The organism is Halomonas sp. SpR1 (genome assembly GCF_031010175.1).
Classification (GTDB): Bacteria; Pseudomonadota; Gammaproteobacteria; order Pseudomonadales; family Halomonadaceae; genus Vreelandella.
On sequence record NZ_JAUAMB010000040.1, the window covers coordinates 1 to 45,246 of the forward strand.

The window sequence follows — 45,246 nt, forward strand, 5'->3', positions numbered from 1 at the left end:
ATCGGGGCCAGAGGCGCCAGGAGACGACGCCTCATGCACAGGCCGGATATATGGCAGCAACCTGTTCCTGCATCGATGACCGAAGCCTTGCAAGCAGGGAGGAGACCATATATGGGTTTACAGCGCCCTCGCGGAAACCTGCCCTTACTCACAAGAGCACTTCTCCTAACGGTTGGCGGCGTTGTCCAGGATGACTGTGTCTGGCATTTCGGCGGCCATAATCTGTAGGTGCACGTCGGGCAGGTGCTGCATATGCTCCGCCAGCCAGTGAACCAAGCGGGGCTGCAATGCCTGGCGCAGGTCGGCAAGCGTCTCTGCGGCAATCTCCTCAAGCTGATCATCCAACCAATCGCTAAAGCTATCTTCATCCAGCGGACTGGCACTTGCGGCATCCAGCATCAAACGGCCAATGCGCGCCCAGCCCGTGTCAGTCGCGGTCACCGGCAGCGCTAGGTATAAGCTACCGCGACGGGCTTTATTATTGGCATCGTTCACCTCCAAACCAGGGTGGGGCACCACGCTATTTTGACTGACAATGCAGGGCGGCTGCGGATAGCGCGCCTCGCAGTGCAGCCCGTGGCTATCGAAACTGATCAGATCGCCGTTTACCGGCGTCAGCGGGGCGCTAATACCCAACTGCTTGGCAATGGCCTGATGAGCCTGCTGATGGCGAGCTTCGCCATGCACCGGCATAAGATGCTTGGGCCTGACCCACTGATAGAGCTTGATCAGCTCATCCTGAGCAGGATGTCCTGTAGCATGCAATTCAGGGTGATTGAACTCGTCATAGATGCTGACACCCAAGTGCGCCAAACGCTTTTTAAGCTGCTCGATGGGACGTTCATTGCCGGGAATGGCTTTGGCCGAGAATATGACGTTATCGCCTGGCTGAAGATCAACATAAGGGTGACGGCCCTGGGCCAGACGCTGAAGCGCGGCGCGTGGTTCGCCCTGACTGCCGGTGGCGATAATCACTACTTCATCCGGGGGCAGGTAACCAAGGTCGTGGTTGGGCACCAGCGGCGGCAGATCATCCATATAGCCGAGCCCCCGGGCGACGCTGACCATGCGCTCCATTGAACGTCCCATCAAGCTGATACGACGGCCGCATCGATGAGCAGCGCGTCCTATGGCTAATACCCGGGCAAGATTGCTGGCAAAGCAGGAGATCACCACGCGCCCCTGGCAATTGCTGAGGGTTTTCGCCAATGCTCGGGCGACATCCCCCTCGCTGCCGGAGTGGCCGGGCATGGGGGCGTTGGTGGAGTCGCCTACTATCAAGTCAACCGGCGCAAGGGCCTTGAAGTGGGCCGCATTGATCGGCGTGCCGATGATAGGTTCAGGGTCGAGTTTCCAGTCGCCAGTATGTAAAACGCGATAGCCGCCAGCCATCATTACCAGCGCACAGCTTTCGGGAATCGAGTGGGTTAAAAGCAAATAGCGCAGCGTGAAGGGCCCGCTTTCTAGCGCCTCGCCGGGTTCAATGACGTGGATTGCCGCGCTGCTAAGCTGGTGTTCAGCAAACTTCAGTCGCAGCAGCCCAGCCGCTAGCGGGGTGGCATAAATAGGGCAGCTCCACATTGGCCAGAGCCAGGCTACCGCCCCAATGTGGTCTTCATGGCCATGGGTGATAAACAGCGCTTTGGGCACGATTCCCAGTGCTTTCGGGGTGTCGAGATTGGGCACCTGCAGCGGCGAGTTAGGAAGATCCTGACGAATCATCATGCCGCAGTCCACGGCTACCCAGTGATCGTCATAGCCATATAGCGTTAGATTCATTCCGATCTCACCGCATCCTCCCAGTGGCAAGATGCGCAGCGGTGGACGACGGCGGGGACGAATTTGAACGCGTGGTGAATGCATCTGTTATGAAAAACCTAAAAAGTAGTGACTTAACTATACGGGAAGGCAGGGGCGGCTAACAATCATCCTTGGCCTTCCGATACAATATGAGGCCTAAGCCGCTGGTTTGTCATAATTACCTCAGAAATAGGTCAAGAGTAGCTCACATGTCTCATTATTATCGTTTAGTGGTTTCCTGTCCTGATCGGGTGGGCATTGTTGCAAGGGTGTCGAGTTTTATTGCCCAGCAGGGCGGCTCCATTACCGAAGCCAGTCAGCACTCAGATTTAGAAACCGGCTGCTTTTTTATGCGCTATGAAATTCTGGCGGATTCGGTGGGAATGTCGGCGGAAGCGCTACGCGAGGCGTTTGCACCGGTAGCCAGCGAATTCAATATGCAGTGGTCACTGGTGGATACCCAGCAACGCCGCCGCGTGGTGCTGATGGTGTCGCGGGAGTCACACTGCCTGGTCGATCTGCTTTACCGCTGGCAGGCGGGTGAGCTGGATTGCGATATTGTCGGCGTTATCTCCAATCATGACGATATGCGCTCGCTGACCGAGTGGTACGGCATTCCCTACCACCATGTCCCTGTCGACCCTGACAATAAGCAAGCGTCGTTTGCCAAGGTGCAGTCCGAAATCGATAGTGCTCGCGCTGACTGCGTGGTGCTGGCACGCTATATGCAAATTCTGCCCCCCGAGCTGTGCGCTCGCTATGCGGGACGAGTGATCAATATTCACCACAGCTTTTTGCCCTCTTTTGCCGGGGCTAAGCCCTATCATCAGGCTTACCAGCGGGGCGTTAAACTGATTGGCGCTACCTGCCATTATGTGACCGAGGAGCTCGATGCAGGCCCCATCATCGAACAGGATATTCATCGCGTTAGCCACTGCCATACTCCGACTGATTTGGTGCGCTTTGGTCGTGACGTTGAGAAGGCAGTGTTGGCGAGAGGTTTGCGTTGGCATTTAGAGGATCGCGTGCTGGTGCACGGCAATAAGACAGTGGTATTTAGCTAGAGGCTCCCTAACGCCATCAACCCGAGAGGCCGCCATGTCATTTGCGCAAAGTGTTTTAGCGCCCTGGGCGCTGCTGCTTACCTGGCTACTCTCGCTAGGCGTTTTAGCTTGGGCGCTTTGGGGGCGGCCCTGGCAGGTGTTGATAGCGGATACGGCGCTTCAGCACCGCTGGCTAGGCGCCACGCTGGCAGTGCTGCTGATGTGGCAGCTGCGTGCCCAGGCAGTGGATTGGCTTACGCTGCACCTTGTCTTTACGGTATTAATGACACTTGTTTTTAAAGCGCCATTAGCATTGGTCAGCAACGTGCTGATCAATATTGCCATGGTGGTGGTTGGTCGTAATGAGTGGTTGTTGCTGGGGGCAAACGTGCTGGTGACCGGGATAGTTCCTGCGGCCATCATTGGCACGGTGTGGCGGCTGGTGGATCGCCGCCTGCCGGATAACTTGATGGTGTTTCTGTTTGCCTGCGGTTTTTTTGGCGCTGCGTTGGCAACGCTGGGGGGAGGGCTGGCAGCGGTACTGCTGATCATCGTCGCCGGGACTGACCCCGAAGCCATCTACCTGGCCCAGGAGTATGCGCGATTCTTGCCCCTGTTAATGCCTTCAGAAGCATTTATCACCGGCATGCTGATGAGCATCCTGCTGGTCTATCACCCTAACTGGGTGGCCACTTTCAATGACCACCGCTATATCGATCTGCAGTAGCTTGGTTACTAGCCGAGTGCCTGGCCGTTACCGCCACGAATCACTCCGACACCAACGCCTTCGATATCGAGAGACTGGGAGCGCAGGTCGATTTCAATGGGCGCGAAGTCAGGGTTCTCTGCAAACAACGTTACCTGGTGGCCCTGGCGCTTAAAGCGTTTAACGGTTACTTCATCCTCCAAGCGGGCAACCACAATCTGGCCGTCCCGAACCCTGTCGGTGCGATGAACTGCCAATAAATCACCTTCCAGAATACCAATATCCTTCATGGAGAGGCCGCGTACACGCAGCAGGTAGTCGGCTTTGGGGGTGAAGTACTCGGCAGGCAGGGGGCAGTAACGATCAATATGTTCAGCGGCTAAAATGGGGCTGCCAGCGGCCACCTCACCGATTACGGGCAGACCAGTCGGCAGCGCCTCAACGTTGGCAGCAGGTAACGTGGTGACTGCGCTATCCGGAATGTCCTGAGGTTCCTGGTTGGGCAACCGTATTCCGCGCGAAGTATTGCGGATAATGCGAATAACCCCTTTTCGCTCCAGCGCGCGCAGGTGCTCTTCAGCCGCGTTGGGGGAGCGGAAGCCAAGTGCTTTGGCAATCTCGGCACGGGTAGGAGGGTAGCCAAATTCGCCCATCGTCTTAACGATAAAATCAAACACGTGCTGTTGGCGAGCGGTTAGCGGACGCGACATACCAGACTCCATAAATAGTGAATAGACAGTAACAAGTTAAATGGCGACTTAATCAATAAGTGTTTAAGTATACAGTATGTTCCTCTGTCCAGTATATGCCTTGTTGCTGCCTATTGCCGATGTCCATACAATTTTCCTAATCGTTTAAAACTAAGTTTCTGCTTATTTAACGCGCCACATTTTGTCAATAAATCAAGCGTTGAGCCCGCCTACGTTATGGCATAGTATTTTGCTATGTTTTAAACACCTGTTTCCCTGGAGAGCGACATGGCTCAATCTGATACGGTGACCCGTATACTCGATACCGCCGAGGTGCTGTTTGCAGAGCGGGGTTTTGCCGAGACTTCGCTGCGCAACATCACCAGCAAAGCGCGGGTTAACCTAGCCGCGGTTAATTACCATTTTGGCTCCAAAAAAGCCCTGATTCAGGCTGTTTTTGCCCGCTATCTGGATCCGTTTACTCAGCGTTTTCATACGGCGCTGGATGAGCTTGAAGGCCAACACACCGGGCGTGTGATTCCGCTTGAGACACTGCTCGAAACGATGGCTACGACCGTTCTTGCGGTGCCAGCCGAGCGTAATAGCTTAAAAGTGTTTATGCGCCTGCTCGGCCTAGCCTACAGCCAGGCCCAGGGGCACCTCAGACGCTATATCCAGCAAGAGTATGGTGATGTGTTTACGCGCTTTACAGAGCTTGTTCGTAAGGCGACACCGGATCTACCCGATGCGGAGCGCTTTTGGCGGCTACACTTTATGCTAGGAACGGTAATATTTACGCTGTCTGGCCTTGATGCGCTACGCGATATCGCCGAGAAGGATTACCACGAACAGGTCTCTGTGCGAGATTTGGTCAGGCGGTTGCTTCCGGTAGTGGTAGCTGCCATGAATGCGCCGTTGCCCATGACCCTCGAAGCAGCCAAACCTGAAGAAGGAAAACATGCGAACGCCCACGCTAGCTGAACTACCGCCGACTGAAAATATTTGGCTGGAGGTTGATACCACTCAACAGCAGCTGCGCTGTTGGCGAGGCCCGAAAGTGCTACATGAGTGTGCCATCTCATCCGCTGCTGCCGGTAGTGGAGAGCGCAATGGTAGCGGTAAAACGCCTCATGGCTGGCACTATGTGCGCGCCGCCATCGGTGAAGATATGCCCGAAAATGCGGTTTTCCGAGGCCGTCGCTGGACGGGCGAAACCTTTTCCTCCGCACTCGCCGAAGCGCACCCAGAGCGTGACTGGATTTTGACCCGCATCCTGTGGCTGTGTGGGCTGGAAAAGGGCGTGAACCGCGGTGGGCAGGTGGACTCGCAGCGGCGCTATATTTACCTTCACGGCACGCCACCTGACGAACCCATGGGGGTCGCCGCCTCCCATGGCTGTATTCGTTTACGCAATAGTGATTTGCTCTACGTTTATTCGTTAGCTTTGCCGGGCACTCCTGTTTGGTTGCACGGTGGCCGTCAATCCTTCGATTAATCAGATTTTGACACCGCTAGACGATCGTCTAGAATCATCGCCCCTTTTAATGGATCAATCACGATGACTCAACCGTTAGGCCCGGTCATGCTTGACCTTGAAGGCCCAAAATTGACGGCTGCAGAGAAGCGCTTGCTGCTAGAACCGACGGTCGGGGGTGTTATTCTGTTTGCCCGCAATGTCGAGAATGGCTATCAGGTGCGCCAGCTTTGTAGCGATATACGCCGCGTTCGTGCTGATTTATTGCTCGCCGTTGATCAAGAGGGCGGCCGTGTTCAGCGCATTAAAGAGGGCTTAACTCGCCTGCCTGCCATGGCACGTATAGGCGAGTGCTATCTCGCTACCCCGGATGAGGGGGTGTTGTTAGCCAAAGACGCCGGCTGGCTATTGGGGATGGAGATGGCCGCCTGCGGGCTGGATCTGAGCTTCGCGCCGGTATTGGACGTTGAGAGCGGGCTATCCAGTGTTATTGGTGATCGTAGTTTTAGTAGCGACCCCCAGCACGTTGCCAAGCTAGGCAGCGCCTTTATTCAAGGGCTTCACGATGCCGGTATGGCCGCTGTGGGTAAGCATTTCCCCGGTCATGGCGGCGTTGCGGCGGACTCTCACGTTGCATTACCGGTCGATGACCGTCCGCTAGACGTGATTAAACAGCACGATCTTGTGCCTTTTACCCAGTTAGCCTCACAGCTGGATGGCGTTATGCCTGCGCACGTTATTTATAGCGCTTTCGATACGCGCCCTGCGGGGTTTTCTCCCACTTGGTTGGGCATGCTTCGGGAGTCGCTAGGCTTCAAAGGCTGCGTTTTCTCTGATGACCTGAGTATGGCGGGCGCCCACGAGGCGGGAGACCCCAAAGCCCGTGCCCAGGCAGCGCTGGCAGCCGGTTGCGATATGCTGCTGGTATGTAACGACCGAGCTGCCGCGCTTGAAGTTATGAACGCCTGCCAGGGAATCAATACCAAGCGCCCCGCCAAACTGCGTTATAGCCGTGCTCGGCCAGACCTGGACGCGCTGAGTGCACTGGGCCGTTGGCGTCGTACTCACGCTAAGCTGGAAGCGCTGGCTGATAAGCCCAAATCAAGCGCTGAATAAGTCCTTTGCCTAAATAAATGAAGCCGTTAACCCGCCGTGGAGTGGTAGATGTCAAAGCTGGATAAAGAAGCCTTAGAGTCCTTGGACTCAATGCGCGAACTGATGGATAACGCCGATTGCTTGATTTCCCAGCAAGAGGTCGAGCGGGCGCTTGATCGTATGGCGGAAGCGATTACTCGAGATTTAGGCGATAAGCTGCCGGTTTTTTACTGCGTGATGAATGGAGGCCTGATTACCACAGGTCATCTGCTTACTCGTCTGGGCTTCCCGCTGGAAGTGGATTATCTGCATGCCACCCGCTACCGCAACGAGTTGCGTGGCGGCGAGCTATTTTGGCGCGTTTCCCCGGAAGTGCCGATGGCCGGTCGTCATGTTGTTATCGTTGACGATATTCTGGATGAGGGCGCGACTCTGGCGGCGATTTTGGCATACTGCAAAGAAGCCCAGGCCGCCAGTGTCACCACGGCGGTGCTGGTGGATAAACAGCACAACCGCAAGGCAGTGCCCGGTTTAAAAGCCGACTACTGCAGCCTGGAAGTTGCCGACCGCTACGTGTTTGGCTTTGGTATGGATTACAAAGGCTACTGGCGCAACGCGCCGGGGATTTTTGCCCCCAAGGGGATGTAATCCGCTGAGGGCTTGTGGTGTTTTTTTACGCTTAGCGGGGCGAGAAACGCCTCGCTAAGCCGGTTTCGGCAATCATCCGCGTCGAAATCTCTTCAACCGAGAAGCGCGTTGCGTCAATAAAAGGAATGTGCATAGTGCGGTAGAGTGACTCTGCCTGCTCCACTTCCTGTAAGCACTGATCCATCGAGCTATAGCGACTATTCGGGCGTCTCTCGTTGCGAATCGCGGATAAGCGTCGCGCATCAATGGTCAAGCCAAACAGTTTGTTGCGGTGGGGCGCGAGTGCCTTGGGTAGCTTGAGCATCCCATCTTCGTCTAAATCATCTTCTGTTAGCGGGTAGTTAGCTGCCCGAATGCCAAACTGAAGGGCCAGATAGAGCGAGGTAGGTGTTTTACCACAGCGTGAAACGCCGACCAGAATGATATCCGCTTTATCGTACTGGTGGGTGCGTGCACCGTCATCATTATCCAGCGCGAAGTGCACGGAGTGGATACGATCCATATAGACGTCATCGCTGCCAATCGAGTGCGTGCGTCCAACGCTGTAAGAGGAGTGGGTCTCTAACTCCTGCTCCAGGGGCTCCAGGAAAGTAGAAAAAATGTCGACTTTAAACCCGGTCGCCTGCCGAATAACGTCACGGATTTGTTGATCCACGATGGTGTCGATAATGATCGGGCGGTTGCCGTCGCGGTTGGCCGTTGACTCAATCACCGCGGCTAACGCCTGAGCTTTTTCCAGCGTATCGATATACGGCTTGGTCTGCATATCGATCTCAACATCGCTGAACTGGGCCAGCAAGCTACGTCCTAAACTTTCCGCCGTGATGCCGGTACCGTCTGAAATAAAAAAAGCCGTACGTTTCATGACAAAATCCACTGGTGATTGATCCGGCTATTGTGAGCCGAGCCGTTTGTCAGCACAACGTATCATCACCGCTTGGTATTTCAGCGCGACATGCGCCTGACTACATAAATAGCCCAAAAAGCCCTGCTGTTGTAAAAATCCTCCACTCTCTTCGCTATTAGACCAATGGCGAATATATTGACGCGGTGCTAGGGTAGCCCAGTGAATTATCCATGATCCACGGCATTAATGCCCATATCAGTGGTCATGCCGATATCTATGAGTGAGGGGGTTACGTGGAAGAGTACATTCTGTGGTTCGATCAGCTTGGCATGGCGGACGTCGAACGCGTAGGTGGTAAGAACGCCTCGCTGGGTGAAATGATCTCCAACCTGTCCGGTGCCGGTGTAACGGTTCCCGGCGGTTTTGCTACTACCGCCCACGCTTACCGTGAATTCCTCTCCCACGAAGGGTTAAACGAGCGCATTAATGCCACCCTGGCTCGCCTGGACGTCGACGACGTTAAAGCGCTGGCCGAGGCGGGCAGCAACATACGCCAGTGGATCATCGACACGCCGCTACCCCCCAGCTTCGAAGCAGCTCTGCGTGAAGCCTACGGCCAATTGCAGCAACAGCATCCGCAACTGAAAGTAGCCGTGCGCAGCTCAGCCACAGCCGAGGATCTGCCCGATGCCTCCTTCGCGGGCCAGCAGGAAACCTTCCTGAATATCGAAGGCTTCGACAATATCAAGCGCGCAGTGCATGAAGTCTTCGCCTCGCTATTTAATGATCGTGCGATCTCCTACCGGGTGCACCGTGGCTACGCCCACGAAAATGTCGCCTTGTCGGCCGGCGTACAAAAAATGGTGCGCTCAGAGACCGGTGCGGCAGGCGTTATGTTTACCCTCGATACCGAATCCGGCTTTAAAGATGCCGTGTTTGTCACAGGCTCCTGGGGCCTGGGTGAAACCGTCGTGCAGGGGGCCGTCAATCCCGACGAGTTCTACGTGCACAAGCCTACCCTGGCGGCGGGGCGCCCGGCGGTACTGCGCCGTAACTTGGGTTCCAAACTGATCAAGATGGTTTACGGTCAGGACGCCAGCGCCGGTAAATCGGTTGAAACCGTCGATGTGCCCCATAGCGACCGGGGCCGCTTCTGTATCAATGATCAACAGGTGATGGATCTGGCCCGCCAGGCGATGACCATTGAACAACACTATCAGCGGCCCATGGATATTGAGTGGGCGTTGGATGGCGATGACGGTGAGCTTTACATCGTGCAGGCGCGCCCTGAAACGGTGGTCTCCCAGCAGGAGGGGGGCAAGCTTGAACGTTTCCAGCTGCGTGAAAAGGGCCGCACTTTAATAACCGGCCGGGCGATTGGTCAGCGCATTGGCCGCGGTACCGTTAAAGTCGTGCTCAGCCCTGACGACATGGATAAGATTCATGATGGCGATATCCTGGTCACCGATATGACTGACCCGGATTGGGAACCGATCATGAAGCGGGCCTCCGCGATCGTCACCAATCGCGGCGGACGTACCTGCCACGCGGCGATCATTGCCCGTGAGCTGGGCATCCCCGCAGTGGTCGGCTGTGGCGATGCAACGACCCAGTTAAAAGAGGGCATCGACGTCACGGTCTCTTGTGCGGAAGGCGACACCGGCAATGTCTATGAAGGTCTGTTGGAGTTCGATTGCAAAGTCTCCAGCGTTGATGCGATGCCGGAAATCCCCTTCAAAATCATGATGAATGTGGGTAACCCTGATCGTGCCTTCGGCTTCGCCAGTTTGCCCCACGCAGGCGTGGGTCTGGCGCGACTCGAATTTATCATTAACCGCATGATCGGCGTCCATCCCAAAGCACTGCTGGAGTACGACACGCTTCCGGTAGACTTGCAGCAGGTGATCGATTTACGTACCGCGGGTTACACCGACCCAGTCAGTTTCTATGTCGATAAATTGGTCGAAGGTATCTCCACGCTGGCGGCGGCGTTCCACCCTCAGCGCGTCATCGTGCGGCTGTCCGATTTTAAATCAAACGAATACGAAAACCTGATTGGCGGCAAGCTTTATGAGCCGGGTGAAGAGAACCCCATGCTCGGTTTCCGGGGCGCATCGCGCTACATTTCAGAGGCATTCCGGCCCTGCTTTGAGCTTGAGTGTCGGGCGCTGAAGCGGGTGCGTGAAGAGATGGGTTTCGAGAATATCGAAATCATGGTGCCCTTTGTGCGTACCACCGACGAAGCGCGTGAAGTAGTGGAGCTACTGGCCGCGAACGGCCTGGAGCGCGGCGGCCCCACAGGCTTGAAAGTGATTATGATGTGCGAGCTGCCAGCAAACGCTTTACTCGCCGATGAGTTTCTGGAGTATTTTGACGGTTTCTCAATCGGTTCAAACGACCTAACCCAGCTAACGCTAGGTTTGGATCGTGACTCGGGTATTGTGGCGCATCTGTTTGATGAGCGTAATGGAGCGGTTAAAAAGCTCCTCGCCATGGCCATTCAAGCCTGTAAGGCGAAGGGCAAATATGTCGGTATCTGTGGGCAGGGGCCGTCAGACCATCCTGATCTGGCTAAATGGTTGATGGAGCAGGGCATTGACTCTGTATCACTCAATCCCGACGCGGTATTGGAAACCTGGTTTATGCTCGCAGGGCAAAAAATCGAGTAGTTATATTTATTTTGACTAATTTACGCCCGGCCATTGTGCCGGGCGTCGTTGTTTTTATAGGCTACTCTTCTGTAGTGGTTTTTAATTTGTCGCGGAGAGCGCTGAGATGTCCCCAAAGTCAGTTAAGTTCGCGCTACCTGTTTTGCTGGTGGCACCCTTATATAGCTGGGGGTTTAGCTATGAGACGCCTTCCATTTCGCCGGAAAGCGAGTCTGGATATGAAGAGAAACCGGGCTGGGAGGCTGAGTCGTTTGCGGTGGCAGCAGCCAACCCCCTAGCTACGGATGCCGGTTACCAGGTGCTGAAGGCCGGCGGTAACGCTATTGATGCCGCCATCGCGGTGCAAATGGTGTTGAACCTGGTGGAGCCGCAATCGAGCGGTATTGGCGGCGGTGCTTTTTTGATGCACTACGACGGCGACGAGGTTCGTGCCTACGATGGACGTGAGACGGCGCCTCAAGACGTTAACGGCGAACTGTTTATGCAAGAGGGCGAGCCGCTGCCGTTTAATGATGCAGTGGTTAGCGGACTCTCCGTAGGCGTGCCGGGTACGCTTAGAATGCTCGAGAAGGCCCACGCGGAACATGGTGAGCTGGAGTGGGCCGAGCTATTTACCCCGGCAATCACTCTGGCCGAGGAGGGGTTTGCGGTTAGCAGTCGGTTGCATACCAGCTTGGCAAACGATGAGTTTCTACGCCAAGACCCGCTAGCGAGCCAGTTCTATTATGATGCGGACGGTGAGCCTATTGCCGTTGGCGAAACGCTCAAAAATCCGGCTTTGGCCGCGGTTTTTCGCCAAGTTGCCGAGCAAGGTAGCGCCGCCTTGCATGGAGGCACAGTGGCCGAAGATATCGTTGAGCGAGTGCAAAACTACCCTGAGCGCCCGGGCAGTTTGACCCTTGAGGATATGAGCGGCTACGAAGCGCTTACTCGCGAGCCGCTATGCACACCTTGGCAACAGTGGGAAGTATGCGGCTTCCCGCCGCCCTCGTCGGGTCATCTGACCGTGATGCAAATTTTAGGTATGCTCGATCAGCAGCCGCTGCTTGAAGCCCCGTTAGATAATGGTGTGTCAAGCAGTGGATGGCTGCATCAGTTTTTAGAAGCCTCGCGCTTGGCATTTGCTGACCGTGGTCGTTACATTGCCGACCCCGACTTTGTCGAGGCGCCGGGTGGCGATTGGTCACTGATGCTGGCACCTGAGTACCTGGAGCAGCGCAGTGCGCTTATCGAAGAGATGAGTATGGGCGATAGCGCTGAACCGGGTAACCCAGGCGAGCTTGAGGTTAGCTGGGCGAGCCAGCCCGAGCAGCCCGAGTACGGCACCAGCCATATCAGTATTGTCGATGAGGAGGGCAACGCGATTGCCATGACCACCACCATCGAGCAGGCATTTGGCTCGCGGATTATGTCCGATGGTGGCACTGGTTTGGCGGGTGGGTTCCTGCTCAACAATGAGCTTACCGATTTCTCGTTTGTGCCTGAAGTAGATGGCGAGCCAGTAGCTAACCGGGTTGAGCCTGGCAAGCGCCCACGCTCCAGCATGAGCCCGACCCTGGTATTCGATCGGGACACTGGTGAGTTAGTGGCAAGTCTTGGCTCGCCGGGTGGTGCTGCCATAATCCATTATACTGCCCGCACGTTAGTAGCGCTGCGCGACTGGGGGCTGAGTGCTCAGGAAGCGCTCGACCTTCCCCATGCTATTACCCTAGGTGGGGACGTCTATGTGGAAGAGGGGCGTTTTCCAGAGGCGACCATCGAATCACTGCGCGAGCGTGGTCACACGGTAAGCGAACGGGAGTTAACCAGTGGCCTCCAGGCCATTATGCGCCTTGACGATGGCACCCTGTTTGGTGGCGCTGACCCGCGTCGCGAAGGTGTGGTAATGGGCGATTAAGTGAGCGCTTATTGGCGCAGCCAGTTGCGCAACTTCACCAACATCAGCGCCCCGTCGCTTAATTCACGTCGATCTTGAATGAGCTCGGTTAAACGATCTGGGTAGTCGGTGATGATGGCATCGACACCCAGATCGATTAGCGTCGACATGCGAGCCCGATCATTGACGGTCCAGGCGTGTATCTCGTAGCCATATAGACGCGCTAAGCGAATTTCCCCTTCCGTGATACGGTTATGCCGCAGCCCTAATGCGTCAAAATCGCGCCGGTTTAGTGTGCCGGGTAGAATCAGCTGGGCCAGCAAGGTCACGCGAAGTTCTGGCGCTTGGGCTTTAATATATTTAAGCAATGAAGGCGACATGGTTGCCATACGCATGTCTAGGAGCGCATTGGGGAAACCGCACGCTGTATAGCCGTCGAAAGCGCTTTGTTGGGTCGCCCAGCAGCGATAGCGCACGTCACTCTCTGCATTTAAGGCATCGATGACAGCATCGACTAGCGCCTGATCTTGCCCAGGCAGAGGCTTAATATCGATCATTAGCCCCGCTTTGCCACGAACTCTTTCGAGAGCCTCATCCAAGCCGGGAATATTCTCGCCTTGAAAAGCATCGCCAAACCAACTGCCTACATCGAATTGGCTAAGTTGATCCCGGGTCAGCTCCCCAAACTCGCGGTTATCGCCTGTCAGTCGCGCCATACTGCGATCATGGTAGAGCATTACCTGCTGGTCGCTGCTCAAGCGCACGTCAATTTCGACATAGTCAACACCATCGATCAGTGATTGTTCTAATGCGGCCAGCGTGTTTTCTGGCGCGACCATGGAGCTGCCTCGGTGGGCAATCACCGCGACGTTGTCACGTATCTCAAAGCTATTGAGAATCCACCATGCTTGAAGGCCGGCAAAAATAAGGACGCTCAGTTCTACCGCCCAGGCCAGTTTGCCCGCATTGATGTCCTCTGGAGGAGGCGCTGGGCGAGTTTCGCGGTGAGCCAATTGCATATATAGACAGGCGGACAGCAGCGCATTGGCGGCAATGCCGACAAAGGTAATGGCCAGGGTAACCAGCACATAGCCGATTAGGTATGCGAGCATCGCCGGGATAAGCACGGCATTATGCTCAGGTAGCCACCACAGTAGCGGCGTAAACAGCCGATCAAACAACAGAGTAGCGAGTAGCGGCAGGCTGACAATCAGCACCAATAGTAGAAGCACTGCAGCGCCAATGGAGCGACGCCAACCACGGGTTAAGCTAACGCTGCGCCTGAGCGCCTGCCAGGGGCCACGGCTCTCCAGGGCAACGAGGGGCAGTGCCAGCAGCCAGCGCAGGTAGAGCCATGACGCTGCCCATACCCAGCCAATAACCAGTGGCAGTGCGCAGGCAATGAAATACCACAGTGCGGGAGGGCGCACGCGCTGTAGATAGTAGGGGTCTATGCCGCTTAGCCACAACTCGTAAAGCCAGGCGAGTGCAGCCATAAAAGGGGCCAGCAGCAACAAGTGGGTGCCTACCTGGAGTATCACCAGGCCGGCCAGGGCAGGCAGCCGACGGGTGCTCAGCCATAGCGCTTCAAGGGCCAGCCGATAGTGATTATCACGGGGTCTGACGGCCACCTGCAGCATGCCTGCCTGCTGCCAGTAAATAATCAAAAAGGCGAACCCCAGCCCCACTAGCATGCCTACCAGACCCAGCGGGCTGAAGAGTAGCGCGATTAATTCATCGTTGGTGACCACGGTACGATTGAGTTGGGCCAGTAGCCAGCGCGTTACCCAGGTGATCGCTGGCAGCAGCAGGGCTGAGGCGAGCAGGGTAAAAAACAGGTGGTAGGCGATCAGTGGGCGAAGATGATCGCGCAACGTGCGCAATAAGGCGGAGCCAAGGTAGGTCAAAGGCTGCATCGTCATTAAACGGTAAGAATGAGCTCCCAGGGTGGCAGTAACCGCCACACCTGGCAAGAGTATTAGACGCAAATCCGGGCTAACGCAGTGGAAAATGGCTGCTGTTACAGAGAGTTGGTAACGGGCCGGAAACCTGCCCTCGACACCAATATGTGCAGAACGCCCGATAGTATAGTTATTAGCAGTACATGGCTAAGAAAGCGGCAGCTCATGCTGAGCAACGATGATGCCGTTGTTATCGGCATACAGCCACTGGCCGGGCTGCAGGGTGACGCCGGCAAAGGTGACATCAATATCACGCTGTCCTTCGCCGCGTTTTTCACTTTTACGCGGGTGGCTGCCCAGGGCCTGAACCCCGATCGGTAGGGCGGCGAGTATATCCACATCGCGCACGCAGCCGTACATGACGACGCCCGCCCAGCCGTTGGCAACGGCCTGCTCGGCGAGCATATCGCCCAGCATGGCGCAGCGGTGTGAACCTCCCGCATCAACCACCAGCACCGCGCCGTTACCCGCCTCGGCGACAGCTTGCTTCACCATTGAGTTATCTTCAAAGCACTTTATCGTACGAATAGGGCCATAAAAGGCGTCAAGGCCGCCAAAGTTGGCAAATAAGGGTTCAAGTACTGCCACTTCTGGATGTGCATCGCAGAGATCGGGCGTCACTATTTCAATCGAGTTCGTCATCATGTGCTCCGTGTATGAGTGTTTAGTATCAGCATAGGCAGCTAACCGGGCCGTGCAAAAAAAAACGCCCCGCCCTGTAGAACAGTGGCGGGGCGTTCGGTCATCGACTCAGAAGATGCGACGGGTCACATCGTCTGCGATGGTGCGAGCATCGGCGATGGGGCGGTCTCTCTCAAGTGCTTAACAAGCTTAAGCTTCCTGAGCGACCGGAATCACGTTTGAGGCGATCTTTTGATACTCCTCAATCTCGTGAAAGTTCATATAACGATAAATCTCGCCCGCCATAGCGTCAAATTCACCCATATAGCGTTGATACTCTTCAACACTGGGTAGGCGTCCTTCTACTGCGGCAACGGCCGCCAGTTCCGCAGAGGCGAGGTACACATTGGCACCGTCACCCAAGCGATTCGGGAAGTTACGTGTAGACGTAGACACCACGGTGCTCTTAGCGGCAACGCGGGCCTGGTTACCCATACACAGTGAACATCCCGGCATCTCCATGCGGGCACCGGCACGGCCGTAAATGCCGTAGTAGCCTTCTTCGGTCAGCTGATGCTGATCCATTTTCGTCGGTGGTGCCAGCCACAGCCGGGTTTTTAAACTGCCGGCAGGCTGCTTCTCAAGCAACTTGCCCGCAGCCCGGAAGTGGCCGATGTTGGTCATGCATGAGCCGATAAAGACTTCGTCGATTTTCTGGCCTGCTACTTCAGACAGCAGGCGCGCATCGTCCGGGTCGTTCGGCGCACAGAGAACCGGCTCTTTAATTTCAGCCAGGTCAATTTCGATAACTTCGGTGTACTCGGCATCCTGGTCGGCGCGCATCAAGCTGGGGTTGGCCAACCACGCTTCCATGCCTTCAATACGACGGCTAATGGTGCGCTCGTCGCCGTAACCGTTGGCCATCATCCACTTCAACAGGGTGATGTTGGACTTCAGGTATTCGGTAACGCTCTCTTCAGAGAGGGTAATGGTACAGCCTGCGGCGGAGCGCTCGGCAGACGCATCAGAAAGTTCAAAAGCTTGCTCAACGGTTAAGTCTTCCAGGCCTTCAATTTCCAACACGCGCCCCGAGAAGGCGTTTTTCTTGTTGGATTTATCAACGGTCAATAGGCCTTGCTTAATCGCGTAGAGTGGAATGGCGTGAACCAGGTCGCGCAGGGTTACGCCAGGCTGGCGCTTGCCTTTAAAGCGAACCAGCACTGACTCCGGCATGTCCAGCGGCATAACGCCGGTGGCAGCAGCAAACGCTACCAGGCCTGAACCGGCCGGGAACGAGATGCCGAGCGGGAAGCGGGTGTGCGAGTCACCGCCGGTGCCAACCGTATCCGGCAGCAGCATGCGGTTAAGCCAGCTGTGGATGATGCCGTCGCCAGGGCGCAGCGAAACGCCGCCACGGTTCATAATGAAGTCAGGCAGCGTATGGTGGGTATCTACATCCACCGGCTTCGGGTAAGCAGCGGTGTGACAGAACGACTGCATGACCAGATCTGCCTGGAAGCCCAGGCAGGCAAGGTCTTTCAGCTCATCACGGGTCATCGGCCCAGTGGTGTCCTGTGAACCAACGGTGGTCATCTTGGGTTCGCAGTACATGCCGGGGCGAACGCCGTCCATGCCACACGCTTTGCCGACCATTTTCTGGGCCAAAGTGAACCCTTTGCCGGTATCTTTTGGCTGGTCAGGGAGGCGGAAAACGTCAGAGGTGGGTAGGCCCAGCGACTCCCGTGCCTTGCCGGTTAGCCCGCGACCAATGATCAGCGGAATACGGCCGCCAGCGCGTACTTCATCCAGAATCAGCTGCGTTTTAAGCTCAAAGGTGGTGATGACCTCATCACTATCATGCTTGCACACTTTACCCGCGTAGGGATAAACATCGATGACATCGCCCATATTCAGATTGGTGACGTCCATCTCAACCGGCAGGGCGCCTGAATCTTCCATGGTATTAAAGAAGATCGGGGCAATTTTGCTGCCAAAGCAGAAGCCGCCAGCGCGCTTGTTTGGGGCGTAGGGGATATCGTCGCCAAAGAACCACAGAACAGAGTTGGTAGCTGACTTACGCGATGAGCCGGTGCCGACAACATCACCCACATACACGACCGGGAAGCCTTTGGCTTTTACCTCTTCGATCTGTTTGAGCGGGCCAGTGGTACCTGGAACCACAGGCTCAATGCCGTCACGCTCGTTTTTAAGCATGGCATTAGCATGGAGCGGGATATCCGGGCGTGACCAGGCATCCGGCGCGGGAGAGAGGTCGTCGGTATTGGTTTCGCCAGGAACTTTAAACACGCTTAGGGTGATTTTTTCAGCCAGCGCCGGTTTAGACAGGAACCACTCGGCGTCGGCCCAGGATTGAATCACATCCTTGGCAACGCTATTACCGTTCTTGGCGCGGCTTTCCACGTCGTGGAAGGCGTCGAACATCAGCAGTGTGTGCTTGAGCTGCTCGCCTGCTTCGCTGGCCAGCTCCTCATTATCAAGTAGCTCAACCATTGAAACGATGTTGTAGCCACCCTGCATCGTGCCCAGCAGCTTAACTGCATGAATCTTGTCGATCAGTGGAGAGCTGGCTTCACCTTTGGCAATGGCGGTGAGAAAACCTGCCTTTACATAGGCGGCCTCGTCAACACCGGGGGGTACGCGGTTGGTGATTAAATCGAGGATAAACTCCTCTTCACCGGCCGGTGGCGTTTTCAGTAGCTCAACCAGAGAGGCTACTTGTTCGGCGGTTAGCGGTTTGGGCGGGACGCCCTCAGCGGCACGTTCCTCGACATGTTGGCGGTAAGCTTCAAGCACGTTGGGGCCCTCTCATTCACGTTTCATTTACTTTATGGTGACGGCCTGCACGTTGCACGGTGTTGGCCGCGCAGTTGTTGTGAAGTGGGGCCGATCACATATGACATACGCTTGACAAACAGCGTGTGGTTGGATGGCTGCGATTCTACGGCAAACTGTCGACAATGTTAAGCTGGCAAGCAGAGACGGCTGTTGTACTTTATGTTGATGCCACGATTTAAACGGGTCAAAAAAGCGATTTTTATTAGTCAATTGGCTCAAAACCAGGAAAGTTTTTTTCCACTTCTAAGCTAACTTACCGCTGCGCGGGTGTGATTCTCGTTACAGCGCGTTACCATACTCCTCACTTTATAACCTTAGAGCCGCTTTACTGCTGTGGTGCTTATGCAAGCGTATTGAGTAAAAGTGTGTGGAGCATTTTTAAACGCTTAACTACATTAGTGATAGACGATGCAGGGTATGAAGAACGCAATATTACAGGGAACTATAAGCGCCTTGCGCACTTATATGTTGTACAATAGTGAGATGTAAGCTTGGTGATGGTGTTATGTTGATACAACCTGGTATGTCACAGCCTTCGACACATGCGAATGCCCTGCAAGCGGCTGATCACGCGGTGAAAGGGGATGATCTGTTGCCGGAAAGTTTGCACCGGTTTTTAGCCTGCGCAACCCCTGAAGCATGGCTGCAGTGGGCGCTAGAAAACCCGGAAACGCTGCTGATTGACCATGCGCAGTGTGAGAAAAAAGCCGCTTCTACGGCAATGAGCTTGCTCTATCGCTACGTAGATCAGCCACTTCTTCTGAGCAAAATGTCGCAGTTGGCCCGGGAAGAACTACTCCATTTCGAGCAGGTCGTTGGCCTCATGGAGGCACGTGGTGTGGCTTACCAGCATTTAACCGCTTCGCGCTATGCGGAAGGCCTTAGACGACACTTGCGTAGCAATGACCCCGAACGGCTAATTGATGTATTAATTATCGGCGCGCTTATTGAAGCACGTAGCTGCGAGCGTTTCGCTTGCTTGATTCCTTATTTAGACGAAGAGCTTGCCAAGTTTTATCGTACTCTGGTGAAGTCAGAAGGCCGTCATTTTGAGGACTATCTGTTACTGGCTCGCCAGCAGACATCGGACTCAATTGATGAGCGAATCGCTTTTTTTGTAGCGCGTGAAGCGGAGCTGATTACTTCGCCCGATACGGCTTTTCGATTTCATAGCGGTGTGCCAGCTTAAACCGCTTAGTCTGGCAGGATGTTTATCATGCGCGATGCTCGTGAAACAGATCAGTTAACGCTCTTTGGTCACTTTTCGCTTACCCAGGGCGAAGATGTATTAACTCACTTTAGTTACGACAAAGTGAAGGCGCTGCTCGTTTATCTACTGCTGCACCGCCAGCCGGTTAACCGCGCCGCGTTGGCCGAATTGCTATGGCCCGACCAAGGGTTATCCTCGGGCAGGACTAACCTACGTCATGCGCTGCACTGTCTGCGCCAGTCGCTTGGTGAGAACGCCGACCAAGTGTTGAGTGTCTCCCGGCAGACGATAGCCTTCCAGCTCCCTGCCCATTGGAAAGTCGATCTGCATACGCTACAGCAACTGCTTGAAGGCCCGCGGGACTTGGACACCCTGGAAGCACTGATGTCCTGCTACCAAGGAGACCTGATTGAAGAGCTTCAATTGGCAAACTGTAGTGAATTTCAGCGCTGGTTAGTCCAAGTGCGTAATGAGTGGCGCCAGCGCGTCATTCGCTTTGCTGAACAGGTGCTCGACGGCCATAGCGATGTACCGGATGTGATCCTGGAAACCTTGGTCAGTCGCTTTTCAGGCTATGGTCCATTTCATGAGCGCCTGGTGCGCCAGCTTGCTGAACAGAACCAGATGGCTGCCGCTCACGAGCAGTACAATAGCTACTTACAGTTACTGGCGCTGTCAGGCCAGCAGCCCGAGCCGAGCTTTTTGCAGCTAGCGAGCTATTGGTCCGATGGTCACCACGACCCCCGCATGATGAGCCCCCAAGGGGCCTTTTCCCGTGCGCTGGCGTCGGACAGCAAACCACTGCGTGAAGATGAAATTGAGCTGCGTCAGCTCTCGGTGATGGCTATCCGGCTGCGCTTGAAAGGGGAGTGCCAAGACCGAGCAGCGACCCGACACTGCCTTACTCTGCAGTTAGAGTTACTGCGCTGGTTAGAGCAGCAGTGCCATCACTTGGGGGGCTTTTGGCTGCCTGGCGCCACCGGGGGCTTGGGGTTGGCGTGTTTCGGTACCCATGGGCCTGCTCACCAGTTGGCTGAGTTGGTTGCGCTGTATGAGCACTGCCGTCAGGCGCTTCCCCAAGAGAGCGCCCGTCACTGGTCTGGCGAAGAGGAAGTGCCGCAATTTGAGCTGGCGGCGGGTTTGCACAGTGGGCAGGTTGTCTACCTGCCCGAGCGGCAATTGGCGGATCCCCTGGGGCAAGTTACCCAAACCTCGCTGGAACTAATGAGCGCCGCCGAAGGCAGTGAACTGGTCATCTCACAAGAGGCCAGTCAGCACATGCCGCCAGCGCTTGATCTCCAGCCACGGCTGGTGTCGCGTTTAGTGGCCAGCGACGGTCGCGTACGTTTACGTGCTTTGGTGCTGGGACAAAACGAAGGCGGCCGAGATGCGCTGCCGCCTAGCCTGGTGGGGCGTGAAACCTCACTGCGTACCCTGCGCGATGCGCTGGCGCGGGCAGGTATAGGTTTGCGTCAAAGCGTGTTGGTTCGCGGTGCCTCTGGCATGGGCAAGTCGGCGCTGATGGTCGGCTTTCGCCAATTAGAGCTCAGTCGCGATGCGGCTATCTGCTGGCAGCCTACCACTCGGCTGTCGGTGTTGGATCCCTACGGCGTTGCCCGCACCCTGGTTGGCTGGTATCTCAAGCAACCGTTGACCGTTGAGGCGATTCACGAGCTACAGGCGACGCTTGAACTTGACCAGCATACACTCGAGCGGCAGCACCTGTTGGAAGAAGCGCTTGGGGTACATGAGGTTCAGGAGATCTCTCAACTTGCCCAGAGCGGCGAAGCGGTCGAACTGGTGGTGATGTTGCTACACCGCTTAATCGAGCGCCAAGCGACTACTCATACCCTGGTGCTGATGGTCGACGACCTGCAGTGGCTGGATGAGCCTTCCTTTAAAGTGCTCGCCGGGCTGCAGGCACGTCTGCCGATCAACACTGCCTTTATGCTGGTGGCCAGCCACCATGGCAGAGAACTGCTGCCGGTGAAGCTGCATTGGGATCAGCAGATTAGCTTGGGCAATCTGGATACGCAGCAGTCCTCGCGGCTATTGTCACAGCTTTCACGGCGCTATCGTATTCATCTGAGCCCCCGGCTACGCAACCAGATTATTGAGCGCTGCGATGGTGTGCCGCTCTATATGCAGGAGATTTGTCGTCGCTTGGATATGGATCGTCGCGAAGGGCGCAGCGTTCAGTTCGATGAACTGCCCAAAGGGTTGTTAGGGCTACTGGCTAGCCGCATCGATCAGCTTGAGGGTGACCGCGAAATTGCTCATGTAGCGGCAGTGCTGGGTAAGCGCTTCCGGCTGGATTTCCTGCTGGAGTGCAGCGGTTGGGAAAAAGGGCGGCTTAACCAAGCGCTTGAACATATGCGTGTGCTCGAGATCGTTGAGCCGGTCGATAAAGAGAGCGGTGAGCACGAATTTCAGTTTAGCCATCAGCTGTTGCAAGAAGCGGCCTACCTTTCCTGCCCTCGGGATGTGCGCGTCAAGCTACACCAGCAAGTGGTGACCTTGATAGAGGAGCGCTTCCCGGTGTGGATTAGTCGCCACCCCGGGGATTTTGCCACCCATCTGCGCCGCAGCGGCCACTATGCTCGTGGCGCTCGCTATTTCGAACTGGCTGCCCGTGAAGCGCTTAAGGTGAGCGCCAATCGAACCGCTTTGCGTATGGCCGATTTTGGTTTGGCGAGTCTGCGCCATGTTGAACATGAGATTGAGCGTGAAGTGAGCCTGCTCACCGTGCGCGGTCAGGCGGCGTTCTCATTAGAAGGTCACGGTTCGCCAACCGCTCACGAAAGCTTTGTGCGTGCACGGGAGCTGCTGCGCGAATCGGGTACCGATAGTCTGGAAGACCCGGAAGATCTTGAGCAGATATTCCTGGTTAAGTGGGGGCTTTGGGTGGGGCGTAGCCAGCGCTATGCCCATGCGGATGCTTTTGCATTGGCTTCGACTCTCGCCGATATCGCCGCGCGTCTTGAAGATCCTCGCTATCGTCGTTTGGCCGACTATGCCCGTGCCAACTGCGAGTATTGGGCCGGTCGCATTCAACAGGCTCACGACCATTTGGATGAGATCGATCCGCTCAATGTGCAGATGATGATCGAGTGGTTGCCGTTCTCCGATCACCCGCAAGTCTCTGCTGCCTGTTTCCAAGGCTGGGCGCTATGCCTACGGGGTGATTATCAGCGTGCCGAGCGTCAGGTGTCGGCGGCGATTCGGCTGGCGGAGAAGATTGCCCACCCCGGCACGTTGGCGTTGGCGCTGCTATTTGCCGCTGCGCTCTATCGTCAGCTAGGACACGTCCACTTGGCCGCACGGCATGCGGAGCGGGCAGCAGCAATGACTGGAACGCCAGATTTACAGCTGTGGCAAATTTCCAGCCAATGTATTCTCGGCTGGCAACGTGCTCTGGCAGGCGATACTACTGGGCTGACTCAGTTGCGCGATAGTCTGGATCAAATGGCGGAGCTGAATGGTCGCGACCGCTACCAGCGGCCAGTGCTATGGTACTCTGATGCCTGCATTGAGCTGGGCGAGTTAAACGCCGCCGAGGATTACCTTGACCAGTGCCTGGTGATTGCTCGCGAGCGTACGACGCTGTTTTTGCCCGAATTGGCTACCCAGCTCGCCAAGGTGCGTGATCTCTTGGGGCATCCTGCCAATGAAGTTAAAGCACTGGCTGAAATGGCCATTAACCAGTCCCGCGAGCACGGCAATCGCCACCAGGAGTTAGCGGCTCTTGAGCTATGGTTGACGCGTATTGAACCCAACGATCAGCAGGCCAAAGAGAGTTTTAGACAGCTGTTGAGTGAAGTCAGCCACAGTGATGCCCCGGTGCTAACCCGCTGGATTAGCTTGTTGGATCGCCGTTTGCCGCGACCGGTAGGCGCTGAGGGTTGATAAGCTAAAGCAGGACACTTTTTAGCGGGTGTCCTGCTCCAGCCACGTCAAGGTGACGAGCGCCTCTTCCCGGCGCTCGCCACACACACTAGCGTCAAAGTTAAAACGCTCGCAAACCCTGGGTCGGCTTGGGTCGCCAAACAGGCGGCAGAGGTTATCTGCGTCTAATTGAACACAGCGAACGCCCGCCGGCTTGCCCTCTGGCATGCCGGGTATGGCGGAAGTAATTGAGGGCGCAATGCAGCAGGCGCCACACCCCGCACGACACCCTTCACTCATGGCCTGTCACTTGGCATAGCGCTTGGTACAGCACCCGGCGAAAATATGGCAGTTGCGCCCTTGTTGATGCCCTCAAACGCTTGGATGCGTGTGGGGACGCCGCTTTGCGTGGCAACCTCTTTTGCCAGCCAGGCAGCAATATTTTCTACCGTGGTGGGGCCGGGAAGCACTGCGCATAGCGACTGGGGCAGCGTAATGGAGAAGTCACCTTGCGCGGCCCGATAGCTACAGGTAAGGAAGTCGGTATCCCGGGAGGTGACGTCAGCTTCCTCGAGTAAATAGCGATTATCCAGCCATGCGGCCCATTGCTGTTCAAGTTTAGGTTGCCGGTTCCCCTGCTGAAAAATATGTAGCCGTGAACGGTGACCGTGGGCGATACGCTGGCAGTTGCCAAGATGGCGTTTTAGTCCATGCGTGTAGCCATAGGCAGCGCCATCGATACTCTCTTCGCTAAGCGTCAGGGTCCCTTGGTGGACATTCTCAGGGCGCTGTTCGGTGAGCTGCTGGCTTAAATGCTCGGCGACCGTGTCGAGCTCAATAGCCTGCCATGGAAGCAGGCTAAAGGCCTCTTCTGGGCCGCGCACTTCCATGGGGTAGGGGGTGGTGGTGCGTACGCATACACCTTCAGGGCACTCCGTCACCGTGACCCCAGGTGCTTGAGTAGGCACCAGTAGGGTGTGATCGAGTCCGCCATCCAGCGTGCGTTTGATCCACGGTTTAACTTCACCAAAGTCAAACAGCATGCCATCTTCACCAAGCTCGCCATCGAGCACTGCGTCTACCTGCCAGCTACAGCCGACTAAGCCGCGCTGGGAACACCAGAGAGAGACATCAATATGGGTCAGTTGTTGAACAAATAGGGACATTAATCAAAACCTGCTAATTTGTGCATTTGCAGCGATAAACGCCACTGGGGGTTGGCCATACAGTAGGCGGTTGCCTCAGCGACGGTGCTCTTATCCTGATTAAGAGGGATAAGATCCATCGGCTGGAGAAAAAAGTGGCGAAAACCAAGGCGCGAAAACTGTTCCGGGGGAGCCTCGGCCTGAGGGTAAACGAGCTTTAACTCGTCGCCTTGAGTAACGGCCAGGGGGTTGCTGCCCTTAGGGCTTACACAGAGCCAGTCAATGCCAGGGGGCGGCTTCAGTGTGCCGTTGGTTTCGACAGCCACCTCAAACCCATGGCTATGTAGAGTGGCAATTAACGCTGCGTCAAGCTGCAGCAAGGGCTCACCGCCGGTAAACACCACATAGGGCGTCGCATTGTCGTTCTGGCTGGGCCAGAGCGCAGCAATATGCTCGGCCAGGGCCGTGGCGGTGGCAAACTTGCCACCATTGATGCCATTAGTGCCAATAAAATCCGTATCGCAAAAGGTACATTTAGCCGTTGCCCGATCAGCCTCACGGCCTGACCACAGATTGCAGCCGCTGAAACGACAGAACACGCTCGCTCTGCCCGCTTGGGCACCTTCCCCCTGCAGGGTATAAAACGCTTCTTTGACCTGATACATCAGCGCTGACCTGCTGCGTTGTCTACGCTGTAAGCCAATGGATCGGTGACCCCGTTGGCTGCAAAGGCGGCCAGCCGTTCGCGGCAACTGCCGCATACGCCGCAGGCGAGTTCACGGCCCTCATAACACGTCCAGGTCTGGGCGTAATCCAACTCCATGGCGAGGCCTTCGCGCAAAATGTCGGCCTTACTGGTGTATAAATAGGGGGCGTGTAGCGTTACCGGTTCGAAGTTGGCAATACCCGCTACTTGATTCATGGCCTCGACGAATTCGGGGCGACAGTCGGGGTAGAGCACGTGGTCGCCGCCATGGGCACCGTAGTCGACTCGCCCTGCGCCAATGTTGACGGCCTTGGCAATCGCCAGGGAGAGCAGAATCATATTACGATTAGGCACCACGGTGGAACGCAGATTGTCCGCGTCGTAGTCACTCTGGGGCATTGCCTGGTCTGGGTTGGTGAGCGCTGAATTATCAATCAATCCGTGTATCGCACGAATATCGACCACTTGATGGGGCAGCCCCAGCGAAGCGCATACTTGGCGTGCAGTATCGAGTTCGCGGGCATGCCGCTGACCATAGTCAAACGAAAGCGCGTGTACGGTAAGGCCTTCACGCAGCGCGCGGTGAAGCACGGTATAAGAGTCCATTCCACCGGAATAGATAACGACAGTCGTGGTGGCTGTATCGGCAGCCACTGGGGGTGTTGATGACATGAGAAAACACTCTTTGTCGGAGAATTTATTAATTGCGAGCAGCGTTCAGCTGGCGCGGCGTTCCGGGGTCCGGTCCGGAAGAGCGGCAGTTTACGCAATAGCCGTTAATCTGGCCAGTTCTAGCGCCTATGGGGATGGCCAATTATGCAACACCACGTGCAGCGTCCAGATGATATGACAGATCACCAGCTGCGATCACTCAGTAGGCGGGCAGCATTAATATCAACATGCTACGCTATCCATCCATGCTGTTAGAGGCGAACCAATGGCAACGATTGAACATAGTGAAATCATTAACGCTCCGCCCGAAAGGGTGTTTGAACTATTGCGCCGTGTCGAAGATTTTGCCGATTACTCGGATCTGATTCGTTCAATAGAAACCCTGGGCAAAAACCGTTATCGCTGGCACGTACGCGCTGTGGGCATGGACTGGGCGTTTGATGTCATGGTTACCGAGATCCAGCCGCCCCATGTGCTGGCTTGGGAATCGTTGGACGGTGTGAAGAACCAGGGGCGATACCGTCTTCGCGAGGTGTCAGAAGGTACCGAAGTAGCGTTGACGCTAAGCTATGAAATTCGCAACCGCTTAATGGAGAAAGCCGTTAACAAAGCGGCCAAGCCGCTCGTCGGAAAAGTCAGTCGACAAATTCTTGAACGTGTAGAGGCGCGTTTGAATGATCAGCAGGTTTGAATGAACAGCCCACCCAGATACCCTTGGCGTTGGGCGTTAGGGTTTACATTTTTTGCCATGCTGGCTTATGTGTGGCTTTGGTATTCGCCAGATTTGATGGTGGTGAAGCAGTGGGCTTCCCAGGCATCGCATCACCCTGTCGTTATTATAGCGGTTATGGTGATTATGGCTGTTACCTTAGCCATTGGACTTCCCGGCAGTATTGGGCTGTGGTTAATTGCACCCTTTTACCCACCGATTATAGCCACAGCGATGCTGACACTAAGCAGTGTGGTCGGCGCTTTGGGAGCGTATCAAATAGCCGCGCGCGCTGGAAGAAACTGGGCTCCTAGCGGTCTGACGTTGAAGGTGATGGATATGCTGGAGCAACGTAGCGACTTAATGACCCAGTGTGCCATGCGAATTCTGCCTGGCTTTCCTCACTCGGTTATCAATTTTGCGGCAGGTCTGCGTGGTATTTCCCTCAAGACTTATTTGTTGGCTGCAGCACTTGGTTTAGCGGTGAAGTGGGGGGTCTATAGTAGTGCGATTTATGGTGCTTTGGAGGCAATTGAGGAGGAGAATGCGCTGCAATTTGATGTGCTGCTACCATTGATTGCGCTGGCCCTGCTGTTATTGGCAGGGGCATGGTTCAGGCGCCGCATAGAGGCGGCGCGCAACGTTCATTAAGTCGTCGAGCTTATTGGGGCTTATGCATGGAAGCATCAAGGTGATCGACCACCTCTGCCCAGTCGGCATCCTCATCAACGGCCTCTTTTAGAAATTCTGCCTGACCTTCGTTCCAGCAGGGGGCTTCAGCCAATGGCATTGTTTCCGGGAGCGGAGCATTGCGCTGGATAAAGCGCTCTATCGAATCCGGGTCAGAAGCTAGGCCCAGCTGTTCGAATAGTTCGCTGAAATGATGCACTGGTTTTTCCATAATCTGTTGCTCCTTCAAACGGTTAGATTGATCCTTATAACATAGCTCGATTCTCAGCCTACGCCAGCACACATAGCTTTTGCTTGATTAACGTTCACCGACGAGTGACGTTAAAAAGCGCTGACGCTGATCTTCCAGCGTGAGTGGTTGTGCCAGTAAGTGGGCCAGCTTGGTGAAAGCTGCCTCTGGAGTCATATCATCGCCTGCGAGTACTCCTGCATCGCTAAGGCCGTGTCCCGCTGCGTAAGCACCAAGGTGGACGCTACCCTGCGGGCACAGACTAATGGCAGCGAGTAATTTGCCTTCGCCACTGGCTCTGGCGAGTACGTCAAGCAAATTAGCGGCGTTGGGAAGGTTGCCAGCGCCCCAGAGCTGAAGCAAAGCGCCTTTAACACGCGAATCACTCAGCCACGCCTCTAGCTGCCACGCTGTTATGCCCGGCCAAAGAGCGATGCGAACGATCTCTCCCTGATTGACCAGGCGGTAGTCGGGAAGCTCGAAACGTGGCGCACCACGCTGCTGCAGACCAAGCCCGCGGCTGAGGTAGTAAATGAAATCATCACCTACCCGTTCGCCGAGCAGCGGGTAGTTGGGGCTGGCGAAGGCGTTGGCGGCTTCGCTGTGCTGCTTAATAGCGCGGGAGCCCCGCAGTAATTGCCCGGCAAAGTAAATAGCCACTTCCTGTAGCATAGGTTTAGCAGCGAACTGCAGTGCACCTTGCAAATTGTCCAAGGCATCGCTGCCGGGCGATTCCAGTGGCCGCATGGAGCCTGTCACCACCACTGGACGATCCAATCCTTGAAGTTGGTAGGCAAGGCTCGCAGCGGTCCAACTGAGCGTGTCGGTGCCGTGAATGATCACGAAACCGGCGTAGGCCGTTAGCTGGTCGTTAATATCCCTGGCGATCTGTTGCCAAGTGAGCGGGGTGGCCGCGCTAGAGTCAATCAGCGTGGTGTAACTGATAACTTCGTAAGGTGGAAGGGATTGCTGCTGGGCAAGCGGTAGCTGGTTAAGGGCCGTCGCCATGCGGATGGTAAAATCGCCACCAGGCGCAAGCCCATCGGCATGCTGTTGCATTCCGATGGTTCCGCCCGTGTAGATGACCAAGATACGCTCTTGGGTGGGCACGCTCTCTGCTAGAGGGGAGTAGGGGGACATCGCCATCTCCTGGGGCTTTAGATGAAACCTGCTAATCAAACAGTGGGCGTAACACGCTGTACCAATAGTTCACCGTTTTGATCGTCCAGGCGCTGATTACGACCCGCCAGTAGCGCAAAGCCACAGCAAACGATGATCAGGGCGATCAAAAGCCAAGCGATTTGTGATGTGTTGGCGCCTGCTTGCAGCATAACCCCCACACCAAAAGGCCCCAGCGCTGCGAGTGTATAACCGCCGCCCTGTACCAGCCCGGAAAGCTGGCCGGCAAGCCGGGAGTTGGCCGTGCGCAAGACCAAGAGGCTTAGCGCCAGGCTAAAGCTACCGCCTTGGCCGATACCCAGTAGTGCAGCGCCGGGCCATTTCCAAATTAAGGGCGCGATAAGCAGCATCCACAGACCAATGGCGGTGCTAAGCAGCACAAGCAGCAGCGCGGGACGCTGGTCACGGCCCATGCGCGCAAGCCAGGGGGCACCTAGTGCGGAGGCTAGCTGGCACATAATCGAAATTGCCATGGTCCAACCCGCATCCGCCTCGTTGTAACCGCGATCAACCAGCAGTGTTGGTAGCCAGCCAAATACGATATATGCCATGGAAGACTGAATGCCCATATAGAGCATGATGTGCCAAGTAAGCGGCAGCTTAAGTAGTCGTAAAATACCGCTTTGGGGTGGTGTAGGCATGTTGCCCAGCTGTTTTTTTGTCAACCGAGCGGTGACCCGCGTAGGACGGGGCATTTGAAAGTGCCAAAGCAGCAGCGCGAAGAGTGCTAACAGTGACCAGCTCATTAAGCTTGCCTGCCAACTGCCCAGCAGTTGGGTCAGTGGAACGCTGAGCCCGGCACCTAAAGCGCCTCCTAAGCAGAGTGCCATGGTGTATAAGCCAGTGAGCAGGTCGGCACTGTCGGGAAGTTCACGCTTAACCAAGGCGGGTAGCAGGGTGCCACCAATGCCAATTGCACAGCCTGCCATCGCCGAGCCTATAAAGAGCCCGCCTGGGAGTGGCAAGCCACGCAAAATCAGCCCTGTTGCCAGGAGTGACAGCGCCGCACTCAGCGCCCGTTCGCTGCCTATGCGTTTAGCCAGCGCAGGGGCAAGCGGCGCGGAGAGGCCCAAAAACAGCACGGGAAGCGTGGTGAGCAGACCCGCGGCGCTAGCTGAAAGCCCTGCGCTTTCCTGTAGGCGAGTTAGTAAAGGGGCAACCGAAGACATGGCGGGGCGTAGATTTAGCCCCACCACAACCATTAGCAAAATAAACGTAATCGAACGACGCGATGCCATATATATGCTTACTTAATACCAACGCTTACTTTAGGTGCGGGCGCAAGTCTCCGCGAACGGCATCAAGTAGCGTAATGAAGTGGTAATCCTGTGGGGTGTCCAAGCAATCAACTCTAACGTTAGTGCGCATCCCTTTATCCATATTCAACTGGTCGAATATTTCTAACGTTAGCTTACGTGCAGGCTTATCACCTGGCGCCAAGATGCCATCTTCAAGGGTGAAGGTTTCAAGCAGGGTGACACGCACACGAGTACTGTTGCCTTCGCTAAGTACGCGGCGCACAAACAGCCAGCCTTCGCAGGGGAGGGCATGGTTGTCATCCCGTTGGCGCAAGAAAATCGTGCGGTAGCAAGCGCCTTCAATCGAGGCCTTTTCAGCCATGCTGCGGTAGGCCTGAACGACTTGGTTAGCTGACGCACGGGCGTCCTCTAAGCGCTGCACGATCCCTTGATGTTCGCGGCTGAGCTGCTCTTGACGTTGAAACGTCAGCCATTGGCGGTACTCGGCTATCAGTTGAGAAGACGCCATAATCACTCCGTGAAAGGTGTTGGCTGAAATAGCTGCTGAAAACAGCGGCTTGGAATATGCGAAGGCGACACCTTCGCATATTCCTGCGCTTTGAGCTAGCGCCGCACGCGGCGTTTACGCTCACCACCGGCATTGGCACTCTGGCCTTCGGGGTTACGCTTGGCACGCGGCTGACGCTGATTGCGTCGACCATTCTCGATAGGCTCGGGTTTGATACTGGGGTCGGGCTCAAAGCCAGGCACTATGTGCTTTGGCAGTTTCTGTTTGATGAGCCGCTCAATACTGCCCAGCAGAGCATCTTCATCGACACACACCAGCGAGATGGCTTCGCCATTGCTGCCAGCGCGTCCGGTACGGCCAATGCGGTGGACGTAATCTTCCGCTACGTTGGGTAGGTCAAAGTTGACTACGTGGGGCAACTCATTGATATCCAGACCACGAGCAGCGATATCCGTGGCCACCAGTACCTGCAGGTCGCCACTCTTAAATGCCGTCAACGCGCGCGTGCGAGCTCCCTGGCTTTTATTGCCATGGATCGCCATGGAGGGAATGTCCTGTTTGGAGAGCTGCTCCGCGAGGCGATTAGCGCCATGTTTGGTACGCGTAAATACCAGTACTTGGAACCAGCCATTTTGCTGAATTAAGTGAGCCAGCAGTTCGCGCTTCTTCTCGCGATCAACGCGGTAAATCGACTGCTCAATTTTATCGGCAGTGGCATTACGCGGCGCGACTTCAATCATCGCCGGGTTATCCAGCAACTGTTGCGCCAGGGTTTGGATCTCGTTAGAGAAGGTTGCTGAGAACAGCAGGTTTTGACGTTTTTTAGGCACCAGGCGCAGCAAGCGTTTAATGTCGTGAATGAAGCCCATATCCAGCATACGGTCAGCTTCATCAAGCACTAAAATCTCAACGCAGGAGAGATCCACATGTCCCTGCTGGTGGAGATCCAGCAGGCGTCCTGGGGTGGCAACGAGTACATCCAAACCCGCTTTTAGGGCATCGATCTGAGGCTGTTGGCCGACGCCGCCAAAAATAATATGGGAGCGCAGTGCCAAGTGTTGGCCATAGGTCGATACGCTTTCGCCGACTTGAGCGGCAAGTTCACGGGTGGGAGTTAGCACCAAAGCACGTACCTGACGTTTGCCAGGTCGTTTGCCGGTGTTTAGGCGTTGCAGCATTGGTAGCGTGAAGCCAGCGGTTTTACCAGTGCCGGTTTGGGCGCTGGCCAGCATGTCGCGGCCTTCTAAGACGACGGGGATGGCCTGTCGTTGTATCGGGGATGGTTGGGTGTAACCTTGCGCTGTGACAGCGCGTAACAAGTCGGCGTGCAGGCCAAGTTCAGAAAAGCTCATGCGTTCTCCGCAATCACCTAGTGAATTAATACCGTTAAGTGGTTGTTATCACTAGGTGTAATGTTCAAAAAGCGAGGTTGATTCACCTTCGCGGCAGCGAAGTGTGCCAGATAATTCAGTATGCCGCGATGGTCATTGGTTAGCCGTGGATGACAGGAGACGTGAAGAAGATAGCGCCCAGGGGCACTATCATCTGATGTGCACGGACACACCAGTAAACCTAGGCGTTAGGAACACGTGTCAGTAATAAGCTGGGCATTGTAACACGGTTATGCAATGTCAGCTTGTTTCGCTGTTACGTGTTAGTGATGGATGCTGGGCATGTAGTGGAATTAACCGAGCTAAGGTAGCGGACGGCAGTTGCAGTTGTGCCACCTGTTTGGGCGTTAAGGCAAAAAAGTGCTCAGGGGTGAAAATACCCAGCTGAAAGAGTTGGCGCGCAGTGGCTGGCCCAACGCCGTCTAGCGCCAGTAGCTGCCGCGCAAAGAGGGCTATAAAGTGGCCATTCTGCTGTTCATCAAATTCATCGCTAACCGTTTGATAGTAGTGCCCAGCTTGAACGGTAATAAATTGCTCGATGCGCTGGAGCGCGGCCAGTGTGGCGGAGTCGGATGTGCGCGGGGCTAACTGATCACGAAGGGCGTCGTGGCTATTTAAAGCTGTTTCAAAGACCCCTTGAGAGGCTTCGCCCTCCATCAGCGCCGTTACTGTTTCCATCAGGGCGTTAATGGCATCGCGCAGTTGTTCTGCCGGCACTTCAGCCGTTTGGTTCGGTTCATCTGTCATGTACACACCCCAGAGAGGATTAGCATTAAGCGTAGTGCAGCAAACCACGTTTAGAAAAGCGCTGATTAATCAAAATAATCACCCTGACGTATTTCGTTGGCGATAAGCTTGGCGGCCTGCTCCCAGCTGTTACTTAATGCGCGTACCAGAGCGGGGTAGCCATCCTCTGCAAGGGGCGTTTCCGTGTAGAAATTTTCCATCGCTAGCAGTTCACCGGCAGCGTTAAGCAATTGCCATTGGCCGCTAGCCGCTGCGACACCGTCAAAGCGACCTTGGAATTGATCAACGCTCAGGCGCAGGGTCAAGGCGTTGGGCTGTTCGCCTTCCACACGCATAACCCTAAGCGTTGGCAGCGCTTGCGCTAGATTGGCGCGTAGTTTGCGTTCTAACTGCCTGCCTAACCCTTCTGCCCACTGATGTTCCCGAGCGGCGTTCAACGTAATGTCGTCTAGCTGCATCACAATGCCGTCGACATCCAGGTAGTGGGCAAGCCGAGGGGAGTTCACTATAAGCGTGCCCTCAGGCTGGCGAGGTGTGTTAGCCAGCGGGTCGCTCGGCAGCATATAGCGAGCAGGGGGCGTGACGCTGCTGGCGCAGGCAGATAGCAACAAGCAGATCAGCAGCAGTGAACATCTCATCCATGTGAGCATGGTTAGCTCCTTAATCTCGTGGCGCGCGTGGAATGGGGTCTTGAGCATCCAAATTATCAAACAGCAGTGCTCTGGGGTTGTCGTTGAGCGTGCGAGTGAGTGGCTGTAGGTCACGCATCAAGCGATCCAACCGTTCAATGGCCGTTGTCAGCTCTTGATAAGCCGGCGATGACGGGGATAAGCCTTGAAGCGTGCTGCGTAGCTCATCCAGCGTCGCGTTAAGGTTTCCTCCAACGGCCTGAGTTTCAGGGTCATTGAGCAACTGGTTCAGAGAGGTGCTCACTTCGCGAACTTCATTCAGCATTTGCTCGGAAGCCTGTAAATTACGATCTAAACCGGTTAGCAGCGGCTCAATCTCAAGGGCGTTTAGCTTATCAAGTAAATTGGTCACTTGGGCCTGTATCTGGGCAAAGCCGCCAGGCACAGTGGGGAACACTGAGCGATCCGAGAAGCGCTCGGCTACATACTCATCGGCCAGGTCGCGCTGAAAGTTTAAGTCGACAAACAGGGCGCCCGTTAGCAGATTGCCGTTCTTTAACGATGCGCGCAGCCCCAGACCGAACATGCGCTGGAAACGAGCCTCCCACTCTTCGAGATCAATATCGCTGTTTTCAATACCCAGGCGCTGAGGCTCAATCCTAATAAGTACGGGGATGGCAAAGCGGGCCCGTGAGTCGGGCTGTGGTGCGGTAAAATTCCAGGGCACGGCAGCAACGGTGCCCAATCGCACACCGCGAAATTCTACCGGTGCTCCTTTTGAGAGTCCGCGCACGGTTTCGTCTACCAGCAGCACATACTCTAGATAGCGATTAAAGGTACCTTCTCGGGCGGCGTTTTCATCGGCATACAGGGTGAAGCGTGTATTGGCTTCAACCGGCTGTCCCATGGGCAGGTCTTCGGGTACGCCGAAGGTAACACCGCCGCCCAGTAGTGCCTCCATGGATTCAACGTTAACGCGCACACCGTCGGCGTCTAAGCGAAAGTCGATGCCGCTGGACGTCCAAAAACGCGTGCTGTCGGTGACTAAATTGGTATACGGCTCCTCAATAAACACCTGGTGCTGCATGGTGCGTGAGAGGGGCTCAAAACTATTCTCTTCTATACGCCCCACCGTATAGCCCTGGTAAGAGACCGGGTCACCTACCCGCAGTGAGTTACCCAGTTGGCTCGTCAAGCTAAGACGCAGCCCCGCTTGGCCGGCGGGCGCAACAGGGGGGATATCGCTAACGGGGAATTCACGCCGTGATGCTTCCGCTGTGCCCGGCTCAAGCTGAATATAAGCACCAGAGAGCACCGTTCCCAATCCGCTGATGCCTTCACGGCCAATACGCGGTTTGACCACCCAAAAGCGGGTGTCTTCGCGGAGCATATCCTCAACTTCAGGCTGGATACGGGCGGTCAACACCGCGTGGGAAAGGTCGTCGGACAAGCGTACCCCCTGCACGCGACCGACTTCTACGTTGCGGCTACGAATCAGTGTATTGCCCGCTTCGATACCCTCAGCATTCTCCATAGTCAGCGTCACCAGCGTGCCGCGACTGGCGTAGTTGTCATAAACCAGCCATAGACCAATGGCAATCGCGACGATGGGCACGACCCAAATGGGGGAGAGCCGGGTTTGGCGTGAGGTCTTGGCCTTATTAAGATCCTGGTCGTTTGTCGGATTGGTATTAGACGGTGTTGTTTCATTAGCCATCAACAGGTTCCTTGGTGGCCGCTTTACGGCGAAAAAGGGAGTGACGAGGTGGAAGCGGGGTGTCCCAAATTAAGCGCGGATCAAATGTCATCGCCGCCAGCATGGTTAATACAACCACCGAGCCAAAAGCGAGTGCCGCCGGGCCTGGGGTAATTGACATCAATGAGCCTGCGCGAATCAGTGCCACTAATATGGCCACCACAAAAACATCGACCATTGACCAACGTCCAATAAATTCCGTTAGGCGATACAGTCGCGTGCGGCTTTGGGCGTTTAATACGCTGCTACGTCGAACCACTAAGCATAGCCAGACTAACGCCACCAACTTGCCCACAGGAACGATCACGCTGGCAATAAAAATAACCGCAGCAATTGGCCAGGAGCCCATCTGGATCAGTTGAACCACGCCACCAATAATAGTTGAAGGTGAGGAGCTGCCCAGGCTAGTGGTCGTCATAATGGGGTATACATTGGCAGGAATGTACATAACGGCCGATGCGGCGAGAAGTGCCCAGGTGCGCTGTAAACTATGCGGCAGTCGCTGATGAAGCTTTTCATTGCAGCGAACGCAGTGACCACGACCCTGGGGCGATAGCCGGTTGATTAGCCCGCAGGTTGGGCAGCCGGTCAGACCTTGATCGCCAGCAGGAAGTCCTGTTTGCGTACCTTCTGGGGCCAGTGGTTCTCCCTCTAACGAGAACCACATCCAGTCGGCATCCAGGGACTGGGTTGTCATCAGTAGCAGTAGTGCAAAAGCACAAAACGCCCAGAAAGAGATGCCTATTGTAACATCGGCCAAGCCGGCGATTTTTATCAGGCTCACCAGTGCACCGATAATGAACACATCGGCCATCATCCACGGCGTTAAGTGCGCCAGTGAGCGTGCGATATCACGGCTAAAGGGCAGAGGACGATCGCGGAGTAACCCAAACTGAAGCCAAAGGACACCCAGTAGATAAACCGCGGGGAGTACCGCAATGGTCATAATGACGGCGATAGCAACCACCGGCTGATGAAAGCCAATCAGTGTGGTGGCGGTCTGCGTTAATTCAATACGGTTACTCACCCCGCTGACCGTGAAACTGATAAATGGGAACGACACCGCTACCATAAGCGCAACAAGTGAGGCAATGGCCAGAGCCATACTGCGCTGTGCTGGATAGCGATGGCGTTTAACCAAAACATGTGAACAGCGCGGGCAACTGGCTTTTTCACCTGAGTTTAACGGTGGCAGTGCCGATACCCAGTCGCACTCATGACAGGCACGCAAACGCCGCCGCTGAGTCCTAGCCTCAGGTGGCAAGCGATCAACGAGGGGAGCGTTGACCGGTAGTGTACGGCGTTTAATCAATCGTTGTGGAAGCAAAAAACAAAACTCTCAGTGCGAACCCCTAGCAAAGCTACTAGGATGTGGCGGATTAGGCTGCTAAATGCGCATTTTAGCAAGCCTATGTCGCTGAAACAGTTTTAAAAAACGTAGCCTAGCCGCTTGACCAAAGCGTTAGTTTAGACAACGATGCTGCGGCGTAATGACGAGCAGTTAAATTCGATCATAATGGCCGCGTACTTTTCTGTCAGGTTGGTTCCTCATTAAAGTGTCGCAGTATAGAGGTCTGGATGGCTACTAATAGCACCTAACTGCCGTCGCTATGAAGTGGTACGTAGGTACAAAATCTGCAAACTGTGACAATCATTATGTCATGAAGGAAATGGAATGTTGCTTCCCACATTAGCGGTTGTATTTGGCTTGATCCTACTGGTTTGGAGTGCCGAGAAGTTTATCGACGGCGCTGCGGCAACCTCGCGCTGGCTTGGCTTGTCGCCCCTGTTGATCGGGATGTTGGTTATCGGGTTTGGTACCTCAGCGCCGGAAATGATGGTGTCGGTACTGGCGGCGATGGACGGCAATCCAGGCTTGGCGGTCGGCAATGCCTACGGTTCCAATATTGCCAATATCGGTCTGATACTCGGCTTGATCGCGCTTATCGCGCCCCTTTCGGTTCACTCTAGCGTTATCCGTAAAGAGATGCCGATATTGATGCTGGTTATGCTAGCAACAGGCTTGATACTGCTCGATGGTTTCGTCGCGCGTTGGGAGGCCATTGGTCTTTTACTGGCATTGGTTGTTTTTATTGTTGCCAGTATTTTGCGTTCTCGTAATCAGCCCGAAGATTCAATCGTCGCAGAAGTGGCAGAAACCCTGGACAGCAAGCCGATGTCGCGGGGTAAAGCCATTATGTGGACGCTGGTGGGGCTGGTGCTGTTAATCGCCAGTTCGCGTCTGCTGGTATGGGGAGCCGTTGAAATTGCGCTGCGCTTCGGTGTGAGCGACTTGATTATTGGTCTGACCGTGGTAGCCATTGGTACATCTCTGCCCGAACTTGCATCCTCTATCACCGCTTTGCGTCGCAAGGAACACGATATGGTGCTCGGGAATGTGGTCGGTTCTAACCTGTTTAACAGTTTGGCGGTCGTTGGGCTTGCGGGGGTGATTGCACCTATTGAAGCGGGGCGCGAAGTGCTGGTGCGCGACTGGAGTGTGATGACCGGCATGACGCTGCTAATGATCCTGTTTGCATTCTCCTGGCGGGGTCGCCCACGTCGTATAAATCGTTTGGAAGGGGGGATTCTGCTAGCGCTATTTATCGCGTACACCGGCTATATGGTCAGCGTTGTTATAATGTCGCGATAGCCTTATTTCGCTACTGCGCCTCACTAGGGTGATTGGTACTAGGGTAATTGGTGCGTCAAAGGGACTCATCTTGGACATCCGGCGGCTGTAATATAATGGCTGTCCAAGAGGGGCGCTGCTAGTAATAGAAGCTTAGTTCCGCAAAGTAAACGCAAAGCAACGTTGTACAAAGCGGCCTAGCGTAAAGAGAAAAGAAATAAGCTTAGTGCTTATAACTAAAAGTGTCGTGCCATGAAGGCTCAACTAAGCTTGTGTTAACCCATCCATGGGATACCGATTCAGGTCTTAGGAGAGTGAAATGGAACTTGATCCGCTGGTGTTGTCGCGATTGCAATTCGCATTCGTTGTATCGTTTCACGCTATCTTCCCCGTGTTTACTATTGGCCTTGCGTCTTACATAGCGCTGCTTCATGGCCTTTTTTTCAAGACGAAGAACCCTGCGTGGGATCGCCTCTCGCTATTCTGGACAAAGGTGTTTGCCGTTGTCTTTGGCATGGGGGTGGTATCAGGCATTGTTATGTCATTCCAGTTCGGTACTAACTGGAGTAACTTTTCTCAGGCTTCATCGAATTTCCTTGGCCCCATGCTCAGCTATGAAGTCGTCACGGCGTTCTTTTTAGAGGCAGCCTTTTTGGGCGTGCTACTGTTTGGTCGCGGTAAGGTGCCCCAAGGGGTTCACTTGTTTGCTGCCATTATGGTGGCAGTGGGCACCTTTATCTCCGCCTTCTGGATTCTATCCGCTAACAGCTGGTTACATACCCCAGCGGGTGTAGAGCTAGTCGACTTCCGCTTCCACGTAACTTCGTGGAGCGAGGCGATCTTTAATCCCTCCTTTCCCTTCCGCTTTATGCATATGGCCGTTGCCTCGTTTTTGACCGGTGGCTTTGTTGTGGCTGGGGTGAGCGCCTGGTTTCTGTTGCGCGACCGGGATCCGGAAGCGAATCGCCGCGCACTCTCCATGTGCCTTTGGTTGCTGCTGTTTTTGGCACCGACCCAGGCCGTTATCGGCGACTTCCATGGCATTAACACCTTAGAGCACCAGCCGACGAAAGTGGCTGCCATGGAAGGGCACTGGGAGACCTCTGGCAATGTTCCGCTGCTGTTGTTTGCGATTCCTGACCAGGACGCCCAAACCAATCACTTTGAACTGGGTATTCCGAACCTGGCCAGTATTATCTTGACCCACTCTATTGACGGGGAAGTGCCGGGTATAAGCGAGGCAGCGCCTGAAGAACAGCCGCCGGTGCTGATCGTTTTCTGGGGCTTCCGTGTCATGGTGGGGATTGGGCTGCTAATGATTGCGGTGGCGCTTACGGGTCTGGTATTGCGCCGTAATGGTCGCATCTACGACAAGCGGCTATTTTTAAAAGGCCTGACGGCGATGATTCCCATGCCGTTTGTGGCTGTTTTGGCGGGCTGGATCGTCACCGAGTCAGGGCGCTCCCCGTGGTTGGTTTACGGCATGATGACCCATGCCGAGGGGTTGACGCCTTCTCTCACTGGCCCTATGGCGTTGTTTACGTTAATTGGCTATGTCTTGGTTTACGGCGTGGTGTTTTACGCGGGCATTTATTACCTCACCCGCGTGGTGCGTAACGGAATGCTGCCAGAAGAAGAGCGTGAAACCACTGACGAGAACTTCAAGCGGCCTATGCGGCCTATGTCGGCGGCGCATACACCTTTTGACGATGACGTTGACCCGGTGAGGAGCTAGACATGGAAATGTTTGATCTAACGTTGATTTGGGCCTTCATCATTGGTTTCGGCATCATGATGTATGTGCTAATGGATGGTTTCGACTTGGGGCTTGGTATTCTTTATCCCTTTGCACCCGATGAAGACGCCCGGGATGTGATGATGAACTCGGTAGCGCCGATATGGGATGGCAACGAGACCTGGCTTGTATTGGGCGGCGCGGGCCTGTTGGGTGCTTTTCCGCTAGTCTATTCGGTGTTCTTGCCTGCGCTTTACATCGGCGTTTTCTTAATGCTGGCAGGGTTGATCTTTCGCGGCGTGGCCTTTGAATTTCGTTTCAAGTCACGCCGCAACAGACGCTGGTGGAACCGCGCCTTTTGTTGGGGGTCGGCGATCGCCGCTTTTGCTCAAGGGGCTGTAGTTGGGGCCTATATCCAGGGCTTTCCGGTTGAAAACTTTGCCTATGTGGGCGGCGCGTTTGACTGGCTAACGCCTTTCTCAGTACTTACGGGGCTTGGCTTAATGGCGGGTTACGCGCTGCTGGGGGCCACTTGGCTGATCTTGAAATCAGAGGGGCATGTGCAGGACTGGGCCTACAAAATCACCCCGTTGCTATTGGCGCTGGTACTGTTTGTTTTCGCCGTGATTAGTCTGTGGACGCCGTTTGTGAACCCGCTGGTATGGGAGCGTTGGTTTGGTAATATTCAACTGATTTGGATTTTCCCCTTCCTCGCCTTGGCCTGTGCCTTTGTGGTTTTTCGTTCGGTACAGAAGCGCCGTGAAGGCGTGCCTTTCCTTGCGACTATCGGCATTTATGTTTTTACCTACTTAGGTCTGATCGTCAGTAAGTGGCCGGTAATTGTGCCGCCGAACTATACGTTATGGGATGCAGCTTCTGCACCCGAATCACAGCTATTCTTGCTAGTGGGCGTTGCCTTCGTTATCCCGATTATATTGACCTATACCGCCTGGACCTATTGGGTATTCCGCGGTAAGGTGCGGGTAGGTGAGGGATACCACTGATCCATGGTGACTGAAGACGCGCTTTCTCTTACGCCGCGCAGCTGGCTGCAAGCCTTGGCTAAGGGAGAGCGCAACCGCCTGCTGGGGTCGGCGCTCTGCGGCGTGCTAGCAGGTAGTCAAACGATAGTCGTGGTGGTGGGGCTTGCCTGGCTGATTGATCAGTTGGTGGTGCACGGTCGTTCACCTGCCTCTCTTGTACCGATATTCTGCCTGTTGGTAGTTTGTGTGCTGTTACGTGCTGTCTTTCAGTGGGGGCATGAAACATTAAGCCTGGAAGCCAGCCTGCGTATTCGGCAGCGGGCCAGAGCTCAGCTGTTGGATAAATTATCCTCTTTAGGCCCGATTTGGCTTACCGGACAGCACAGCGGCTCTTTAGCCAACCAAGTGGTTGAGCATATCGATGCGCTGGAAGGTTATTTCGCGCGCTTTTACCCTCAACTGCGGATTACGCTCTGCTTGCCGCTGTTGATACTAGCGGTGGCGGGGTGGCTAGATTATCTGGTGGCTCTGTTTCTACTACTTTCAGCCCCATTGATTCCGCTTTTTATGGCGTTGGTGGGTATGGGAGCTGAGCGCCTTAATCGCGATCAGTTTGTGGCGGTATCGCGATTGTCAGCGCATTTTATTGACCGTGTGCGAGGCATGACCACACTTCAGCTATTTGGCCGTACAACAGCCGCGCAGCAGGATGTTTGGTATGCCACCGACGGCTATCGGCGCCTTAGCATGCGTACCCTTCGGTTGGCATTTCTCTCATCGGCGGTGCTGGAGTTTTTTTCCTCAGTGGCGATTGCGGTTGTGGCCATGTATGTCGGTTTCGGCCTGCTGGGCTATATCGAGTATGGGCCGTCTCCTTCGCTGACGCTTTTTTCGGGCTTGGCAGTGTTGCTACTTGCGCCCGAGTTTTTTCAGCCACTGCGCACCCTTTCTCAGCACTACCATGATCGCGCTGCGGCCTTGGGCGCTGCTGAAAGCGTTGTGAATATACTCAATCAGCCAAGCTGGGTGAGCGAGCAGCACTATCTGGCGCCTCTGTCGGATAGATCAGCCATTGAGTTAGTGACGGCTTGTGTTACTTATCCTGGCCGTGGGCAAGTAATTGGCCCGGTCAATCTCACCATTCAGCGCGGCGAAGTAGTGGCACTCAGCGGTGCTTCTGGTAGCGGGAAGTCGACGCTGCTGGCGCTGCTGGCGGGCTTTGTTGCCCCCAGCGCCGGGGAGTATAGGCGGCAGGAAAATAGCCACTTTGCCTGGCTGGATCAGCAGCCCTCTCTCTTGCATGGCAGTTTGGTCGATAATTTGCGCTTAGCGTCCCCTGAAGCCTCCCGTGAAGAAATGCTTTATGCACTGCAGAGAGCTGGTTTTGGGCCTCTGCTAACGCAACTGCCCGATGGTTTGGATACGTTAATCGGCGAGCGCGGTGTGGGGCTGTCAGGAGGCCAAGCACAACGCCTTGCTCTTGCGCGAGTCTACCTTAGCAATGCATCGCTGGTGCTGTTAGATGAGCCGACGGCGAGTTTAGACCACGAGACTGAGCAGTTGGTTATGGCGGCTTTGCTTGAGCTTGCCCAGGAGGGTCGCACCCTGGTGATAGCGACCCATCACCCGGCAGTCATTGCTACTGCCCAGCGCCACTTGATGTTTGAGCAGGGTGAGTTGGTGGAGGTATCCGGATGAGGGCTCTTTACCGCGACTTTCGCCCCTGGCTGTTGCTTCTGCTGCGGCGTCGTCGGCGTTTCTTGTTAGGCACTCTGCTGGTGTTTATCACCCTAATGGCTGGGCTTTCACTACTTGGTTTATCAGGGTGGTTTATCACCGCCAGCGCGCTAACCGGTATCGCTCTTTCCATGGGGCTGCCCGCGCGGCTGGATGTTTACGTCCCCGGGGGCGGCATCCGTTTTTTTGCCTTGGCGCGCACCATAGCGCGCTACATGGAGCGGCTGTATAACCATAATACGGTGTTAACACTGCTTGCGGACTTGCGTTATCGGGTGTTTGGCTATTTGACGCGCTTTGATGATGCTCGCTTGCACGGTCAGCGTGCCAGCGACTGGCTGAGCCGTTTAACGGCGGATATTGACACCCTGGATAATTTTTATCTGCGCCTCTTGGTGCCGCCGCTAGTGGCGCTGCTTGGTGTGGTGGCCGTATCGCTTTTTGTGGCTATCTGGTTGCCCGGTATTGGCATGCTGATGGTGGTAACGCTTGGTCTGCTCTGGCTGGTGGCGACCCTTTTGGCTGCTGTCTGGGGCTTTTCGAATAGCTATCAGCAGGTGGTTGACCAGCAGTCGCTGCGCCGCCTAGTGGTCGATCAAATTCAGACCTCGGCCGAGTTGATGAGCTATCGAACGACCCAGTGGCACCGGGCGTTGATCACTACTCAAGAACAGCAGGCGTTCAGTAATCAGCGCCGCTTGGGGCGCAAGGCAGCGTTAATAAACTGCCTGGTGAGTGTCATCAGTGGGGTAATGGTAGTGACGGTGTTGTGGTTCGCGAGCCTGGTGCTTGCCCAGCAATCGGTATCGGGGCCTATCTTGGTGATGGCAGTATTGATTGCGCTGGGGGCGAACGAGGCGTTTATGTCGCTACCTGCGGGCTTTATCAAGTTGGGCGCTAGCTATGCCGCAGTGCGGCGGTTAAATGAGTTAACCAGTGATTCATCGCCTACTTCGCCTGGCTTTACATTGCCTGAGGGTATTGGCTTGAGCATTCATGCTCATCAACTCTCTTTGCGCTACGCGCAAACGTTAGAGCCCGCGTTAAGTGAGATTGATCTTCAACTGCCCGCTGGAAAGCGTGCAGTAATTACCGGCAACTCCGGCGCCGGAAAATCGTCTTTAGCTAGTGTGTTGATGGGGCGCTTAAAAGCGACTCAGGGGGAGTCGATAGTCGGCGGCGTGCCAGCTTGGCAGCTCACGGACGAAAACCGTGCTAATCACTTTGCCATGCTTACCCAGCAGGTAGATCTATTTGATGCCTCAATTGCTGAGAACCTGCGTATTGCCAATCCTACTGCTAGTGATGAAATGCTCTGGGAAGCGTTGCGAGCGGTTGCCTTGGATAGCTGGGTTGAGCAGCTGCCGAAAGGGTTGGCGACGGCGGTGGGCGAGAAAGGGCAGCAGCTTTCCGGTGGGCAAGGTCGACGCCTGGCATTAGCACGCCTATTGCTATGTACTCCCAAGGTGGTGATTCTTGATGAGCCGTTTGCAAGGGTTGATGAAGCGACGGCAACACATATCGCTGCTTCCCTGGATAAATGGTTGGTGAATCGAACGGCTATCTTCTTGGTTCATCAGGTGAGTTCGCTCAACCTAGTGCCTGGGGTGGAGTACCACTGGCACCTGGATGCCGGTAAACTTAGCCAATACCCCAATAACAATCGATAATGAGTTGCATCGATTAATCGATAAGACAGCTAGGAGCCCGCCATGCATGAATTTTTACGTACTCTCCCTAAAATAGAGCTCCATTTGCATATCGAAGGCTCGCTGGAACCAGAATTAATGTTTGCTCTAGCCCAGCGCAATGGGGTTGAGCTGCCCTATAAGACAGTTCAGGAAGCCAAAGAGGCTTATCACTTCAACGATCTGCAGGGGTTTCTGAATCTCTATTTCCAGGGCATGAGCGTACTTCGTAATGAGGAAGACTTTTACGACCTGGCAATGGACTATTTCAAGCGTGCGCGAGGGGAGGGGGTTGTCCATATCGACATGCACTTCGACCCCCAGGCGCATCTTCAGCGCGGCGTGCCGCTTGAAGTCGTCATGGCTGGGCTTTTAAAAGCTAAGCAGGAAGCTGAGGAAACCCTCGATCTCTCTATTGGCATGATCATGGCTTTTCTGCGTGATCGCCCCGCAGAGGAGGCGCTGCATGTGCTTGAACAGGCCGCTCCCTATTGGAAAAAGCTGGACGCTATCGGTCTAGATAGTGCCGAGCAAAATAACCCTCCGGTGAAATTTGCTGAGGTGTTTGATCGCGCTAAGCAGCTTGGACTAGTGCGCGTAGCCCATGCGGGGGAGGAAGGGCCTGCTGAATATATTCAAGAAGCCTTGGATGTGCTTGATGTTCAGCGTATTGATCACGGGGTACGCTGTTTAGAAAGTGATACGGTGGTTGAGCGTTTGCGTAGTGGGCAAATTGTACTCACCGTATGCCCGCTCTCTAATGTCAGCTTGAAAGTAGTAGAGGATCTTCGTGATCATCCGCTGCCACGGCTATTGGCAGAGGGGCTTAAAGTCACTATTAGCTCTGATGATCCCGCTTACTTCGGTGGCGGCATGCTGGCCAACCATATCGCTTGCGCCGAAGCGTTTGATTGGGATGAGGTGGTATTTCGTCAGTTAACGCGCAATGCTATCGAGGAAGCTTTTGTTACCCCGCAGCGTCGTGAAGAGCTGATGGCTCGTTTGGCTGCAGCGTAAAGGTTTTACCCCTAGTTTATTTAGTAGATGTGACGGCTATTAAATGCAGTGCTAGGTTTTTACTCATAAATGTTCAAATCGCTGTTGACCCTGGCGGTAAATCGGGTAGTATACGCCACACGTCAACGGGGCACTGCCTCAGCGACCAGCTCTTTAACAATTTGATCAGGTAATTCATGTGGGCGCTTGCTGACGTTGGTGACAAATCACCAAATATCAAGGCAAGCGGTCATGACAATGTAAATTGAAATGAATTCGTTTGAACCTTGAGCCAAGTTTGGTTCGCTTCTGTCACTTACGAGTGGCGGGTAAGAACCGCATAGATCTTAAACTGAAGAGTTTGATCATGGCTCAGATTGAACGCTGGCGGCAGGCCTAACACATGCAAGTCGAGCGGTAACAGGGGTAGCTTGCTACCCGCTGACGAGCGGCGGACGGGTGAGTAATGCATAGG

General features: G+C 55.1%; 37 protein-coding genes and 1 rRNA gene. 19 read left to right on the plus strand and 19 right to left on the minus strand.

Annotated features, from left to right (window positions below; genetic code table 11):
• Nucleotides 1-165: 165 nt before the first annotated feature.
• On the minus strand, nt 166-1,779 hold the full coding sequence (locus QT231_RS20625) for a ribonuclease J (protein WP_308338684.1): 1,614 nt from the start codon (nt 1,777-1,779) through the stop codon (nt 166-168).
• A 230-nt stretch (nt 1,780-2,009) separates the two neighbouring features.
• Here QT231_RS20625 and purU point away from each other — a divergent pair, with 230 nt between their 5' ends.
• Nucleotides 2,010-2,864 (plus strand): formyltetrahydrofolate deformylase, encoded by an 855-nt coding sequence (gene purU / locus QT231_RS20630; protein ID WP_308338685.1) that lies wholly within the window; start codon nt 2,010-2,012, stop codon nt 2,862-2,864.
• Nucleotides 2,865-2,898: 34 nt separating this feature from the next.
• On the plus strand, nt 2,899-3,570 hold the full coding sequence (locus QT231_RS20635) for an energy-coupling factor ABC transporter permease (RefSeq protein WP_308338686.1): 672 nt from the start codon (nt 2,899-2,901) through the stop codon (nt 3,568-3,570).
• 8 nt (nt 3,571-3,578) lie between these two features.
• Here QT231_RS20635 and lexA read toward each other — a convergent pair whose 3' ends face one another.
• Complete coding sequence (lexA, locus tag QT231_RS20640; protein ID WP_308338687.1) at nt 3,579-4,259, minus strand: transcriptional repressor LexA; 681 nt, start codon at nt 4,257-4,259, stop codon at nt 3,579-3,581.
• Between the two features lie 267 nt (nt 4,260-4,526).
• Between lexA and QT231_RS20645 the strand changes: the two genes are divergently transcribed.
• The 4 genes from QT231_RS20645 to QT231_RS20660 all read left to right on the plus strand — a co-directional run bounded on the left by QT231_RS20645 (nt 4,527) and on the right by QT231_RS20660 (nt 7,455).
• Nucleotides 4,527-5,219 (plus strand): TetR/AcrR family transcriptional regulator, encoded by a 693-nt coding sequence (locus tag QT231_RS20645; protein ID WP_308338688.1) that lies wholly within the window; start codon nt 4,527-4,529, stop codon nt 5,217-5,219.
• Nucleotides 5,197-5,733, plus strand: coding sequence for a L,D-transpeptidase (locus QT231_RS20650; RefSeq protein WP_308338689.1), 537 nt, complete (start codon nt 5,197-5,199; stop codon nt 5,731-5,733). The genes QT231_RS20645 and QT231_RS20650 overlap by 23 nt, the downstream gene beginning before the upstream one ends.
• 63 nt (nt 5,734-5,796) lie before the next feature.
• Entirely contained in the window at nt 5,797-6,828 is a 1,032-nt protein-coding gene (nagZ, locus tag QT231_RS20655; RefSeq protein ID WP_308338690.1) for a beta-N-acetylhexosaminidase, read from the plus strand.
• Between the two features lie 48 nt (nt 6,829-6,876).
• Complete coding sequence (locus tag QT231_RS20660; protein ID WP_308338691.1) at nt 6,877-7,455, plus strand: hypoxanthine-guanine phosphoribosyltransferase; 579 nt, start codon at nt 6,877-6,879, stop codon at nt 7,453-7,455.
• 31 nt (nt 7,456-7,486) lie between these two features.
• Here QT231_RS20660 and QT231_RS20665 read toward each other — a convergent pair whose 3' ends face one another.
• Nucleotides 7,487-8,320, minus strand: coding sequence for a pyruvate, water dikinase regulatory protein (locus tag QT231_RS20665; RefSeq protein WP_308338692.1), 834 nt, complete (start codon nt 8,318-8,320; stop codon nt 7,487-7,489).
• A gap of 275 nt (nt 8,321-8,595) precedes the next feature.
• On the opposite strand from QT231_RS20665, the gene ppsA reads away from it, so the two are divergent.
• Nucleotides 8,596-10,971 carry a phosphoenolpyruvate synthase gene (gene ppsA, locus QT231_RS20670; RefSeq protein ID WP_308338693.1) on the plus strand — a complete coding sequence of 792 codons (2,376 nt, stop codon included), beginning with the start codon at nt 8,596-8,598 and terminating at the stop codon, nt 10,969-10,971.
• 106 nt (nt 10,972-11,077) lie between these two features.
• Nucleotides 11,078-12,868, plus strand: coding sequence for a gamma-glutamyltransferase (gene ggt / locus QT231_RS20675; protein WP_308338694.1), 1,791 nt, complete (start codon nt 11,078-11,080; stop codon nt 12,866-12,868).
• 8 nt (nt 12,869-12,876) lie between these two features.
• Here the strand turns inward: ggt and QT231_RS20680 are convergent, their stop codons facing one another.
• From QT231_RS20680 to acnB, 3 genes are all read right to left on the minus strand, one after another.
• The gene (locus tag QT231_RS20680; RefSeq protein WP_374694419.1) at nt 12,877-14,763 is read right to left on the minus strand and encodes a glycerophosphodiester phosphodiesterase family protein; all 1,887 of its coding nucleotides are present in this window, start codon (nt 14,761-14,763) and stop codon (nt 12,877-12,879) included.
• A 192-nt stretch (nt 14,764-14,955) separates the two neighbouring features.
• Nucleotides 14,956-15,453, minus strand: a complete 498-nt coding sequence (rraA, locus tag QT231_RS20685) for a ribonuclease E activity regulator RraA (RefSeq protein WP_374694420.1) — start codon at nt 15,451-15,453, stop codon at nt 14,956-14,958.
• Between the two features lie 186 nt (nt 15,454-15,639).
• Nucleotides 15,640-18,243 (minus strand): bifunctional aconitate hydratase 2/2-methylisocitrate dehydratase, encoded by a 2,604-nt coding sequence (acnB, locus tag QT231_RS20690; protein ID WP_308338696.1) that lies wholly within the window; start codon nt 18,241-18,243, stop codon nt 15,640-15,642.
• Nucleotides 18,244-18,790: 547 nt separating this feature from the next.
• On the opposite strand from acnB, the gene QT231_RS20695 reads away from it, so the two are divergent.
• Together QT231_RS20695 and QT231_RS20700 are read left to right on the plus strand one after the other, a co-directional pair.
• The gene (locus QT231_RS20695) at nt 18,791-19,474 is read left to right on the plus strand and encodes a tRNA-(ms[2]io[6]A)-hydroxylase (RefSeq protein ID WP_308338697.1); all 684 of its coding nucleotides are present in this window, start codon (nt 18,791-18,793) and stop codon (nt 19,472-19,474) included.
• A 27-nt stretch (nt 19,475-19,501) separates the two neighbouring features.
• Entirely contained in the window at nt 19,502-23,401 is a 3,900-nt protein-coding gene (locus QT231_RS20700) for an AAA family ATPase (protein ID WP_308338698.1), read from the plus strand.
• Nucleotides 23,402-23,422: 21 nt separating this feature from the next.
• Here QT231_RS20700 and QT231_RS20705 read toward each other — a convergent pair whose 3' ends face one another.
• Genes QT231_RS20705 through queC form a run of 4 tightly spaced genes read right to left on the minus strand, consistent with a single transcriptional unit; the run spans nt 23,423 to nt 25,903 of the window.
• Entirely contained in the window at nt 23,423-23,680 is a 258-nt protein-coding gene (locus QT231_RS20705; protein ID WP_308338699.1) for a YkgJ family cysteine cluster protein, read from the minus strand.
• Nucleotides 23,677-24,546, minus strand: coding sequence for a 6-carboxytetrahydropterin synthase (locus tag QT231_RS20710; protein ID WP_308338700.1), 870 nt, complete (start codon nt 24,544-24,546; stop codon nt 23,677-23,679). Before QT231_RS20710 ends, QT231_RS20705 begins: the two co-directional genes overlap by 4 nt.
• Nucleotides 24,546-25,190: a 7-carboxy-7-deazaguanine synthase gene (queE, locus tag QT231_RS20715; protein WP_308338701.1), complete on the minus strand. Its 645-nt coding sequence runs from the start codon at nt 25,188-25,190 to the stop codon at nt 24,546-24,548. Before queE ends, QT231_RS20710 begins: the two co-directional genes overlap by 1 nt.
• A complete protein-coding gene (gene queC / locus QT231_RS20720) occupies nt 25,190-25,903 on the minus strand; it encodes a 7-cyano-7-deazaguanine synthase QueC (RefSeq protein ID WP_308338702.1) in 714 nt (237 codons plus the stop codon). Before queC ends, queE begins: the two co-directional genes overlap by 1 nt.
• A 265-nt stretch (nt 25,904-26,168) precedes the next feature.
• On the opposite strand from queC, the gene QT231_RS20725 reads away from it, so the two are divergent.
• Both QT231_RS20725 and QT231_RS20730 read left to right on the plus strand, forming a co-directional pair.
• Nucleotides 26,169-26,594 (plus strand): SRPBCC family protein, encoded by a 426-nt coding sequence (locus QT231_RS20725; RefSeq protein WP_308338703.1) that lies wholly within the window; start codon nt 26,169-26,171, stop codon nt 26,592-26,594.
• Nucleotides 26,595-27,263: a VTT domain-containing protein gene (locus tag QT231_RS20730; RefSeq protein ID WP_308338704.1), complete on the plus strand. Its 669-nt coding sequence runs from the start codon at nt 26,595-26,597 to the stop codon at nt 27,261-27,263.
• A gap of 10 nt (nt 27,264-27,273) precedes the next feature.
• Here QT231_RS20730 and QT231_RS20735 read toward each other — a convergent pair whose 3' ends face one another.
• The 9 genes from QT231_RS20735 to QT231_RS20775 all read right to left on the minus strand — a co-directional run bounded on the left by QT231_RS20735 (nt 27,274) and on the right by QT231_RS20775 (nt 36,327).
• A complete protein-coding gene (locus tag QT231_RS20735; protein WP_308338705.1) occupies nt 27,274-27,513 on the minus strand; it encodes a DUF2789 domain-containing protein in 240 nt (79 codons plus the stop codon).
• 87 nt (nt 27,514-27,600) lie between these two features.
• A complete protein-coding gene (locus QT231_RS20740) occupies nt 27,601-28,677 on the minus strand; it encodes an asparaginase (RefSeq protein WP_308338706.1) in 1,077 nt (358 codons plus the stop codon).
• Between the two features lie 29 nt (nt 28,678-28,706).
• Entirely contained in the window at nt 28,707-29,948 is a 1,242-nt protein-coding gene (locus tag QT231_RS20745) for an MFS transporter (RefSeq protein WP_308338707.1), read from the minus strand.
• 25 nt (nt 29,949-29,973) lie between these two features.
• Nucleotides 29,974-30,477, minus strand: coding sequence for a hypothetical protein (locus tag QT231_RS20750; protein WP_308338708.1), 504 nt, complete (start codon nt 30,475-30,477; stop codon nt 29,974-29,976).
• A 95-nt stretch (nt 30,478-30,572) separates the two neighbouring features.
• Nucleotides 30,573-31,829 (minus strand): DEAD/DEAH box helicase, encoded by a 1,257-nt coding sequence (locus QT231_RS20755; protein ID WP_308338709.1) that lies wholly within the window; start codon nt 31,827-31,829, stop codon nt 30,573-30,575.
• A gap of 279 nt (nt 31,830-32,108) precedes the next feature.
• A complete protein-coding gene (locus QT231_RS20760; protein WP_308338710.1) occupies nt 32,109-32,615 on the minus strand; it encodes a hypothetical protein in 507 nt (168 codons plus the stop codon).
• A 65-nt stretch (nt 32,616-32,680) separates the two neighbouring features.
• Nucleotides 32,681-33,265 carry an ABC-type transport auxiliary lipoprotein family protein gene (locus QT231_RS20765; RefSeq protein WP_308338711.1) on the minus strand — a complete coding sequence of 195 codons (585 nt, stop codon included), beginning with the start codon at nt 33,263-33,265 and terminating at the stop codon, nt 32,681-32,683.
• 10 nt (nt 33,266-33,275) lie between these two features.
• A complete protein-coding gene (pqiB, locus tag QT231_RS20770) occupies nt 33,276-34,961 on the minus strand; it encodes an intermembrane transport protein PqiB (RefSeq protein ID WP_308338712.1) in 1,686 nt (561 codons plus the stop codon).
• Entirely contained in the window at nt 34,954-36,327 is a 1,374-nt protein-coding gene (locus QT231_RS20775; protein WP_308338713.1) for a paraquat-inducible protein A, read from the minus strand. The genes pqiB and QT231_RS20775 overlap by 8 nt, the downstream gene beginning before the upstream one ends.
• Nucleotides 36,328-36,675: 348 nt before the next feature.
• On the opposite strand from QT231_RS20775, the gene QT231_RS20780 reads away from it, so the two are divergent.
• The 7 genes from QT231_RS20780 to QT231_RS20810 form a co-directional block, all read left to right on the plus strand.
• Nucleotides 36,676-37,653, plus strand: a complete 978-nt coding sequence (locus QT231_RS20780) for a calcium/sodium antiporter (protein WP_308338714.1) — start codon at nt 36,676-36,678, stop codon at nt 37,651-37,653.
• 298 nt (nt 37,654-37,951) lie between these two features.
• Nucleotides 37,952-39,367, plus strand: coding sequence for a cytochrome ubiquinol oxidase subunit I (locus tag QT231_RS20785; RefSeq protein ID WP_308338715.1), 1,416 nt, complete (start codon nt 37,952-37,954; stop codon nt 39,365-39,367).
• Between the two features lie 2 nt (nt 39,368-39,369).
• Nucleotides 39,370-40,371, plus strand: a complete 1,002-nt coding sequence (gene cydB / locus QT231_RS20790; protein WP_308338716.1) for a cytochrome d ubiquinol oxidase subunit II — start codon at nt 39,370-39,372, stop codon at nt 40,369-40,371.
• Nucleotides 40,372-40,374: 3 nt separating this feature from the next.
• Nucleotides 40,375-42,048 carry a thiol reductant ABC exporter subunit CydD gene (cydD, locus tag QT231_RS20795; protein WP_308338717.1) on the plus strand — a complete coding sequence of 558 codons (1,674 nt, stop codon included), beginning with the start codon at nt 40,375-40,377 and terminating at the stop codon, nt 42,046-42,048.
• Nucleotides 42,045-43,757 (plus strand): thiol reductant ABC exporter subunit CydC, encoded by a 1,713-nt coding sequence (gene cydC, locus QT231_RS20800; protein ID WP_308338718.1) that lies wholly within the window; start codon nt 42,045-42,047, stop codon nt 43,755-43,757. The genes cydD and cydC overlap by 4 nt, the downstream gene beginning before the upstream one ends.
• Nucleotides 43,758-43,799: 42 nt before the next feature.
• Nucleotides 43,800-44,792 carry an adenosine deaminase gene (locus QT231_RS20805; protein ID WP_308338719.1) on the plus strand — a complete coding sequence of 331 codons (993 nt, stop codon included), beginning with the start codon at nt 43,800-43,802 and terminating at the stop codon, nt 44,790-44,792.
• A gap of 328 nt (nt 44,793-45,120) precedes the next feature.
• A 16S ribosomal RNA gene (locus QT231_RS20810) occupies nt 45,121-45,246 on the plus strand; the annotation flags it as partial.

Coding starts and splice junctions, on each gene's coding strand:
- QT231_RS20665 (WP_308338692.1), bottom strand. CDS start 8,320: ATGAAACGTACGGCTTTTTTTATTTCAGACGGTACCGGCATCACGGCG.
- QT231_RS20735 (WP_308338705.1), bottom strand. CDS start 27,513: ATGGAAAAACCAGTGCATCATTTCAGCGAACTATTCGAACAGCTGGGC.
- cydB (WP_308338716.1), top strand. CDS start 39,370: ATGGAAATGTTTGATCTAACGTTGATTTGGGCCTTCATCATTGGTTTC.
- QT231_RS20740 (WP_308338706.1), bottom strand. CDS start 28,677: ATGGCGATGTCCCCCTACTCCCCTCTAGCAGAGAGCGTGCCCACCCAA.
- QT231_RS20705 (WP_308338699.1), bottom strand. CDS start 23,680: ATGAGTGAAGGGTGTCGTGCGGGGTGTGGCGCCTGCTGCATTGCGCCC.
- cydD (WP_308338717.1), top strand. CDS start 40,375: ATGGTGACTGAAGACGCGCTTTCTCTTACGCCGCGCAGCTGGCTGCAA.
- QT231_RS20755 (WP_308338709.1), bottom strand. CDS start 31,829: ATGAGCTTTTCTGAACTTGGCCTGCACGCCGACTTGTTACGCGCTGTC.
- QT231_RS20660 (WP_308338691.1), top strand. CDS start 6,877: ATGTCAAAGCTGGATAAAGAAGCCTTAGAGTCCTTGGACTCAATGCGC.
- rraA (WP_374694420.1), bottom strand. CDS start 15,453: ATGATGACGAACTCGATTGAAATAGTGACGCCCGATCTCTGCGATGCA.
- ggt (WP_308338694.1), top strand. CDS start 11,078: ATGTCCCCAAAGTCAGTTAAGTTCGCGCTACCTGTTTTGCTGGTGGCA.
- QT231_RS20635 (WP_308338686.1), top strand. CDS start 2,899: ATGTCATTTGCGCAAAGTGTTTTAGCGCCCTGGGCGCTGCTGCTTACC.
- QT231_RS20650 (WP_308338689.1), top strand. CDS start 5,197: ATGCGAACGCCCACGCTAGCTGAACTACCGCCGACTGAAAATATTTGG.
- QT231_RS20645 (WP_308338688.1), top strand. CDS start 4,527: ATGGCTCAATCTGATACGGTGACCCGTATACTCGATACCGCCGAGGTG.
- nagZ (WP_308338690.1), top strand. CDS start 5,797: ATGACTCAACCGTTAGGCCCGGTCATGCTTGACCTTGAAGGCCCAAAA.
- queC (WP_308338702.1), bottom strand. CDS start 25,903: ATGTCATCAACACCCCCAGTGGCTGCCGATACAGCCACCACGACTGTC.
- cydC (WP_308338718.1), top strand. CDS start 42,045: ATGAGGGCTCTTTACCGCGACTTTCGCCCCTGGCTGTTGCTTCTGCTG.
- QT231_RS20625 (WP_308338684.1), bottom strand. CDS start 1,779: ATGAATCTAACGCTATATGGCTATGACGATCACTGGGTAGCCGTGGAC.
- lexA (WP_308338687.1), bottom strand. CDS start 4,259: ATGTCGCGTCCGCTAACCGCTCGCCAACAGCACGTGTTTGATTTTATC.
- QT231_RS20745 (WP_308338707.1), bottom strand. CDS start 29,948: ATGGCATCGCGTCGTTCGATTACGTTTATTTTGCTAATGGTTGTGGTG.
- queE (WP_308338701.1), bottom strand. CDS start 25,190: ATGTATCAGGTCAAAGAAGCGTTTTATACCCTGCAGGGGGAAGGTGCC.
- QT231_RS20695 (WP_308338697.1), top strand. CDS start 18,791: ATGTTGATACAACCTGGTATGTCACAGCCTTCGACACATGCGAATGCC.
- QT231_RS20765 (WP_308338711.1), bottom strand. CDS start 33,265: ATGCTCACATGGATGAGATGTTCACTGCTGCTGATCTGCTTGTTGCTA.
- QT231_RS20700 (WP_308338698.1), top strand. CDS start 19,502: ATGCGCGATGCTCGTGAAACAGATCAGTTAACGCTCTTTGGTCACTTT.
- QT231_RS20725 (WP_308338703.1), top strand. CDS start 26,169: ATGGCAACGATTGAACATAGTGAAATCATTAACGCTCCGCCCGAAAGG.
- pqiB (WP_308338712.1), bottom strand. CDS start 34,961: ATGGCTAATGAAACAACACCGTCTAATACCAATCCGACAAACGACCAG.
- QT231_RS20750 (WP_308338708.1), bottom strand. CDS start 30,477: ATGGCGTCTTCTCAACTGATAGCCGAGTACCGCCAATGGCTGACGTTT.
- QT231_RS20710 (WP_308338700.1), bottom strand. CDS start 24,546: ATGTCCCTATTTGTTCAACAACTGACCCATATTGATGTCTCTCTCTGG.
- QT231_RS20730 (WP_308338704.1), top strand. CDS start 26,595: ATGAACAGCCCACCCAGATACCCTTGGCGTTGGGCGTTAGGGTTTACA.
- QT231_RS20680 (WP_374694419.1), bottom strand. CDS start 14,763: ATGCAGCCTTTGACCTACCTTGGCTCCGCCTTATTGCGCACGTTGCGC.
- purU (WP_308338685.1), top strand. CDS start 2,010: ATGTCTCATTATTATCGTTTAGTGGTTTCCTGTCCTGATCGGGTGGGC.
- QT231_RS20760 (WP_308338710.1), bottom strand. CDS start 32,615: ATGACAGATGAACCGAACCAAACGGCTGAAGTGCCGGCAGAACAACTG.
- QT231_RS20805 (WP_308338719.1), top strand. CDS start 43,800: ATGCATGAATTTTTACGTACTCTCCCTAAAATAGAGCTCCATTTGCAT.
- QT231_RS20780 (WP_308338714.1), top strand. CDS start 36,676: ATGTTGCTTCCCACATTAGCGGTTGTATTTGGCTTGATCCTACTGGTT.
- QT231_RS20785 (WP_308338715.1), top strand. CDS start 37,952: ATGGAACTTGATCCGCTGGTGTTGTCGCGATTGCAATTCGCATTCGTT.